Source organism: Ochrobactrum sp. CGA5 (assembly GCF_006345815.1).
Classification (GTDB): Bacteria; Pseudomonadota; Alphaproteobacteria; order Rhizobiales; family Rhizobiaceae; genus Brucella.
The window spans coordinates 169,131-226,801 of sequence record NZ_VCIG01000043.1 but is presented as its reverse complement, the minus strand read 5'-3'; the positions used below and the strand labels follow the sequence as shown (position 1 = coordinate 226,801).

Here is a 57,671-nt window from a genome sequence, read left to right as displayed (position 1 = left end):
GTTCCTCCGCCCGGGCATTGATCTCTTGTCGCAACACTCGACGCAAATCCGTTTGGATATTTGTCTGAGTTGCTTTTTTGAACGGTAGCATTGACAAATGCGTACACGAACAACAATTTTTGAACACCGTCTGTTCAAAAATGTACAGGCGGGGCGGCGGAAGTTACTTCAGTTGTGTGAGAGGGGCGCATGCGGCAGTTTACATGGGACGATCTGCAATATTTTCTGGCGGTCGCGCGCACGGGTCAGCTCTCCACGGCTGCACGGCAATTGCGCACCAGCCATGTCACAGTTCTGCGTCGGATCGACCGGTTGGAGCAGGCGCTTGCAACCAAGCTTTTCGAGCGCAATCCGCGGGGCTATCTGCTCACGCCTATCGGTGAGAGGTTGGTGGCGTCTGCCGAAGTCATGGAACGTGAGGCGATGAAATTCCAGACCGAAGCTACGGGCAATCTGGCGGCGCTATCGGGTGTCGTGCGCCTTTCGACGCTGGAAGGTTTCGGCAATTTCTTTCTCGCCGACCGCCTGCCGGTATTGGCGCAATCCTATCCGAGCCTGTTCGTGGAAGTGGTGACGATCCAGCAGATCATGTCGTTGTCACGCCGCGAGGCCGAACTGTCGATCACGCTGCATATGCCGCGCGCTGGCCCATATCACAGTGAGAAGCTGACGTCTTATCGTCTTTTTATCTATGGGCATCGGGATTATCTGGAGCGCCATCCGCCGATCACGAAGCGCGAGGAATTGGCCCGGCATCCGTTTATCGGTTACATCGACGACATGGTTTTCACGCCCGGCCTTGATTACATGCGTGAAATCCTACCAGGGCAGCGCTGCACCTATCAAAGTTCCAGTATTCATGCGCAGCTTATCGCCACGCAGATCGGCTATGGTCTGTGCGTGCTGCCTTACTTCATCGCCAGTCGGCATCCAGAACTTGTTCCGGTTCTGCCGCGCGAAATGCATCTGGTGCGTGAATATTGGATGAGCTGTCACATTGATGTGGTGGCCGCACCACGAATCCGGGTGCTGAGCGAATTCATGATCCGCGCTGTACGCGAATCTTCAGCATTCTTCCTCGGGGCATCCCTGCTGCAGGCATGATATAGTGGGGGATTGCCGTCAGGCCAATCAGATCGTACCGCCGCCGATGGCGAAAATGCACGTGATAACGAGCGCGGTAAAGCCGAACCCGATAATGAATAGATTAAGCGTCCTCATGCCTCCTCCTTTTCAACCCAGGGCGGTTATCCTTGACTTGCGGTAGAATGTCTACCTTAAATTGTATCTACTTCTACTAAAGTTGTGGAGCTTGCTTTCAAACGGTTTCACGCTCGATATCGCGGCGAAGCACAATTGCCGTAGTGAGATCCTCTACAGTTTCATGAGTGGCAATGAGATCGCGCAGGCTGTTGAGTCGGTCTATGGAAGGGACTTCAACCTCGACGATCAAATCGAGCTGGCCGCTCACCGACGAGACCCGGCGTACTTCGGCATGACGTGCAAGTTCATCGAGGAGACCGAGCGCCGGGGTGCGCTTGAGGCTGACCAGAATCATGGCGCGGATAACATTCTTGTCGATCTGACCGATATCCGCCCTGTAGCCGCGAATGATACCACTCTTCTCAAGATTGGCGACGCGCTCTCCGGTTGCACTGCGCGAAAGACCGATGCGCCCTGCCAGCGTTTTCAGCGGAATGCGCGCTTCCTTGGAGAGAATGGCTAGTATCTCACGATCCTTCGCATCCAGTTCCCGCATGGTCGGTTCTTTCGTTCTGCCGTTAATGTGCCGGTCCATTCCGGCAAAGTGCCGGTCTGACCGACGCCTTGTCTGATGCCTGAAATTAGCGGACGTGCCAAGCTCATCCTGTTACTTCCCAGTCAGATTCAACCCGTGAAGCGCTTCCCATGACCGACATTTCGCATCCCGCTCCCGATTTTTCTCCGCAAGAGGCTGAAGTTCTGGCCCAGCTTCACTTCGGCGTGACAGCGATTGCCTCGGCACTCGACAGCGAGCGTGATCGCAATTTCAGGCTGAAAACGGGCAATGGATCGGGAGATTGGATTCTGAAGGTCGTGAATGCCAGCGAACCGCGTGTTGAAAGCGAGTTCCAGACAGCGCTCTTGCAACATCTGGCCATGGCCGATCCGACGCTTGCCGTGCCACGCCTGAAGGCCAGTTTGTCAGGGGACGTGCTGGCCTCTGCCGAAAAGGGAGCGGGCCAACCTCATGCGCTGCGGGTGGCGAGCTGGCTTCCCGGCACACCACTGGCCGAGGTCAAGCGTACCAGCAGGCTGATGCACAATCTGGGCGGCACACTGGGACAACTGGACCGCGCCTTGCAGGGCTTCATTCATCCGGGCGCCTTGCGCGATTTCGACTGGGATCTGCGTCATGCAGGGCGCGCGCGCGACCGTTTGCATTTCATCGACGCCCCAGAGGACCGCGCTGTCGTCGAGCGCTTCCTTGTCCGTTTCGAGCGTGATGTCGCGCCGAAGCTGCCGCTCCAGCGCGCGCAGGTGATCCACAGTGACGCCAATGACTGGAATGTGCTGGTCGACCCACAGGACAACGAGCGTATCGCCGGGCTGATCGATTTCGGCGATGCGGTTCACACCGTTCTTGTCGCTGAAGTGGCGATTGCCGCTGCCTATTCCATCTTGGATATGGACGATCCAATTGGTGCTGCCGCAGCTCTTGCGGCCGGTTTCCACGAAGAATATCCGCTTCTGCCGCAGGAAGTCGATCTCATATTCGATCTGATCGCGATGCGTCTCGTCACAAGCGTCACGCTGTCGGCTTCGCGTCGCGAAAAGACCGGCGACAATCCTTATCTTGCGATTAGCGAAGCGCCTGCATGGCGGCTTCTGCATAAGCTTGATGCCATGAACCCGCGCTTTGCGACCGCCATCTTGCGTAAAGCGTGTGGCTTCGATGCTGTCGACGGTGCGGGTGCGGTGCGTGACTGGATCAGCGCCAACCGAAAGAACTTTGCCCCGATCGTTCACCCGCATCCGGCGACCATGACCAAGGCGCTGGTGCCTTATGGCGATCCGGTCCATGTGATGACGGTCGATTCCGCCGAACAGCGCCCGAAGGAAGCGACTGCGTGGTGGGACGACTTCTGCGCCCGCAATCATGTGCAACTCGGCATCGGCCCGTGGGGCGAAAAGCGTACGGTCTATACCGATGAGGCGTTCCGTTCCCGCTTTATCGAAGGCGAGCGGCGTGTTCACCATCTGGGGCTTGACCTGTTCATGCCCGCAGGCACGCCCGTCTACACGCCGCTTGCAGCAACTGTGAAGAGCGTCGAGATCGAGACGGCGCCGCTCGGCTATGGCGGGCTGATCGCGCTGGAACATCAGCCGGAAGGCTGCCCGCCTTTCATCACACTCTGGGGCCACATGGCGCATGAAGCTGTTGCCCGGCTGAGGCCGGGGCAAAAGCTTGCCGCCGGTGATCTCGTCGGCCCTATGGGCGACATACACGAGAATGGTGGCTGGACGCCGCATCTCCATTTCCAGATTTCGACCGACACTGGCCTCTCGGCAGCGGAAATTCTGGGCGTCGGCGAACATGCCTATCTCGATGTCTGGGCTGATATTTTCCCGGATGCCGCAGTCCTTGCCGATATTCCAGCAGAAGCCTTCCACCAGACCGGACGTACGCGCGCCGAAATCGTCAGCGCCCGCAAGGACATTCTGCTACCGAACCTCTCCATCTCCTATTCCGAGCCGATCAAGTTCGTGCGCGGCGAAGGGGCATGGCTGATCGATAATCGGGGCCGCGCCTATCTCGATTGTTTCAACAATGTCTGCCATCTCGGCCATGCTCATCCGCAAGTGGTAGAAGCGATTGCCAGGCAGGCTGCGATCCTCAACACCAATACGCGCTATCTGCACGACAACATCATTTCCTATGCCGAGCGTCTGACGGCAACCTTGCCGGAAGGTTTGACGGTGGCCTCTTTTGCCTGTTCGGGCAGCGAAGCGAACAGTCTGGCGCTGCGCATGGCGCGCGCGCATTCGGGCCAGCGCGACGCGCTGGTGCTCGATTGGGCTTATCATGGCACGACGCAGGAGCTGATCGATCTCAGCCCCTATAAATACAAGCGCAAGGGCGGTAAGGGACGTCCGGACCATGTGTTTGAGGCCACCATCCCCGACAGCTACCGCGCGCCGGAAACTTGGCCGCTGGCTGAACATGGCAAGCGCTTTGCCGAAAGCATTGCCGAGCAGATCGAAGCCATCAATAGCCTCGGGCGCGGTCCGGCTTATTTCATTGCCGAGTCGATCCCGAGCGTTGCCGGTCAGGTCTTCCTGCCAGAAGGCTATCTGCAGGAAGTCTACGCTATGGTGCGGGCGGCGGGTGGCGTCTGTATCGCGGATGAGGTGCAGGTTGGCTTCGGCCGTGTCGGCAGCCACTGGTGGGCGTTTGAAATGCAGGATGTAGTGCCGGATATCGTTACCATGGGCAAGCCCATCGGCAACGGCCATCCTATGTCGGCTGTGGTAACGACCCGCGAAATAGCCAACAGCTTCAACAATGGCATGGAATATTTCAATACATTCGGCGGCAATCCGGTTTCCTGCGCGGCAGGTCTGGCAGTACTGGATGTGATTGAACGTAACGATCTGCGGCGCAACGCGCTCAATATCGGCAACTATCTCATCGACGGGTTCCGTTCGATGCAGAAGCGTTTCGATATCATTGGTGATGTGCGCGGGCAGGGGCTGTTTCTCGGTATCGAACTGGTCACTGATCGGAAGACCAAGGAACCGGCAACAGCGCTGGCCAAAAAGATCAATGATGGCGCGCGCGAACGCGGCATCTTGATGGGGACCGAAGGCCCGTTTGACAATGTGCTGAAAATGCGTCCCCCAATGATCTTTACACGCGCCAATGCCGATCATCTTTTGAGCGTTCTGGAGGATAGCTTCGCGGCTGCGCTGAAGTAGTTGTAGAGCGGTTCCGATGGAAACGGAGTCGTGGGAACCGCTCTATAGGTTTGTTTTTCCGCATTGTCCCACGCAAAACCGCTTCGCACTTTTGCTGGAAATGCTCTGAGTGAGTGGGAATTACAACAAGCCCGGCGGCATGCCGCCGGGCAACGGATTGGCTTTTTCAAAATTCTAAGCTGAAATTCTGGGAGGAGAGAAAATGAAAAATATTCTTTTGGGTTCGTTGGTGGCGGCGGGCTTTGCCATGTCGGCTCAAGGTGGGGCGCAGGCGGATACGCTTTCGACCGTGAAGGAACGTGGCAAGATCAATTGCGGCGTCAGTCAGGGTGTTGCAGGCTTTTCGTCGCCAGACGATCAGGGCAAATGGACCGGCTTCGATATTGAGTTTTGCCGCGCGGTATCAGCGGCGGTCTTCGGCGATCCGGACAAGGTGAGTTTCATTCCGCTTTCGACCAAGGAACGTTTTACCGCCTTGCAATCCGGCACTGTTGATGTGCTTTCGCGCCAGACAACCTGGACGCTTTCGCGTGATGCGGGCATGGGCATCCATTTCGTCGGTACGGCCTATTATGACGGTCAGGGCTTCATGATCCGCAAGGATCTGGGCATCGATAGCGCCCTGAAGCTCGATGGTGCGTCGGTCTGCACCGAACAAGGCACCACCACGGAACAGAACGCCGCCGATTATTTTAGCGCCAACACAATCAAGTATGAGCCGGTCGTCATTGATTCCGCCGATGGTATTCTGAAAGCGTTTGAGACGGGGCGCTGCGATGTTTATACGACCGATGCGTCCGCACTTTATGCGCAACGTCTCAAGCTGGCCGAACCCGACGCTTATACCGTTCTGCCGGAGGTAATTTCCAAGGAACCGCTTGGTCCCGCTGTCCGTCAGGGCGATGACAGATGGTTCAACATCGTTCGCTGGACCTTGTTTGCATTGGTTGAGGCAGAAGAGCTCGGGGTGACGCAAGCCTCGGCAGAAGCCGATCTCAACTCCAACAAGCCAGATGTACGCCGTTTCCTCGGGTCGGAAGGCGATAGCGGCCAGCAGCTCGGCCTGGAGCCGAAATGGGCCTACAATGTTGTCTCCAAGATTGGCAACTATGGCGAAATGTTTGAACGCACCATCGGTAAGGGCAGCCTGCTCAAAATCGACCGTGGCATCAATGCATTGTGGAACAAGGGCGGACTGATGTACGCTCCGCCGGTAAAGTAAATACGAACAGATCGTGGATGGAAAAGCCCCGGGAAACCGGGGCTTTTTTGCATTTACTTCTGTTTGGCCAGGCCCTGCTCGCGCATCTGGCTGAGGCTCATCTTTGGTGAAAGGGCTTCTGGATCGATGCGGATTTCGATGAGGCTCGGCTTGCCGGATTTTTCGCAAGCCTCGAAGGCAGGCGCGAAATCAGAGGTCTTCTCCACCACTTCGCCATGCAGGCCATAGGCGCGAGCAAGTGCTGCAAAGTCAGGATTGGCAAGGCCGGTGCCCGAAACGCGACCCGGATAAGTGCGCTCCTGATGCATGCGGATCGTGCCATACATGCCATTGTTCACGACGATGAAGATGGCATTGGCCCCGTATTGCGCGGCTGTCGCCAGTTCCTGCCCGTTCATGAGAAAACAGCCGTCGCCCGCAAAGGCGACGACCGTGCGTTCTGGCGCGGTCAGCTTGGCTGCAACCGCAGCCGGTACGCCATAGCCCATGGAACCATTGGTTGGCGCAAGCTGGCTGCGATAGGTACGGTACTGATAGAAGCGATGCGGCCAGGCGGAATAATTGCCCGCGCCATTGGTGATGATGGCATCGGCTGGCAGATGAGCGCGCAGCCATTCCATCACTTCGCCCATCTGCACATCGCCGGGGATGGCCGGCGACTTGATGTTGTCGCGGTAATCGGCATTGGCGCTGTCGGTCCATGCCTTCCAGCGTGGATCGGCAACCGGTGCAAGCTTTGCCGCCGCCGCACAGAAGGCAGGCATGGAAGCATTGACCGGAACGTCAGCATGATAGACGCGGCCCAGTTCTTCTGCGCCCGGATGGATATGGACGAGCTTTTGCTGCGGCACCGGAATGGAGACGAGTTCGTAGCCCTGCGTCGTCATTTCACCGAGGCGCGCGCCAACCACGATCAGTAGGTCGGCATCGCGCACGCGCTGCGCCAGTTTGGGGCTGATCGAGGTTCCCATTTCGCCCGCATAAAGCGGGTGGGCGTTGTCGAACATATCCTGGCAGCGGAAGGATGCCGCAACCGGCAGATGCATGTTTTCGGCGAATTTCTGCAAGTCGCGCACGGCGTTGGTATCCCAGCCGCCGCCGCCGACAATCACCAAAGGCCGCTCGGCTTTAGCAAGCTGCGCCTGCATGTCCTGCAACTGGTCGGCGCCTGGATGCATCTGGACCCGCTTATAGGCCGGCGCATCGCTGACGGCGGCATAGGATGTCAGCATGTCTTCCGGCAGGGCGATCACGACCGGGCCGGGACGTCCGTTTACGGCGCGGTGAAAGGCCTGGCTGACGAGTTCGGGAATGCGGGCGGCGTCGTCGATCTGAACGACCCATTTTGCCATCTGGCCGAACATGCGGCGATAATCGATTTCCTGAAATGCCTCACGCTCGACCTGATCACTGGCGACCTGGCCAATGAAGAGCAACATCGGGGTTGAATCCTGGAAGGCCGTGTGCACGCCGACCGAGGCGTTGGTCGCACCCGGGCCGCGCGTGACGAAGCAGATGCCGGGCTTGCCGGTCAGCTTGCCATAGGCTTCCGCCATATAGGCCGCGCCGCCTTCCTGCCGGCAGACGATCAGGTCAATCGCGTCGCTGGCATCATGAAAGGCGTCAAGCGCGGCGAGATAGCTCTCGCCGGGTACACAGAAGACGCGGTCGGCCCCATGGATGCGCAGCGCATCCACCAAAATCTGGCCTCCGGTACGGGCATTGGGTTTGCTCGTCATTGTATGCATTTCCTCAATCTCACCATGTCTGGCTTGCCTTTGGGCTCACCTTGCAAGGACGGTTTATCCGCCTCTTCTCAAAAAGATCGTCCCGAAAATCCGGGCAATCCATGTGTTGGGGGAACGGGAACTTATGGTCAGACGCACCCAATTGGCCGACAGGTGCACCGGGCCTGTTTAGTTTCGCGACAAAGCTTTGGTTTCTGCCGCTTGCTTCTCCTCCCAGTCAAGCAAGCTGATATGAACATAGCCAGCGGCGCGAATACAGATTAAACATCATGACCAAACTGTATGAACTCATGATGCACCGGTATGGAGGAATGGCGATGACCAGGGAAAACACGGGCAAAATCCTCGTCGGTATCGGCGGGTGGGCCTATGAACCGTGGGACAAGAGCTTTTACCCGGAAAAACTGCCGAAGAAGCGTCAGCTGGAATATGCCTCCAACAAGCTGACCTCCATCGAAATCAACAGCACCTACTATGGCCCACAGAAGCCTGCGACTTTCGCGAAGTGGCATGATGAGACACCTGACGATTTCGTGTTTTCACTTAAAGCGCCACGCTTTTCAACCAATCGCCGCGTGCTGGCAGATGCAGGCGAGAGCATTGAGAAATTCATGACCGGCGGCATGATGGAGCTGAAGGAGAAGCTCGGTGTGGTCAACTGGCAATTCATGGGAACGAAGAAGTTCGATCCGGTAGATTTTGAAGCCTTTTTGAAGCTTTTGCCAAAGCGTGTCGATGGGCGAGACCTTCGTCATGCCGTTGAAGTGCGCCATGACAGTTTCAATACACCGGACTTCATTGCGCTGCTGCGTGAATATGGGGTGGCAGTGGTGATTGCGGGCGACAGTGACTTTCCGCAATTTGCCGATATGACCGCATCTTTCGCTTATTTCCGCATCATGGGAACCAAGGAGGGTGAACCGCTCGGCTACAGCGAGGACCTGCTGGACCAGTGGGCAGCGCGCGCTGAGGCCGTTGCTGTTGGAGAGCTTGCAGAAGGATTGAAAACCGTCACTCCGCCCATTGCTGATCATATCGCCCGCGATGTCTATCTCTATGTCATCAGCGGCTATAAGGCGCATAATCCGCATGCGGCCATGGCCTTGATCGAACGGACAAAATGATGCCTCGTGGCGGCTCCTGATTTCATCTGAGTCGCCTGAGCCATCATGTCAAAATTCGATCTTTCCGCGCTTGAAGCCTTCGTTCGCACCATTCCGCAGCATTATAAGGGACCGGGCGGTGCGGTCGCGGTGGTGAAGGATGGCAAGGTCCTGCTGCGCCACGCTTGGGGCTTTGCCGATCTCTCCGCGCGCAAGGTGATGACGCCAGAGACGCGCATGCCGATCTGTTCGGTTAGCAAGCAGTTTACCTGCGCCGTTCTGCTCAACAGCGTTGGCGAGCCGGAACTTCTGGACGATGCGCTGGCCGCCTATCTCGACAAGTTTGTGGAAGAGCGGCCCAGTGTGCGCGATCTGTGCAACAACCAGTCGGGCTTGCGCGATTACTGGGCGCTGACGGTTCTGTGCGGGGCGGATCCGGAAGGCGTCTTTCTGCCCGAACAGGCACAAAGTTTGCTGCGCCGCCTGAGCACCACGCATTTTGCACCCGGCACGCATTATTCCTATTGCAACGGCAATTTCCGCATTCTGGCTGATTTGATCGAGCAGCATACAGGCCGAACGTTGATCGAACTTCTGTCGGAGCGCATTTTCACACCAGCGGGCATGAAAACGGCGGAGCTTATCCCCGATACCGCGCTGTTTAGCGAATGCACCGGCTATGAAGGCGACACAGTGCGCGGCTTTCTGCCTGCTGTTAATCGCATTCACTGGATGGGTGATGCCGGCATCTGCGCGTCGCTGGACGATATGATTGCCTGGGAACAGTTCATTGATGCGACCCGCGACGACGAAAATGGACTCTATCGTCGCCTGAGCGGCCCACAGACTTTCAGCAATGGTAACACGGCTCCCTACGGCCTTGGCCTCAAGTTCGAGGAAGCGGGTGGCAAAAGGCTGACCGGTCATGGCGGTGCTTTGCGCGGCTGGCGTTGTCAGCGTTGGCATTGCGCCGATGAACGGATTTCGACAATCGTTATGTTCAATTTTGAAGGCGGGGCGTCCGACGCCGCCTTAAAACTGATGAATATTGCGCTGGGTGCTCCAACATCGGAACCAGTTCGGGTGGAATCGGATGCCGCATGGTTTGGTTCATGGCTGGACTGTGAAACCGGTCTGGTGCTGAGTCTCGAAGATGCAGGCCGGGGACGCATCAAAGCGCGCTTCGGCACAGGCCCGGAAATCATGGACTTAGTGGGTGAGAACGAGGCGTGTTCCTCGATGACTACGATCCACCGCGATGGCGATACGATCCATTTGGTGCGTGAGGATGAAAATCTTAGCCTGACGATGCAGCGTCTGAGAGGTGCGGCACAACAGGATATTGCGGGGCTTTACCGCTGCGAGGAACTCGATGCCGATCTTCTGATCGTCAATGAGGGCGGTTCTTTTTACGGAGCCTTTGAAGGATTTCTCGGCAAGAGCGATATGTATTCGCTCTATGCGGCAGGACCGGATGTCTGGCTGCTGCCGGTGCAGCGCTCAATGGATGCGCCGTCGCCGGGCGAATGGAAACTTGTCTTCCGGCGTGACGCCAAAGGCGGGATAACAGGCATGACCGTCGGCTGCTGGCTGGCACGGCATGTGGACTACAGGAGAATTCAGGAATGAGTGAACTGAAAGTAAGAACCCGCGAAACAGGTGCGGTCGCCGAAATGCCGCAAGGCAAGTTGCCGACGATTACAACGCCGACAGGCGGTTCGGTGGAAATTGTCACCAGCGTTAGTCAGCCGGGTTTTAACCCGCTCGATCTGATCTATGCATCGGTTGCCGCCTGCATGGCGCTTAGCGTGCGTGCCGCTGCGATCAAACTCGCACTGCGCGACAAGCTGACCGATGTAAGGGTGGAGGTAAAAGGGGAAAAGGCGCATGAAGGTCCATCGCGTATCGAACGGTTCGACATAGGCTTCCATTTCGAGGGTGATCTGAGCGACGATGAAAAGCAACGCCTCGCCGAAATGGCGAAAGAAATCTGCACAGTCAGCAATACGCTGCAAGGTGATCCGCAGTTTGATCTCAAGATTTCTTAGGCCGTGTCGCGCTTAATCCTACCCATAGCGCTCGCTCGAGATTCTTTTCATTGTCGCATGTTCGCGAGCGCTAAATTAACCCATTTAGCTGCGACATGCTTTAGGGTCTGTTGAGATTTATACCAAGACTCTATGAGCCATGCTCACGATCCTTGGTGTTAAATCTCTTCGCGAATGCGTTCGACACCAACTGTGATGACGCTTTCCATCGCGGCGCGTGCTTTCTGTGGATCGCGCGACGCAATGGCGTGGGCAATGCGCAGGTGATTGGCCGCGCATTCCGCGATGCCTTCGGGTGAACTTGCGGGGGATGAGAGCTGAAACGAGATGGCAAGGGCTGCTTCGATCAATCCGCTCACCGAGCGCATGAACGGATTGCCGGACATGCGCGCAATTGCCAGATGAAACTCCAGATCCACTTTGGCAATGGATTCTGGCGTATGTTTTGGATCGTCGAATTTTGCAGCCAAAGCGTAAAGTTCAACGAGCTCTTCGCTGGTCGCATTTTTTGCCGCAGCTGCAGCCGCAGCGGGTTCAAGCGCCATGCGCATTTCAGCCAGATGATCGACAAAGACTTCATCAAAGCCTGCCTCAAAACGCCATGTCAGAACATCAGGATCGAAGAAGTTCCATGAACTCGCGCCCAAAACGCGGGTGCCGACCTTTGCTTTGGGTTCAATGAGACGCTTTGCGGCAAGGGTTTTCATTGCCTCGCGCAGAACAGTACGAGAAACGCCAAAACGAAGTGACAATTCATTGTCTCCCGGAAGGATCGAACCCTCGGGAATGGTGCCTGCGACAATGCCGCGGCCCAGCTCACCCACGACAACGGCGTGACTGTTATGCCGCTTGCGTCCGGTTATGGCCGTTTCCAGTAATCCCAATTCAGGCCTCCTTCATGCGTTGGCGCGCGAGTCTTATATCGGAAAACCATACGAGTCCTCGCTGTAGCGCAATGAACAGGAACAGCAAGATACCGATTGCGATTTTTGTCCACCACGAAGAGAGGGTGCCATCGAAAACGATATAGGTCTGTATCAGGCCCTGTATCAGAATCCCGACGAATGTGCCTGCAACCAGACCCGCGCCGCCTGTCAGCAATGTGCCGCCGATTACCACCGACGCAATGGCATCAAGTTCGACACCAACAGTTGCCAGCGAATAGCCCGACGATGTGTAGAGCGTGTAGACGATCCCTGCCAGTCCAGAAAGCACGCCGGACATTGTATAGATGCCGATTGTGGTTCTGCCAATCGGAACGCCCATCAGTTCTGCCGACTGTGCATTGCCGCCAAGTGCATAGATATTGGCACCAAAGCGGGTGCGGTGTGCAATGATACCGCCGATGATGAAGACCGCCAGCATCAGCATGGCAACAAAGGTCAGCCTGCCGCCACCTGGAAGCCGGAAGTAAAAGCCTTGCAATGTATCGATGAACGGATGCGAAATCGGTACGGATTGCGTCGAGATCAGAAAAGCTGCACCGCGCGCCAGAAACATCCCCGCCAGTGTTGCCACAAAGGGCGGAATGCTCAGGAAATGGATCATCATTCCCATCCAAGCGCCAAACAGGGCGGCGATGATCAGAACGAGGCTAAAAGCCATCAGCGGATGCACGCCCAATTGTCCGACAAGCACTGCCACAAAGACACTGGTAAAGGCAATGACCGACCCGACCGAAAGGTCGATGCCGCCTGAAATGATCACGAAGGTCATGCCAACGGCTGCGATGCCAAGAAAGGCATTGTCTGTCAAAAGATTACCAATCACCCGCGTAGAAAGCATACTGGGAAACTGGACGACACAGATTGCATAAGCGAGTAGGAAAATCGCGACGGTTGTGACGAAAGGCAGATTGCGAAGCACTCTCATTGCCGTGCCCCCTGTTGGCTTTTCTGGGGGGTGTTCGTGCTGCCAGTTTTGCGTTCAGCGCGCAGGAAGGTGAGGAAACTGACGATTGCTGGCGATTGGAACGTCAAAACAATCACGATAATGCCTGCCTTGATAATGAGGTTGAACTCCGGCGGAAAGCCAGCCATGAGAATGCCGGTATTGATCGACTGGATGATCAGCGCGCCAAGCAACGAGGCCATGATCGAGAAGCGTCCGCCATTCAGCGAGGTGCCGCCGATGACGACGGCCAGAATGGCATCAAGCTCAAGCCATAGACCGGCATTGTTGGCATCTGCCCCGCGAATATCTGCCGTGGCAATCAGCCCGGCAAGCGCTGCGCAAACGCCTGAAACCGCATAGACGCTGAACAGGAGAAAGCGGGCTTTAACGCCTGCCAGCATGGCAGCGCGGCGGTTGATGCCGGTTGCTTCAATCAGAAAGCCAAGCGCTGTCGAGCGCACGGCAATCCCGACAACAAGGCCCGCAAATATCCAGATCAGTACTGGGACCGGTATGCCAAGAAACGAACCGGAGCCAAGAGTTGCAAAGGAATCATTGTTGAAGGTGAGGATTGCGCCTTCGGTGACAAGCTGTGCGATCCCGCGTCCCGCGACCATCAATATCAGCGTGGCGATGATGGGTTGGATATCGAAAGCGGCCACAAGAAAGCCGTTCCACAATCCGCAGACCAGACCGGTGCCGAGTGCTACGGGTATGACGATGGCCAGTGGATAGCCAGCAACGATGAGCGAGGCAGCAGTTGCGCCGCTGATTGCCATAACCGCGCCGACCGACAGATCGATACCGCGTGTGGCGATCACCAGTGTCATGCCAATCGCGAGAATGGCGACAGGGGCCGCGCGCACCAGAATATCGATCAGACTTCCGTAAAGCCGTCCGTTCTGAAATGAAATGTCCAGAAAACCCGGTGCGATGATGGTGTTTGTGGCCAGAATCAACGCAAGGGCTGCCAATTGGGGGCTCAGTCTTTTAAGTTTCTTGGCCATGCGGGCGATCATGCGACAGCTTCCTTTTCGCTTCCGGTCTCGGCGATGGCTCGCACGATATTGTCGGCAGTGATTTCTTCGCCTTTGAGTTCAGCTACATGGCGGCGGTCTGAAAGCACGACAACGCGGTTGGCAACGGCGGCAAGCTCTTCAAACTCTGAGGAAATAATTACCAAGGACATGCCTTCGGTGCAGAGTTCGCCGATGAGTTTGAGAATTTCCGCATGGGCACCGATGTCGATACCGCGTGTCGGTTCGTCAAGGATCAGCAGGCGTGGATCGGTTGCCAGCCAGCGCGCCAGAATGGCCTTCTGCTGGTTGCCGCCCGACAGGAATTTGATCGGTTTGTCGGGATCAGGCGGACGAATATCGAGCGCTTTGATATAGCGCTGGGCAAGCGCCGTCTTTTCGCGCGCAGTAATCGGTTTCGACCAGCCGCGTTTTGCCTGTATGGCGAGTGCAATGTTCTCCGCTACGGAAAAATCACCGATGATACCGTCGGTCTTGCGTTCCTCCGGGCAGAAGGCGAACCGTTCGGAAATGGCTGCAACGGGCGAGGGCAGCTTTGTTTCCTTGTTGTCTACCATAAGTGTGCCGCTGTCTGCCTGATCGACGCCGAACATAAGGAGCGCAGTTTCCGTACGACCAGAGCCGAGCAGTCCGGCAATGCCAACCGCCTCGCCCGGTTTGATGGTGAGATCAAAAGGCGCAACGCTGCCTTTTTTCCCAAAGCCCGAAAAACGGATGGGCGCTGTTGCGTGATCGTTGACTTCCTCGGTTCGACTACGGCGCGCCGTTTCCTGCAACTGATGCCCGAGCATCATTGAAATAAGATCGGTTCGTGGCAATTCTGCGAGGTCACGACTGCCAACCAGACGACCATTGCGTAACACAGTGGCGCAATCGGCAATGGCATAGACCTGATCCAGAAAATGCGTGATGATGATGATTCCCAGGCCTTCTGCTTTAAGCTGACGCAGCACGCCAAACAGCATTTCAACTTCGCGGGCATCAAGACTGGCGGTCGGCTCATCCAGCACCAGCACCTTGCCGGAAACATCGACGGCGCGTGCGATCGCAATAATCTGCCGGATCGCGACCGAATAGGCTGACAAAGGCGCGCCAACATCGATTCTGAGCCCGTATCGGGCTAGCAGGGTGCTTGCATCTTTCTCCATGCGGCGACGGTCGATGAAACCGAGACGTTGAGGCTGACGACCGAGGAACAGATTTTCGGCGACTGTCAGATTCTCCAGAAGATTGACTTCCTGATAGACCGTGCCGATACCAAGTGTCTGCGCTTCTGAAACGGAAGCCGGAGCTATTGCTTGCCCATCAAGCAAAACCGAACCGTCAAAGCCATGATAGGCGCCGGTCAATATCTTGATGAGTGTTGATTTTCCCGCGCCGTTTTCGCCCAGAAGGGCATGAATCTCGCCGTCATTGAGAACGAAATCGACATCGTCGAGAGCGGTTACGCCGAGAAAGGATTTGGTTATTGAACGCGCTTCAAGCAGCGGTGTTGCTGGCGTCTCGCGCGCAGCGATGTCAGGGCGAGCCATAGCAGTCTTCCGTTAGCGGATTTCAAAACCAGAGCGTGTTGCATGTAATCTTACCCACAGCGCTCGCTCTATTTTTGTTTTGCCGCATGTCGTTATCGGATCGAAGCGGGATCAGAAATCAGTCCGGTGGACTGACTGCTCCGTAAAGGCGCCACCACTTTCCCGCGACATGCTTGGTTCCGGGCCGCGATGAGACGCGACCCGAAGGCATGATCCGAGGCTTAGTAGCCGAGGCCCTTTTTGGCTTCATAAACGGCCTTTGGATCATCAGCCTGTGTGTAAAGCTTGGATTCAGTCTGGATCCACTTTGGCGGAACGGTGCCATTGGCCTTAAGAGCCTCAATCACATCGAAAGCCGGGCCAGCCATGTTTGGTGTCAGCTCAACAGTTGCGTTGGCTTCGCCATTTGCCATGGCCTGGAAAATATCCGGAACGGCGTCAATGGAGACAACCTTAATGTCGGTGCCCGGCTTGAGGCCAGCTTCCTTAATCGCCTGAATGGCGCCGACCGCCATATCGTCATTGTGTGCGTAAACCGCGCAAATGTCCTTGCCGCCATTTTCCGCCTTGATGAAGCTTTCCATGACTTCCTTGCCCTTGGTCCGGGTGAAATCACCGGTCTGCGAGCGGGAAATCTTGATGTTGTCGTGGCCTGCAAGCGCTTCTTCAAAGCCCTTCTTGCGGTTGATCGCCGGCGAAGAGCCTGTGGTGCCCTGAAGCTCGACGACGGAGCACGGCTTGTCGCCCACTTCCTTGACCAGCCAGTCGCCAGCGACCTTGCCTTCATGCACCTGATCGGAGGTAACAGCTGTGAGATAGAGATCTTCGGGTGCATCGATCTGGCGGTCAAGAAGTACAACAGGAATTTCTGCTTCCTTGGCTTCCTTCAGAACTGCGTCCCAGCCGGTTGCCACAACCGGCGCAATCAGGATGGCGTCAACGCCCTGTGCAATGAAGCCGCGAACGGCTTTGATCTGGTTTTCCTGCTTTTGCTGTGCGTCGGCAAATTTGAGGGTGTGACCGCGCTTCTCAGCTTCCTGCTTTGTTACACTTGTTTCGGCGGCGCGCCAGCCCGATTCCGAACCGATCTGCGAAAAGCCGACTGTTAGTGAAGCGGCGGATGCGCTTGAAATCAGAGCGAATGAAAATGCGGCTGTCAGAGCCGTCAGACTGCGTTTCATATTAATTCCTCCCATTAAAAAGGCTCTCCCAGCCTTCGCTTTCATCAAGCATATAATATTACTTTATGGCAAGCATATTTCTTCCGTTCGCGTGAAATTGGGGGTGCGACAAACGTGCATTTCGTCTAATTATATAATTAAAACACTATGTTAATAATCATTCACTGTTGGTAGTCCCCGGAGGGTGGTCGTTGCCGAGTTTCGGTTGCTTGACAAAACAGCGATTGACGAAATAGTCATATTAATAAGAAGGAGCCGTTAGTTCGCGCATCTGTGTTTTTGAACGGTCGAGAAGAATGTTCCGCAAGCATTTTGCGGAAAATGGGAGGTTTAATGTTACGTCTGGTACAGATCCGCAATGCTGGCGGAGAAACGCATGTGGCCGCTTGCGATGATGAAGGCGCGGCCCATATCGTCAATGGCGTGACAACGACATACGAACTGGCATGGGCAGCGATTTTAGCAGGCATTAGCCTTGCTGAGCAAGTTGAGCGTAATGGCAAGGGTGAGGCTGTTGATCTTGATGCCGCAATCGCAAGTGGGCGTGTCGGCCTGCCGATTACGCATTCCGATCCGGCGCATCTGATTGTTGCCGGTACAGGATTGACGCATCTGGGTTCCGCTGACGGTCGCGACAAGATGCACAAGGCGGCGCAGGCTGCTGAAAAACCAACCGATTCCATGCGGATGTTCTTGATGGGCGTTGAAGGTGGCAAGCCTAAGCCCGGTGAAACCGGTGTGCAGCCGGAATGGTTTTATAAGGGTGACGGTTCGGCATTGGTGGCAACTGGTGGTGCGCTTGTTTCGCCTTCCTTCGCCGAAGATGGCGGCGAGGAGCCGGAGCTGGCCGGTATTTATCTGATTGGACCAGATGGTACGCCATTCCGCCTTGGTTTTTGCCTTGCCAATGAGTTTTCCGACCATGTGACCGAAAAGCAGAATTATCTCTGGCTGGCGCATTCCAAGCTGCGTCAGGCGTCGCTGGGGGCGGAGCTTTATGTGGGTGCTCTGCCGGATCATGTCGAAGGTGTCTCGCGTATCCGTCGCGGCGATCAGGTGATCTTTGAAAAGCCGTTCCTTTCAGGCGAAGCGAACATGTCGCACACAATTGCCAATCTGGAGCACCACCATTTCAAATATGCGCTGTTCCGCCGTCCGGGTGATATCCACGTGCATTTCTTCGGCACGGCCACGCTGTCCTTTTCGGAAGGCGTGAAGACGGAAAACGGCGACCGGTTTGAAATTTCAGCAAAGCCTTTCCGCTATCCGCTGGTCAACAGACTGGCGCAGGCGGCAGCCGAAGATATTGCCGTGAAGGCGCTCTGAAATGGCGGCGGCATCCAACATCACTTTGGCAATTGTCGGTCTGGGTAAGATTGCACGTGACCAGCATCTGCCATCGATTGAAGCCACGGATGGTATTGCGCTCAAAGCAATTGCCAGCCGCAATGCCGGGCTGGACGGCCTGCCGTCTTTCCACGATATAGATCAATTGCTTGGCAGTGATGTTGCCGTTGATGCGGTTTCGCTTTGCACGCCGCCGCAAGGGCGCTTTAGCCAAGCCTACGCCGCCTTAAAGGCGCGTAAGCATGTGATGCTGGAAAAGCCTCCGGGGGCAACGATTTCGGAAGTGCAGGCGCTGGTACGCTTTGCTGAAAAACAGGGTGTCACGCTTTATGCAACGTGGCATTCACGCGAAGCTGCGGCCGTTGAGCCTGCGCGTGAATTTCTCAAAGGTGCTGCAATCAAATCCGTTGCAGTGTCGTGGAAAGAAGACGTGCGCCATTGGCATCCGGGCCAGCAGTGGATTTGGGAGCCGGGTGGTCTTGGTGTGTTTGATCCGGGCATCAATGCGCTGTCCATTGTTACACATATCATGCCGGAACAGTTTTTCCTGACGAAGTCCGATCTCTATTTCCCTGAAAACCGGGCGGCACCGATTGCTGCTGATCTGGCTTTCGAGACGGAAAACGGCGTTCCGGTGTCGTTTGAGCTGGACTGGCGTCAGACCGGCCCACAGACATGGGATATTCGCGTCGAGACTGACAAGGGGACGCTGCTTCTCAGCCATGGTGGCAGTCGATTGACCATTGCAGGTACTGAAAAAATGGCCGAACCAGACCGCGAATATCAGCGCCTTTACCAGAATTTTGTGCAATTGATCGGTGAGAGACGCAGCGATGTGGACCTCGCGCCACTCACTCATGTGGCTGATGCTTTCCTTCTGGGACAACGCCACATCGTTGAAGCTTTTGAAGACTAGGAATTGGGACCGCAGGGCGGTCTCTTACCCATGCAGGACAGTGAAATGAATAAGCCCGTTACGCCGAAAGCTCCGAGATTCCGCTCACGCGCATGGTTCGATAATCCGGACAATGTGGACATGACCGCGCTCTATCTTGAGCGCTATATGAATTATGGCCTCAGTCAGGAAGAGCTGCAATCCGGTCGTCCGATCATCGGTATTGCGCAGACGGGTTCCGATCTTTCGCCATGCAACCGTCATCATCTGGAACTGGCCAAGCGCGTGCGTGAAGGCGTGCGCGAGGCAGGCGGCATCGTCATCGAATTTCCGGTCCATCCTATTCAGGAAACCGGCAAGCGGCCAACGGCTGGTCTCGACCGCAACCTTGCTTATCTCGGCCTCGTTGAAGTGCTTTATGGCTATCCGCTCGATGGCGTCGTGCTGACCATTGGTTGCGACAAGACCACGCCTGCCTGTCTGATGGCAGCCGCGACCGTTAACATTCCAGCGATCGCCCTGTCGGTTGGCCCGATGCTCAATGGCTGGTTCCGTGGCGAACGTACGGGTTCCGGCACAATCGTCTGGAAGGCGCGCGAGCTGCTTGCCAAGGGCGAAATCGACTATCAGGGCTTCGTCAAGCTCGTAGCCTCCTCGGCTCCATCAACCGGCTATTGCAACACGATGGGCACGGCCACGACGATGAATTCGCTCGCCGAAGCGCTCGGCATGCAGCTTCCGGGCTCTGCCGCTATTCCGGCGCCTTATCGTGACCGTCAGGAAGTTGCTTATCTTACAGGTCGTCGCATTGTTGAGATGGTCTATGAAGACCTCAAGCCTTCCGATGTCATGACCAAGGAAGCATTCATCAACGCAATTCGCGTGAATTCCGCCATTGGCGGATCGACCAATGCGCCGATCCATCTCAATGCGTTGGCACGTCATGTCGGCGTGGACCTGACGATTGACGATTGGCAGAAATATGGCGAGGAAATTCCGCTTCTGGTTAATCTCCAGCCAGCGGGTGAATATCTCGGTGAGGACTATTATCATGCAGGCGGTGTGCCAGCGGTCGTCAATCAGCTGATGGGGCAGGGCCTCATCAACGAGGATGCACTGACCGTCAACGGCAAGACCATCGGCGAGAACTGCAAGAATGCGACGATTGAAGACAGCAATGTCATCAAAACTTATGACCAGCCAATGAAGAGCCATGCCGGTTTCCGCGTGCTGCGCGGCAATCTCTTCTCCTCGGCGATCATGAAGCTGAGTGTTATTTCGGAAGAATTCCGCAACCGCTATCTTTCGGACGACAAGGACCCGAATGCCTTTGAAGGCAAGGCGGTCGTGTTCGACGGACCGGAAGATTACCATCATCGCATTGACGATCCGTCGCTGGAAATCGACGAACATACCGTTCTGTTCATGCGCGGTGCTGGCCCCATCGGCTATCCGGGTGCGGCGGAAGTGGTCAATATGCGTGCGCCGGACTACCTTCTGAAGAAGGGTATCAGCTCCTTGCCTTGTATTGGTGATGGTCGTCAGTCGGGTACGTCGGGTTCGCCTTCGATCCTCAATGCTTCACCTGAAGCGGCGGCTGGCGGTGGTTTGGCGATCCTGAGGACGGGTGATCGCGTGCGAATCGATATTGGTCGCGGCACGGCGGATATTCTGATTTCGGACGAGGAACTGGCAGAACGCCGCAAGGCTTTGGAAGCTGCTGGCGGCTATAAATATCCGGAAAGCCAGACGCCGTGGCAGGAAATCCAGCGCGCCGTTGTCGGCCAGATGGAAACGGGTGCGGTTCTCGAGAACGCGGTCAAATATCAGGATATTGCGCATACGCGTGGCCTGCCGCGAGACAATCATTGATGTCTGCGGCATTCATGGCCGGCGTTCAAAAGCCATTTGCGGCGGTCGCGGACTGGGGAACAACCCGGTTCCGTCTCTGGACGTTGGATGTCGATGGCAATGTTATCAATGAAAGCCGTGGCGATGACGGTCTGCTGCAGGCAAAGGAAGCCGGTTTTGAGCCAACGCTCGAACGGCACCTTGCTTCAGTTGGCGCGCCGGACGATCTGCCGGTTGTGATCTGTGGCATGGCCGGGTCGCGGACCGGCTGGATCGAAGCCCCCTATATGGGCCTGCCAGCCGGGCTGGATGGTATTGTAAAGGCGGCAGTGCGCATACCTGCGCGCCGTCACGTCATCATGCTGCCGGGCGTCGCGCGCCGGGATGAAGCGGCTCCGGACGTGATGCGCGGTGAAGAGACAAAACTGCTTGGTCTCGTGCATCGCGGAACACGGGATGCCGTAGTGGTAATGCCCGGAACCCATGCCAAATGGGTGCGAATTGTCGATGGTGGTCTGGCCGATTATCGAACCTTCATGACAGGCGAAATGTTCGCTCTTGTGAAGGACAAGTCTGTACTGGCCGGTGCGCTGGAAGGGGCGAGTGCTGTTGATGCGAACAGTGCGGCTTTCGTTGCGGGTGTCGGGGCATCGCTCGAAAACCCGGCATTGATTTCCAACGCGCTGTTTTCCATTCGCGCAGGATGGCTCGTTCATGATCGTAGGCCTTCTGATCAGCTTGCCCGCCTGTCGGGTCTGTTGATCGGACTGGAAGTCGCAGGTGCAAGCACGCTTTACGGCAAACCGCAAGAAGTGCTGCTCCTTTCGGACGCGACGATGGGAGCGCTCTATGCCAGCGCGCTTGAAATCGCAGGGCTGAAGGTCATGCGTGTTGCAGCCGACGAACTGGTGCGTGACGGCCTTTTCATGGCTGCAAAACACGCCTTCGGAGGAACCGCATAATGAGCGACCACATCACATGGCCCAAGCTGCGTTATCCGCTGGTGGCAATCCTGCGTGGGATTAGGCCGGATGAAACCGAAGCGATTGTCTCTGCCTTGATCGAGACGGGCTTTGAGGCGATTGAAATTCCGCTCAATTCACCAGAGCCGTTCGTGTCGATTGAGAAAGCTGCGAAGCTTGCGCCGGACAATGTACTGATCGGCGCGGGAACAGTCCTGTCCGTCGAGAATGTGGATCGTCTTAATGATGTTGGCGGCAGGCTTCTGGTCAGCCCCAATGTCGAGCCTGACGTTATTCGCCGGGCCAGTCAGTATGGCATGGTGACGATGCCCGGTGTTTTCACGCCGACGGAAGCGTTCTCAGCGATCCGGGCAGGTGCATCGGCGTTGAAGTTCTTTCCGGCGAGCGTGCTGGGCGCAGATGGCATCAAGGCGATATGCGCCGTCTTGCCGAAGGATATTCCGGTCGGCGCCGTGGGCGGTGTTTCCGAGGCTGATTTTGCGGCCTATCGGGCTGCGGGAGTGAGCTGTTTCGGTCTTGGTTCCAGTCTTTACAAGGCTGGACTGACGGTCGCTGAGGTTCGCGAACGTGCTGAACGCACGGTTGCTGCATGGGACAAGATCGCGGGCTGAGGAGGCTTGCGATATGAGGAATTCCGCATGGCCGGAAGGCGGGGGCGGAAACTTGGGAGAATGGCAGGCCTTAAAGGCCTGCTCCACTATGGGAGTGAGATAATGGCAGGCATAAAATCATTAACACTGGCAGCGGCATTTGCCGCCTTTGCCTTTACCGGCTTTGCACAGGCTGAGGATAAGGGCCTCGTCGGAGTGGCGATGCCAACAAAGTCATCAGCGCGCTGGATTGCCGATGGTGACAACATGGTGAAGGTGCTTCAGGAGCGGGGGTACCAGACCGATCTGCAATATGCAGAAGACGATGTGCCAAACCAGCTGGCACAGATCGAAAATATGGTCACTAAGGGTGCCAAGGTTCTGGTCATCGCATCCATCGACGGAACCACGCTTTCGGACGTTCTGGCCAAGGCCAATGATGCCGGCATCAAGGTTATTGCCTATGACCGCCTGATCCGCGATACGCCGAATGTGTCCTATTATGCGACATTCGACAATTTCCAGGTTGGCGTTTTGCAGGCGCAGTCGATCGAAAAGGCACTTGATCTCAAGAACAAGGAAGGCCCGTTCAATATCGAGCTGTTTGGCGGTTCGCCGGACGATAACAACGCCTACTTCTTTTACAATGGCGCAATGTCGGTTCTGCAGCCTTACATTGATAGCGGCAAGCTTGTCGTGGGCAGCGGTCAGACCGGTATGGACAAGGTAGCAACACTGCGCTGGGATGGTGCGACTGCTCAGGCACGTATGGATTCGATCCTGTCAGCTTTCTATTCCGACAAGAAGCTTGATGCTGTGCTTTCGCCTTATGATGGCATTTCCATTGGTATTCTGTCTTCGCTCAAGGGTGTAGGCTATGGCAGCGGCGATATGCCAATGCCTGTGGTTTCCGGTCAGGATGCCGAAGTGCCGTCGGTCAAATCGATCCTCGCTGGCGAACAGAACTCGACCATCTTCAAGGACACCCGCGAACTTGCCAAGGTGACGGTTGATATGGTTGACGCTGCGATGAGCGGCAAGGAGCCGGAAGTAAACGACACAAAGACCTATGACAATGGCGTCAAGGTTGTGCCGTCTTACCTGCTCAAGCCAGTTATTGTCGACAAGTCGAACTGGAAAGAAGTTCTGGTCGATAGCGGTTACTATAAAGAAGACCAGATCCAGTAATTCGGTTTCGGGCCTATCGAAGGATATGCCCGTGGCCCTTCTGCAAGCCATTGTCTCCAAATCCCCAGCCTTTTGGCTGGGGTAGGCATGGCAATTGACAGCGCTGTCTTTTGGAGCGGCGATGGCTTGCAGGAATTGTAATGGGAGCGAGCGATGAATGTAGCCAATCCTGTCCTGCGCGAGCAGCCTGACGGCAAGCCGGAAACCTCTGGAAAGCCGCTTCTGGAAATGCGCGGCATCAGCAAGTCTTTCGGTGTCGTTAAAGCGTTGAGCGACGTCAATTTCACGGTCATGCCGGGTGAAATCCATGCTTTTGTTGGTGAAAATGGTGCTGGAAAATCTACACTGATGAAAGTGCTTTCGGGGGTGTATCCCTCGGGCAGTTATGACGGTTCAATTGTCTTTGATGGAGAAGAGCGGCACTTCCGCGACATCAACGATTCTGAAGCACTGGGCATCGTTATTATCCATCAAGAACTGGCGCTTGTGCCGCTGATGTCGATTGCCGAAAATATTTTTCTCGTCAATCCACCCGGCGCTTATGGCGTGATTGATCGCGGTGAAGTCTATCAGCGCACAAAAGCGCTTTTGAAGAAAGTCGGCCTCACGGAATCACCCGACACCCTGGTGACGGATATTGGCGTTGGCAAACAACAGCTTGTCGAAATTGCCAAGGCGCTTTCCAAGCGTGTGCGGCTTCTTATTCTTGATGAACCGACAGCAAGTCTGAACGAAACCGACAGTGCGGCTTTGCTGGCATTGCTCAAGGAGTTTCGTGCGCAGGGCATCACTTCGATTCTGATTTCACACAAGCTCAATGAAATTCGTGAAGTGGCTGACAAGATCACCGTGCTGCGTGATGGTCGTGCGGTCGCAACGCTTGATTGCCATGAAGGTGAAGTCGAAGAAGACGAGATCATCCGCAAGATGGTCGATCGCGATCTGGAAAGCCGCTATCCCAAGCGTGAGCCGAAGATTGGTGACGTGATCTTTGAAGCTGAGAACTGGTCGGTTTATCACCCGCTTCACCCGGAGCGGCACGCGGTCAAGAGTGTTTCGTTTAACGTGCGCGCCGGTGAAATCGTCGGCATTGCAGGTCTGATGGGCGCTGGTCGCACTGAGTTCGCCATGAGCCTGTTCGGGCGTTCGTGGGGCACGAATATTACCGGTGAAGCCCGTATGAATGGCAAGCCGGTCGATATTTCAACAGTTGCCCGTGCTATCAAATCAGGGCTTGCTTATGTTACCGAGGACCGCAAGAAACTTGGCCTCGTTCTTGGCGAGAATATATCGCGCAACATTTCACTTGCGCATTTGCGCGGCGTGAGCCCCAAGGGTGTGATCGACAGTATTCGTGAAATGAAGGTCGCGAACAACTATCGCGATCAGATGAGTATTCGCTGCCATAATGTCTATCAGGAAACAGGCACGCTTTCAGGTGGCAATCAGCAAAAGGTAGTGCTTTCGAAATGGCTGTTTACAGGGCCTGACGTGCTGATCCTCGATGAACCGACGCGGGGCATCGATGTGGGCGCGAAATATGACATTTACACAATTATCAATTCACTGGCTGACAGCGGCAAGGGCGTGGTCGTCATTTCATCCGAAATGCCGGAGCTGATCGGGATCTGCGATCGCATTGTCGTCATGCACGAGGGCGCTTTCGTCGGCGAAGTGGCGGGCGAGGGAGCAACGCAGGAAAACATCATGCGCGCCATCATGCAGAACAAAGGAAAACAACAATGAGCGAGAACGTCATCCAGGGCGGTCAGAAGGCGCCAAGCAGCGTGGGGCGCTATATAAAGAACAACCTGCGCGAATCCGGAATGCTGCTCTCACTGATTGCGATCATGATCTTCTTCCAGATTGTCACCGGCGGCGTGCTGATGAAGCCGTTGAACCTGACCAATCTCGTGTTGCAGAACAGCTATATCGTCATCATGGCGCTTGGAATGCTGTTGATTATTGTGACCGGGCATATTGATTTGTCGGTCGGTTCGGTGTGCGGTTTCATCGGCGCACTGGCTGCTGTTATGATGGTTCGATGGGGAATTCCGTTCCCGATTGCTGCCATTCTGTGCCTCATTGCCGGTGGTATTATCGGTGCAATGCAGGGGTTCTGGGTCGCTTATTTCAATATCCCGTCCTTCATCGTGACACTCGCGGGCATGTTGGTTTTCAAGGGGCTGATGCTGGCAGTTCTCGGTGGACAGTCGGTCGGTCCATTCCCGCCTATGTTTCAGAAACTGTCATCGGGCTTTATCCCTGAGTTTATTGGGGCGACGGGCGGCATCTATCTCACATCGCTGATCCTTGGCCTGGTGATTGCTGGTTTCATTGTCTGGCAGAATACACGCTCGCGTGCGCGCCACATTGCGCATGAGGTGGAAACAGAACCTTTCGGCCTGTTCGTCATCAAGAATATCCTGTTCTTTGCAGGTATTGCCTATCTTGCGCTGCTGATTTCATCGTATCGCGGTATGCCTAACGTGCTGATTATTATGGCTGTTCTGATTGCAGCCTATGCGTTTCTCACCAATCGTACGGTTATAGGTCGCCAGATTTACGCCGTCGGCGGCAATCGCCACGCGGCGAAGCTGTCGGGCGTCAAGACCGAGCGCCTGACCTTCCTCGCATTCGTCAATATGGGGGTGCTGGCAGCGCTCGCCGGTCTGGTTTTCGCGGCTCGTCTGAACACCGCAACACCGAAGGCGGGTCTTGGTTTTGAGCTTGATGTGATTGCCGCCTGCTTTATCGGTGGCGCATCGGCTTATGGTGGCGTCGGGCGTGTGACTGGCGCTGTTATTGGCGCGCTTATCATGGGCGTGATGAACAATGGTATGTCGATTCTTGGCATTGGCATCGACTATCAGCAGGTCATCAAGGGGATAGTTTTGCTGGGGGCAGTGTGTATCGACGTCTATAACCAACGCCGCTGAGCCTAGGCACACCATACCCAATCTCATTCGCTTCAGATGCCCACGTGGTAAGACATATGTTCAAAATCGGCGCGTTATCGCGCTGGTGCTCCGCCTTTTCGGGGGCGAAGGCGAGAGCAAGTCGGGCCGGAACACTGTTCCGGCCCGATTTGCTTTTGTCAGATTGCAGTGCGCCTTGCGTGATCCAGATAAATTTCGCGCAGCTTTAGCGCTACCGGACCCGGCTTGCCACCGCCGATAGGTTTGTCGTCGATAAACGAAATCGGTGTTACAAAGGTGCCTGCGCTGGTCATGAATGCTTCTTTCGCAGCATAGGCCTCTTCGATTGTGAAAGGCCGTTCTTCGAGCTTCATACCTGTTTCAGCGATGAGCTGTAGCAGCGACAGACGTGTGCAGCCCGGCAGGACTGCATTGCTGTTGGGACGGGTGACGATGACATCATCCTGTGTGACGATATAGCCGGTGGACGACGCGCCTTCGGTGACAAATCCGTCTTCGATCATCCAGGCTTCATCGCAACCTGCATTCTTGGCTATTTCTTTGGCGAGAGCCTGCGGCAGAAGGCAAACGGTCTTGATGTCACGGCGCTTCCAGCGCAGATCATCAAGTGAAAGCACACGGGCACCGGTTTTCAGTGCTGGCTTGTCGAGCAGACTGGCTTCCTGTGTGAACAGGACGATTGAAGGCTTCATGCCCTTTGCGGGTACGAAATCGCGGTCGCGCCCGTCGCCGCGTGTCACTTGCAGATAGACGAGACCTTCGGTCAGATTGTTGCGGCGGATCAGTTCACGCTCAATGGTGATAATCTCGTCTTCGCTCATCGGCATCGGAATGCCGATCTCGCCAGTCGAGCGGCGCAGGCGTCGCATATGCGGTTCGCTGTCGATAAGCTTGCCTTCCAGCACGGCGGTTACCTCATAGATGCCGTCACCGAACAGAAAGCCACGGTCAAAGATGGAAATGCGCGCATCGCGGGCGGTGATATACTCGCCGTTGACATAGACGATGCGGTTTTCAAGTTCTTCTGCTGAAACGGCCATGATGGGTGTGTCCTGAAATGAAAGAGCCGCGATAGAGATCGCAGCTCTTTCATAGTTCACTCGATATTATCAAGGAACAACTATTTTCAGGCAGCCTGCTTTGCAGCCGCAATGGCTTCGCTGCGAATTTCTTCAGTCAGCTTGAGACGCAGTTCGGAGAATTCCGGGCTCGCCTTGACGTGGTAGGTGCGCGGATGCGCGATATCGACTGGCGTGATCGATTTGATCTTGCCCGGACGAGCGGTCATCGTAACCACGCGAGTCGCCATGAAGATGGCTTCCTCGATGTCGTGGGTGACGAAGATCACCGTCTTGTGCTCTCGCTCCCATATGCCGAGCAGAAGTTCCTGCATCAATCCTCGGGTCTGGTTGTCGAGTGCTCCGAACGGTTCGTCGAGAAGCAGGATCTTTGGATCGTTGGCGAGTGCGCGGGCAATCGCCGTGCGTTGTTGCATGCCGCCTGAAAGCTGCTTCGGCCAGTGATCTTCAAAGCCACGCAGCCCGACCTTGTCGATATAGCTGTCTACAATTTCACGTGCTTGCTTTTCTGGCACCCTTTTTTCGCGAAGTCCGAAACCGACATTCTGCCGGATGGTGAGCCATGGAAACAGTGTGTAGGACTGGAAGACCATACCGCGATCCGCACCCGGACCTGTCACGGGTTTTCCCTCCAACGTCACTGTGCCGGTGGTTGGCTTGTCGAGACCTGCTATGATACGAAGAAGCGTTGACTTACCGCAGCCCGAGGGACCGAGGACGGTTACGAAATCGTTTTTCGGGATGAGGAGGTCGGTCGGCTGCAATGCCAGTGTTGGCTTGCCGCCATGTACACCCGGAAAGGTGCGGCTGACGCTCTTGATGACAAGTTCCTGGTCGCTTTTCGTAACCATTATGCGAACCTCCAAGCAAAGAGCCAACGGTTGAAATATTTGAAGGCGAGGTCGGAGATCAGGCCGATAACACCGATGACGATGATGCCGAAAATGATCTGGCCGGTGGCCATGAGCGCCTGGCTGTTGATGATCATATAGCCGATACCGGACGATGCGCCGATGAGCTCGGCCACGATAACATAGGTCCAGGCCCAGCCAAGCACGAGGCGCAGCGTTTCGGCAATATCTGGCGCGCTGGCAGGCATGAGTACACGGCGGATGATGCCGCCGTCCGATGCGCCAAGCGTATAGGCGGCTTCGACAAGATCGCGCCGTGTGTTGGAAACGGTCACGGCGATCATGAGAATGATCTGGAATACTGCACCAATGAAGATGACGAGCAGCTTCTGCGTTTCGCCAATGCCTGCCCAGAGGATCAGCAGTGGCACGAAAGCCGATGCGGGGAGATAGCGCGCGAAAGAGACGAATGGCTCCAACAGTGCTTCGATGGGCTTATAAGCACCCATGGCGATCCCGAGCGGGATCGCGACAAGACTTGCCAGCACGAAGCCTCCCAGCACGCGCCAGACCGTCATGCCGATGTCGTAGAGGAAACCTTGATTGGCAAGGAGATCCCAGCCGTCTTTCAGCATAGTGATGGGATCGGCAAGAAAAGTCGGGGAAACGAAGCCACCCAGCGTGGCGATGCCCCAGAACAAAAAGAAGAGAATGAAAAACAGAACACCCAGCAATATCCGGGTCTGACTGCCTATCGGCTGTAAGGGTTGCATGACTTTATCCGTTTAGAGCGCGTCTCGAAACCGTGATAGGGTTTTGGGGGAAGACGCGCATTCAAAGCTTGGAATTCGCTTTTCTCTTATCCGGGAGGATGGAAAGAGCGGGGAAGATATCCGGGCGTTGTCGCCCGGATTTCCTTCTGTGGCAATTACTTGATGAAGCTTGTGTCCACAATGTCGTCGAGATTGGGTTTTGACTTGATTACACCAGCTTGCAAAAGCAGGTCGGCGGCTTCGGTCGAAAACTCCTTGAATTCCTTCTCGAAGAATTTCTGGTTTGCTGCCTTGTCCTGCCAGCGCAGATAATCGGCTGATTTGCCGAAAGCCTCGCCCGATTGCTTCACGTCCTTGCCCATGATCTCATAAGCTTTGGCTTTGTCGGCGGCGATCATCTCCAATGCTTCAAAATAGCTGTTGGCAAGCGCTTTGGCCGCATCGGGGTTCTTCTCAAGGAAATCGGGGGTGCAGCCGACCGTGTCCATGACTGCCGGATAATCGAGCGTGGTGGCAAGGATCTTGCCTTTGTCGGGTGCTGCGCGCACGGTGGACAGATAAGGCTCGTAAGTCATAGCGGCGTCGTTCTGACCAGCGACGAAAGCTTGTGCGGCCGGTCCAGGTTCCATATTCACGACTTTTACGTCCTTGGTTGTCATGCCGTTCTTGGCGAGCATGAAGGCAAGGAAGAAATAAGGCGAAGTTCCCGGAGCAGAGGCAGCAACCGTCTTGCCTTTCAGATCGGCGAAGGACTTCACATCGGCACGCACAGCGATGCCGTCGGCGCCGTAGGATTTGTCCATCTGGAAAATCTGCTTGGATTTAACACCTGCTGCGTTCCAGACAATCCACGTTTCAACAGTGGTAGCGGCGCATTGGATGTCACCGGAGGCCAACGCCAGATGGCGACTTGCCTGTGGAATCTTGTTCAGTGTGACGTCGAGGCCGTTTTTCTTGAAAATTCCGGCTTCCTTGGCAAGCGTCAGCGGACCGAACCCGGTCCAGCCTGAGAAGCCGATTGAAACTGCTGTTTCTGCATGCGCAGCAGACACAAAAGTGAAAGCCGCCATAGCTGCCCCGGCGAGCAATGATTTCTTCATGCGTAGTACCCCTTTTATACTGAGACTTGTTGTCTCTTCATTTCTGCCAAATTAACAGGACCTTGTCGTCTGTCTAGACAGTTCAGCACGTATAATAAATCCTCCCGCTATTTCAGACGCCTATAAATGACTGATCACGCTGAATTAATCGCGATCAGGTAACACGTTCCGTGCCCCGTGAGTTCAAGAACCGCGCCGTCGCAGTTTGTGAAGACCGCGCAATCATATTGCTCAAGTTTTCGGGTTTCACTTGCCAATGTCAGACCGAACTGACCTTCGGCACAGAAAAGAAGCGCCGGATTGCCGTTGGCCTGAGTGAGCGGGGCGCCCTCAACCGGCAAACGACGGACCATATGGGTAAAACGCCCGCGTCGAGTCATGACATTGAGATCGATAATGGTCGAACCGATCAGTCGTGCACTGGAGTTTGCATCCGCAGCAAAGGACAATGGCGCGCTGTGCCGGGTGAGGGGATTCGTCTGCCCCTCAATGTCGAGCACGATGCCGTCGCCCTCCAATACCGACAAGGTCCGATCAATACCGGGAAAGATGGAGAACGCTCCGTCGCTGGCCACCGTCGCCATGGAAATGCGCCAGTCGAAATTATCGACTGACGCACCCTCCGGATAGACTGCAATTTCAACCGTCACGCCGCCGCCGTTCTTCCACGGCATGCGGCGATGTCTTTCGGCCTTGAGGACAGTGATTGCCATTCGCCCTCAATTTCCAAGGATGGCTGGAAGGCGCAGGCCCTGCTGCTTTGCCCAGTCGAGCGCGATGTCGTAGCCTGCATCGGCATGGCGCATAACACCGGTAGCCGGATCGTTCCACAGAACGCGCTCCAAACGGCGATCAGCGTCTTCCGTACCGTCGCAGCAGATCACCATGCCGGAATGCTGGCTGAAGCCCATGCCGACGCCACCGCCATGATGGAGTGATACCCATGTTGCGCCCGATGCCGTGTTGAGCAGCGCATTGAGCAATGGCCAGTCAGAAACAGCATCAGAGCCATCCTTCATGGCTTCGGTTTCGCGGTTCGGCGAAGCCACCGAGCCGCTATCGAGGTGGTCGCGACCGATAACGATCGGTGCCTTCAACTCGCCATTGCGGACCATTTCGTTGAAGGCAAGGCCAAGACGGTGACGATCACCAAGACCGACCCAGCAAATACGGGCTGGCAGGCCTTGGAACTCAATGCGCTCCTTTGCCATGTCGAGCCAGTTGTGCAGATGCTTGTTGTCGGGCAGCAGTTCCTTCACCTTGGCGTCAGTCTTTGCAATATCTTCCGGATCACCGGAGAGCGCAGCCCAGCGGAAAGGACCGACGCCACGGCAGAACAACGGGCGGATATAGGCAGGCACAAAACCCGGGAAATCGAAGGCGTTTTCCAAGCCTTCCTCGAGCGCCATCTGACGAATGTTGTTGCCGTAATCGACGGTTGGAATGCCGGCATTCCAGAAGTCGAGCATGGCCTGAACCTGCACTTTCATTGAAGCGCGAGCGGCTTTCGCAACGCCCTTCGGATCGCTCTCCTGTTTGGCGCGCCATTCGGCAACGCTCCAGCCGATTGGCAGATAGCCATGCACCGGGTCATGCGCAGAGGTCTGGTCAGTAACAATATCTGGACGCACGCCGCGCTTGACGAGTTCCGGGAAGATTTCAGCCGCATTTCCGATGAGCGCAATGGACTTGGCTTCGCCTGCTTTGGTCCATTCGTCGATTTTGGCCAGCGCCTCATCAATGCTATGGGTCTTTTCATCGACATAACGGGTGCGCAGGCGGAAATCGGCGCGGGTTTCGTCACATTCAACCGCAAGGCAGCAGGCACCAGCCATAACCGCCGCCAGAGGCTGTGCACCGCCCATGCCGCCCAAGCCGCCGGTCAGAATCCATTTGCCCTTGAGATTGCCTTCATAATGCTGGCGGCCGGCTTCCACGAAGGTTTCGTAAGTGCCCTGCACAATGCCCTGTGCGCCGATATAGATCCACGAACCGGCGGTCATCTGGCCATACATGGCAAGACCCTTCTTATCCAGTTCATTGAAGTGATCCCACGTCGCCCAATGCGGCACCAGATTGGAATTGGCGATCAGAACACGTGGCGCATCCTTGTGGGTGCGGAAAACGCCAACCGGCTTACCCGATTGCACCAACAAGGTTTCATCATCGTTGAGCGTCTTCAGCGTTGCTACGATACGGTCAAAATCGTCCCATGTGCGGGCGGCACGGCCAATGCCGCCATAGACGACCAGCTCGTGTGGGCGCTCGGCAACATCGGGATCAAGATTGTTCATGAGCATGCGCAGCGGCGCTTCGGTGAGCCAGCTCTTGGCGTTGAGTTCGTCTCCGCGGGGACTACGCACTTCGCGCTCGTTATGGCGTGGATTGGACATGATGTTCTCCTCAGGATTTCAGTTCTGCGGCAATTGTTTCCAGCCGCTGCAAAAGGATTTTGAGATGCACGCGAAGCTTGTCCGCCTTGGTGTCGTCATAGGCGAATGGCACGGCCTCGGTCGCAAGATGGGTCGATTGGGCAAGCTCCATCTGGATGGCGTGGACGCCTGCTTTCGGCTTGCCGTAATGGCGCGTCGTCCAGCCGCCCTTGAAACGGCCATTGAGGACCGAAGTGTAACCTTCGGCCTGTTTCGCGGTCTCAACAGCTGCAGCCTCGATTTTCGGGTGGCAGGTTTTGCCCATATCCGTGCCGATGTTGAAATCCGGCAGTCTTCCCTCGAAGAGAAAGGGAATATGCGAGCGGATTGAGTGACAATCATAGAGGATGGCGACACCATGAATTGTCTTCACCCGCTCGATCTCGGCGGCAAGCGCCTCGTGATAGGGCTTGTGGAAGCGCGCAATACGGTCGACGATATCGGCCTGTGTCGGTGCTTCACCGTCCTTCCAGATGGCAATGCCGTCAAAGTCGGTTTCCGGGATCAGTGAAGTGGTGTTCTGACCGGGATAGAGGCTGACGCCAGCCGGATCACGATTGGCATCAATACAATAGCGGTGGAAGGTCGCCCGAACCGTGGTCGCGCCCTCGATGAGGCCGTCATAAAGCGTGTGAATGTGCCAGTCGGTATCGGCCAGTATCTTCCCATTGTCGTTGAGACGCACCCGGATGTCCTGCGGCACATCAGTCCCCGTATGCGGAAGACCAAGAATGACAGGCGAAGTACCCTGACTAACTTCGAATGGAGCCATGATCATGCCTCCAGAGACGGCAGGACGCCGCTCGAAACCGCCCCTACAAGCGCACCGTCAGCGACCAGATTGGCAGCATTCTTGAGGTCGTCGGCCATGTAGCGATCATCCTCCAGCGTAGGCACTTTTGCGCGCAGCACGCCGATGACCCTGTTAAGTTCCGGGCTGGTGGTTAGCGGCTCGCGCAACTCGACACCCAATGCACCTGTCAGCGCCTCGATACCGATAATGGCGTTGAGATTGGCGGTCATCTGCAACAGGCGGCGCGCACCGTGACAGGCCATGGACACATGGTCTTCCTGATTGGCGGATGTTGGGGTCGAGTCAACCGAGGCCGGATGCGCCATCTGCTTGTTTTCACTCATCAAAGCTGCGGATGTAACTTCAGCGATCATGAGACCGGAATTTAATCCCGGCTTACGGGCGAGGAAGGCCGGAAGGCCAAATGACAAGGCGGGATCAACAAGAAGCGCAATGCGCCGTTGTGAAATTGCCCCGATTTCGCAGATGGCCAGCGCGATCTGGTCGGCGGCGAAGGCAACCGGCTCGGCGTGGAAATTGCCACCGGAAACAGCGCGCCCGTCAGAGAGAACCAGCGGATTATCGGTAACCGCATTGGCTTCGATTTCCAGTGTGCGTGCGGCCTGTCGCAGAATGTCGAGGCAAGCACCATCAACCTGCGGCTGGCAGCGGATGCAATAAGGGTCCTGCACGCGCTGGTCACCTTCAAGATGGCTCTGGCGAATGACGGACCCTTCGAGCAGGGCGCGCAATGCCCGGCCAGCGTCGATCTGTCCTTTATGACCACGCAGGGTGTGGATTTCCTCGTGGAACGGTGCGTCCGACCCCATCGCGGCATCGGTGGACAACGCACCAGTAATCAATGCGGTCTGTGCAGCACGATGCGCACGGAAAAGCCCGGCCAGTGCAAGGGCAGTTGAGGTTTGCGTGCCGTTGATCAGCGCCAGCCCTTCCTTGGCGGCAAGCACGACCGGCTTCAGCCCCGCCTTTTCCAATGCCTTCGCGCCTGGCAGACGCTCGCCCTGATAGAAGGCTTCGCCTTCGCCGATCATGGCGGCAGTCATGTGGGCCAGCGGCGCAAGATCGCCCGAGGCGCCGACAGAACCCTTTTCCGGGATCATCGGGATCACGCCTTTTGCCAGCATGTTTTCGAGAAGCGTGATGACTTCGAGCCGCACGCCGGACGCACCGCGACCGAGCGAGATCAGCTTCAGCACCATAATAAGGCGCACGATGTTTTCCGGGAGAGCTTCGCCGACGCCGCAGCAATGCGACAGGATCAGGTTACGCTGGAGCGTGGTGACATCGCCTGCCGCAATGCGGATCGAGGCGAGTTTTCCGAAGCCGGTATTGATGCCGTAAACGGGCTCATCCCCTGCTGCGATTTCGGCAATGCGCGCTGCCGCTTTTTCAACGCCTGCATAGAAAGCGGGATCGATGCTGACGGGGAGACCATCGCGATAGATTTTTTCAAGCGTTTCCAGCGGGACAGAACCAGGCTTGAGGATAACGGTCATAAAAGGCTCCATTGCAAATGAATTAAAGCTGGCCTTTGAACACCCGCTTCCACAGCGGGTTGAAGCCGATGCGGTAAACGAGTTCGGCAGGACGCTCGACGTTCCAAATGGCGAGATCTGCATCCTTGCCGACTTCCAGCGTTCCGGCCCGATCGAGAACGCCAAGCGCACGCGCTGCTTCGCGTGTGACGCCCGCAATGCACTCATCGACCGTCATGCGGAAGAGAGTGGCGCCCATGTTCATGGTGAGCAGAAGCGAGGTCAGTGGTGATGTGCCCGGATTGTTGTCGGTGGCGAGCGCCATCTTTGTGCCTGCGGCACGGAAAGCATCAATCGGTGGTTTCTGTGTTTCTCGAATGAAGTAATAAGCGCCGGGAAGCAGCACAGCCACCGTTCCGGCCTTGGCCATGGCGGCAGCACCATCCGCGTCGGTATATTCCAGATGGTCGGCAGAAAGCGCGCCATAGGAAGCGGCAAGTGCCGCTCCATGCAGGTTGGACAACTGGTCGGCATGAAGCTTCACTGGAAGACCGTTCGCCTTGGCGGCATCGAAAACCCGGGCGATTTCGTCGGGCAGAAATGCGATGCCTTCGCAGAAACCATCCACAGCATCAGCCAGATTTTCAGCCGCAATGGCGGGCAGCATGTCGTTGATGACGCGGTCGATATAAGCGGTCTTGTCGCCGTTCATTTCCGGAGGCAAGGCGTGTGCGCCGAGGAACGTTGTGCGGATCGCCACGTCGCGCTCTTCACCGAGACGGCGGGCCACCTTCAGCGACTTGATTTCGCTGTCGCGGTCGAGACCATAGCCGGATTTGACTTCGACAGTGGTGACGCCTTCTGCAATCAGCGCATCGAGACGAGGCAGAGTTTCGCGCACAAGATCGTCTTCGCTTGCAGCGCGCAGATTTCTGACCGAGGAAACGATCCCACCGCCAGCGCGTGCGACTTCTTCGTATGTGGCGCCATTCAGCCGCAGTTCAAACTCATGGGCGCGGTTGCCTGCATGAACGAGATGCGTGTGGCAGTCGATCAATCCAGGCGTAATGAGCCGGTTGCCGCAATCTATTTTCTCAAAGGATGCATAATCGGCAGGCAGTGCATCTTCCGCTCCGACATACGCGATCTTGCCGTCTTTAACGGCAAGCGCTGCCTTGTCGATGAGGCCCAGACCATCGGCGTTTTCGCCCAGCGTGACGATACGGGCGTTTCTTAAAATATAGCCTGTTTTATCTGACATGAGCGTTTTCTCGCTTCCCCTGTTTTTCAATAATGTATATACATATTAACGGAGCCGCCAAGAGAAAAAATGCATCCACTTGCGATCTGTTGAAAGATCAGCGCGTAAATCTGGCGAAATGAGGAGCCTGTTCAAATGTCTGCTGCTGCCACAAAAACGCAATTTATCCATGTCGGACAGGCGCTTTTGCAAACAGGCTGGGCGAATGATGTGCGGCTTGGCATTGCTGATGGAAAAATCGCATCCGTTGAAACCGGCGTCAGTGTGCAGTCAGGAGATGAACACCATAAGGTGATTGTTTCCGGCATGCCAAATCTGCACAGTCATGCGTTCCAATACGGCATGGCTGGATTGGCTGAACGACGCGGTCCGTCTGCAGATTCCTTCTGGAGCTGGCGCGAGATCATGTACAAGTTCGCGCTCACCATGTCGCCGGAGCAGGCTGAAGCTGTGGCGTTGCGGCTGTACGTTGACATGCTGGAAGCCGGCTTTACGCGCGTTGGCGAGTTTCACTACCTGCATCATGATCGCGATGGTACGCCTTATAGCAATATCGCGGAAATGGCGGATCGCATTGTAGCTGCGGCCAAGACGGCAGGTATTGGTCTAACATTATTGCCGGTCTTTTATGTGCATTCGGGTTTTGGCGGTGCGGCTCCAAACGAAGGACAGCGACGGTTCATCAATGATGACGCAAGCTTCGCCCGCCTGATTGAAGCTTGCCAAAAGGCTCTGTCCGGCTTTGATGGCGCTGTGCTTGGTGTAGCGCCACACAGCCTGCGTGCTGTGACGCCAGACGAGCTGGCTTTTGCGGCAAAGCTTATACCCGATGCGCCGGTGCATATGCACATCGCTGAACAGCTCAAGGAAGTGGAGGACTGCATTGCCTGGTCTGGCCAACGACCGGTCGAATGGCTTCTTGATCATCAGGATTTGTCGTCGCGGTGGTGCCTCATTCACGCAACCCATATGACCGACGACGAAACACAACGCATGGCCAAGGCCGGTGCAATTGCCGGTCTTTGTCCTGTGACAGAGGCCAATCTGGGGGATGGAACGTTCAACGCCACTGCCTTCCACGCGGCAGGCGGAAAATTTGGCGTGGGATCGGATTCCAATGTACTGATTGGTATTGCTGATGAGTTGCGCCAGTATGAATATTCGCAGCGTCTCAAGCATCGCGCTCGCAATGTGCTGGCTGAGAACGAAGGGTCTACGGGCCGGGCCCTGTTCGATGGCGCAGTGACAGGCGGTAACATAGCCATGGGTCGCGCAGGCGATCGATTGAAAATGGGAGCTTCTGCCGATTTCGTTGCGCTCGATACAGCACGTCTGCCTCACGCGAAAGGCGATGGTGTGCTGGATGGCTGGATTTTCGGCGGTCGCGCTTCTGTTAAAGATGTATGGGTACGCGGTGTTAAACAGGTGGAAGGCGGACAACACCGCTTGCGTGATGAAGCCGAGCGTGCTTTCCAGAAGGCGATTGGTGAATTACTGGATTAAAAGGGACGAACGTGCAGGACAATTTATCCAGAAATGACGGACCTACGCTGTCGCTGCACCAGCGTATTCTGGATGATATTGAAACACGTATCATATCTGGCGAATGGCAACCCGGTCATCGCATTCCGTTCGAACACGAACTGACGGAGCAATATGGCTGTTCGCGCATGACCGTAAACAAGGCGCTGACGCAGCTTGCCAAAGCTGGCTTGATTGAACGCAAGCGGCGGTCCGGCAGCTTTGTTTCCTTTCCGCAATCGCAAGCCGCCATTCTGGAAATCCACGATATTCGCGATGAGGTGGCAGCACTTGGCATGCCTTATCGTTTTGAGCTGCTGAAACGGCGTGAGCGACTGAGCGGGCCTGCCGACGCCAAGCATATTGATATGCCACGTCACACGCCGCTGATCGAACTCGTCTGTCGACACTATGCCGGAAAGCGTGTGTTTGCACTTGAAGAACGCTTGATTAGTCTCGATGCTGTGCCGAGTGCAATCGATACCAATTTTGCAGAGCAGCCCCCCGGTCCGTGGTTGGTTGCCTGCGTACCGTGGAGCAGCGCGCAACATTCCATCCGCGCTGTCGCTGCAATTGAGGAGAATGCTGCGATGCTTGGCGTTGCTGCCGGTTCGCCCTGTCTGGTTGTTGAACGCCAGACATGGAATGCCGACCAACCAGTGACGCATGTGCGCTTCACCTATCCCGGCGACAGTCATGCGCTGGTGGCAAAATTCACACCATCGCAGGGGTAAGCCGGATCGGAAAGAAAAAAGCCGCCGCAGGGGAACAGCGGCGGCTAAAGGCAGCGTGACCGGGGTGGAGGTCAGGCTGCGCGTTTGATAGCGTCGCCGAGGACGGATACGATCGTATCGATCTGTTCCTTCTCCACGATCAATGGCGGCGAAAGTGCGATCACATCGCCGGTTACGCGAATGAGCAGACCCTTCTTGAAGCAATCCACGAAAACATCATAGGCGCGGGCGCCTGGTGCATCCTTGCGCGATGAGAGTTCGATAGCGCCAACCAGGCCAAGGTTGCGAATGTCGATGACGTTTGAAACGCCCTTGAGCGAATGGAGCGCTTCCTGCCAGTGATTGGCAAGCTCCGCACCGCGTGTCAGCAAGCCTTCTTCGGCATAGACTTCCAGTGTTGCAAGACCGGCAGCAGCAGCAACGGGATGACCGGAATAGGTGTAACCATGGAACAGCTCAATCGCATTTTCCGGGCCAGTCATCAGACCATCATAGACCTTGCGGGCGGCGAACACCGCGCCCATCGGGATGGCACCGTTGGTCAGTCCCTTGGCGGTTGTCACGAGATCAGGCACGACGCCGAAATGATCAACGGCAAATGGCGTGCCGAGGCGTCCAAAGCCGGTGATGACTTCGTCGAAGATCAGGAGAATGCCATGCTTGTCCGCTGTGGCGCGGAGGCGTTCCAGATAGCCTTTCGGCGGCAAGATAACGCCAGCCGAACCCGACATGGGTTCAACGATGACGGCAGCAATCTTTTCGGCGCCATGCAACTGGACGAGGCGTTCCAGATCGTCGGCAAGCTCGATGCCGTTTGCGGGCAGGCCCTTGGAGAAGGCGTTCTTTTCGATATCAAGCGTATGGCGCAGATGGTCGGCAGGAATCTGCGGGAAAACGCGACGATTATTGACGAGGCCGCCGACGGAAATGCCCCCGAAACCAACGCCGTGATAGCCCTTTTCGCGACCCAGAACCATGGTGCGGGTGCCTTGACCGATGGCACGCTGATAGGCGATGGCGATCTTCAGTGCGGTATCGACCGATTCCGAACCGGAATTTGTGAAGAACACCCGGTCCAGTTTTGCATCCGGTCCACCCGGTGCAATGGCTGCGAGCTTTTCCGCAAAGTCGAAAGCCACATTATGGCCCATCTGGAAGGTGGGTGCGAAATCCATGGTCGAGATTTGGCGCTCGACAGCTTCGGTAATGCGCTTGCGGCCATGACCTGCATTGCAGCACCAAAGACCGGCCGTGCCGTCCAGAACCTGATTGCCATCTGTGTCGGTGTAATACATGCCCGAAGCACTTGCGAGCAGGCGAGGCGCTGCCTTGAACTGCCGGTTCGCAGTGAACGGCATCCAGAAGTTCTCAAGGCTTGGCGTGTTGGTTTTGGTGAGCATCGTTACCTCCTATTTGAAGCCAGCAGGCCATGCTTTGCGAAAAGCAACAAGTCCTTTTCTTCAGAACATTAAGCCATTGTTTTTATGTGTGATAATTATCAAGTTTGTGCTATACTGAACATCATAAACATGGAGAGGATGTTTCGATGAGCATCGACATTGGCGGGAGGCTTCGTTATGTGCGCATGCGGCAGAATCTGTCGCAACGCGAGCTTGCCAAAAGGGCAGGTGTAACCAACTCCACCATCTCCCTCATCGAGGCCAATCAGTCCAATCCGTCCGTCGGCGCATTAAAGCGTATTCTCGACGGTATTCCCATCGGCATGGCCGATTTTTTCGCGCTCGAACCTGATGCGCCACACAAAGTATTCTATCAGGCCGAGGAGCTGGTGGAAATCGGCAAGGGGCCGATTTCCTATCGTCAGGTGGGTGACCATCTGTTTTCACGTTCGTTACAGATGCTGAAGGAGCGTTATGAACCCGGGTCTGACACGGGAAAAGTGCTTTTGATGCATGAGGGGGAGGAGGGCGGCATCGTCATTTCGGGTCGCATCGAAGTGACGGTGGGCAGTGAGCGCCGCATATTGGGGCCGGGCGACGCCTATTACTTTTCCAGCAAGCTGCCACACCGGTTCCGCTGCGTCGGACCGGCGCCGTGCGAAATCGTCAGCGCTTGCACGCCACCAAGTTTTTGAATCGCCTTGGGAAGGCGATTCAATCTTGTTCAAATATACTTACTCGTATCGGGAGATGCCGAGGTCGTCGGCTCGGATATCCGGCTTGTTGCCGGAAATAAGGTCGGCCAGCAATTTGCCGGAACCGCATGACATGGTCCAGCCGAGTGTTCCATGCCCGGCATTGATGAACACGTTGTCGTAGCGTGTTGCACCAATGATCGGCGTGGAATCCGGCGTCATCGGGCGCAGACCGGACCAGAAGGTTGCCGCTTTCAGATCACCGCCGGGGAACAGGTCGGTCACTGACAAATCGAGTGTTGCGCGCCGTGCGGCAGGGAGGTCCTTGGTGAAGCCCGAGACTTCCGCCATGCCGCCGACGCGGATGCGGTCGCCAAGACGGGTGATTGCGATCTTGTAGCTTTCATCGAGAACGGTTGAGACGGGAGCGCGATCCTCGTCGACGATCGGCGCTGTGATGGAATAGCCCTTCACCGGATAGATCGGGGCGTTGAGGCCAAGCGATTTGACGAGTGCGGGCGTATAGCTGCCAAGGGCGACGACATAGCGGTCGGCGGTCAGAACGCCTTCGGAGGTCTCGACGCCGGAAACCTTGCCGCCGGACATCAGCAACGATTTGATGTTGACGCCGAAGCGGAATTTCACACCCAGCCCTTCGGCAATTTTCGCCAGTGCATTGGTGAATTTGAAGCAGTCGCCGGTTTCGTCATGCGGCAGACGCAGGCCGCCGACGAATTTGTCCTTCACGCGGGCAAGAGCCGGTTCCACCTTGGCGCAGCCTTCGCGGTCGAGGACTTCAAATGGCACGCCGTCCTGACGCAATACTTCAATGTCCTTGCCGATACCGTCGAGCTGGTACTGTTCCCGGAAAAGCTGGAGCGTACCCTGCATACGCTGATCGTATTCGATGCCGGTTTCCTTGCGGAGATCGACAAGGCAATCGCGCGCATATTCGGCAACGCGCACCATACGGGTTTTGTTGACCTTGTAGCGGCTATCGGTGCAGTTCGCGAGCATCTGCATGAGCCAGCTATATTGTGCTGGGTCGCAGGTAGGGCGCAGGACGAGCGGCGCGTGCTTCTGGAATAGCCATTTCGCGGCCTTGAACGGAATGCCGGGAGCAGCCCATGGTGACGCATAGCCCGGCGAAACCTGACCTGCGTTGGCAAAGCTCGTTTCCAGCGCCGGGCCTTCTTCGCGGTCGACAACGGTTACCTCGTGACCGAGCTTGGCGAGGTAATAAGCGGTCGTAACGCCGATGACGCCGCTGCCGAGGATGGTGATCTGCATGTTCGCCTCTTGTCTTATGCTTTTATGTCGCTCACGCCGCTCTCCACGTAGACACGTGCATAACGGTTGCCGAGCGCAGTCAGAATTTCATAGGGAATGGTGTCGCAGTCGCGTGCCACATCTTCGAGACGTTGATGGGGACCGATCAGCTCCACAAGACTGCCAAGTTTCAGTATGCCTTCCGGCAGAGCGCTGACATCGAGCGTAATCGAGTCCATCGACACCCGACCGATGATCGGCAGACGCGTGTCGCCGAAGAACGCTGCGCCTTTATTGCTGAGGGAGCGGAACCAGCCATCGGCATAGCCGACGGCAATTGTTGCAACGCGCATGGGACCTTCGGCGATATAGGTGCCGCCATAGCCAACCGCTGCCCCCTTGTCGATCTCGCGCACCTGAATGACGCGCGCCGAAAGGGTGAGGACGGGAACGATCTCGCTTTTGGGTCCAACGCCATACAGCGCGACGCCGGGGCGAGCGAGGTCGAAATGATAGGTTTTGTCGAGGAAGCTGCCGCCCGAATTGGCGAAGGCAACCGGTAGTTTTGGCAGACGCGCGAGCAGCGCATTCATATTGGCGAGCTGACGGGCATTTGCTGCATTTTCCGGCTCGTCGCCGCTGGCCAGATGGCTGATGACAAACCTGATGTCGATATTGTCCAGAAGTGTGTTGCTTGCGAGAAGGCGCTCAAATTCCTTCGGTGACAGGCCAAGGCGCGACATGCCGGTATCGAGCTGGAGCAGGGCAGGCAGTTTCTTACCTTGTCTGGCGGCAAGTGCCGCCCAGTTTTCAACCTGTTCCAGCGAGTTGAGTACCGGCAGAATGCCTTCGCGGGCACAGGCTTCTTCCGTTCCCGGCTGAAGACCATTCAGGACGTAAAGCGTTGCATCGGGCTGGAGATACGGCTTCAGCGCAATGGCTTCGCCGAGATGAGCGACGAAGAAATCGCGGCAACCGGCATCGTAAAATGCAGGCGCAACACGGCTGGCCCCGAGCCCATAGGCATCTGCCTTGACGACGGCGGCGGCGCGGGTGGGGGCTATATGGCGGGCAATGGCCGAATAATTGTGACGCAGTGCCGAAAGGTCGATGGTCAATAGGCCACCGGCGGCAAGATCGCGCTCATCCTGTGAAAATTGCATCGACATATCAACCATTTACACTGTTCTTTCCAGACTGCTCGTCACTCTGCGAGAACGCTTGGAAGGTCGTTGTCGATATGGATCGTTTGCCTCCCGAAGCTTCTTGGCATATTAGTCGAAGACTATTCGAATGTTTTTGCTATTTATCGCATATTATGCGAATTACTGCATATCTTGCGCATATTTTAACTCTCAAGTTGAAGATTGTTCATGCCGACGCTCGACAGTATCGACCGCAATATCATCCGCTGCCTGCGCCGGGACGGGCGTATGACCAATAGCCATCTTGCCAGCGAAGTCGGTCTTTCCCAGTCCGCCTGTCTGCGAAGGGTGCAAATATTGGAAGAAAGCGGCGTTATTCGTGGCTACACGGCCATCGTAGGCTCTTCCGATGGTGACGAGCGGCTGGTTGCCATCGTGCGCATTACACTCGACCGGCAGACGGAGGAATTCCTGAACCGTTTTGAGGAGGCGGTCCGGCGGCACCCGGAAGTTCAGGAATGCTATCTCATGACGGGCGATGCGGATTATATCCTGCGCGTTGAAGCCGAAAATGCTGCGGCTTATGAGATCATTCACAAGGAAATCCTGTCGCGATTGCCCGGTGTCGCGCGCATTCATTCCAGTTTCGCTATCCGCACAGTGCTCTTGTCGAAAGCACCCACTTCACGTGGATAAATGCAAAAAGCCCGGCAAAAGCCGGGCTTTTCTATTCAGACGTGCGTTCTTTAACGGAATTCGTAGCGGAGACCGGCACGAATCGTATGCATATTGAAGCCATTGTCCTTGGCCTGCGTTCCGGTGGCCCCCGGTCCTTCGGCACTCCCGTAAGGATTGGTACTGCGGTCGGCAGCGTCGAAACCGTAGGCCTTGCCACCGTTGATGCGCATATAGCGATAGCCAACATCAAGCTTGAGCTGCTCGCTCAGATCGTAGCTGACACCGGCCATAAGAGCCATTGCGAAGCGCCAGCTATCCAGCCCATCCTTTTCACTGGAATAGGTGCAGCCTGCGCAGACCTCATGAGTTTTCCAGTCGTCATACTTGACATATGCAGCGCCGAGACCGGCACCGAGATAAGGCGTAACCGGTCCCATACGAGGCAGGTCAACATAGGCGTTGGCCATGGCCGTCCAGATATTGGCCGTAGATGAATCCTCATAATTGCAATTGTCTTCGACGGGGTTGAAACCCTTGCTGGATTTCACATAGCTCGGACAAGCAGTACGGCCGTTGATGCCCGCGCGGAAGAAATCCAGCGTTGCATCGGCACGGAACATATCGGTGAAGCGGTAACCGACGCCCACGCCATAAGTCGCGCCTGCCTTGAGGTTGAAGTCATCATAGCGCAGCGTGTCGTCGATGCCGCGATAGGGCGGATCGAACTGGTTCCAAAAACTCCAGTCTCCGTCTGTGCTGGATTTGAAATTGTAACCGAGGTCGCCACGAATATACCAGCCGGAGGAATTGACCGGTGCCGGCAATGGTTCAACAATAGCGTCTGGAATTATATCAGCGGCAAACGCCGCTCCTGATCCCGCCATCAGACTGACAGCTACAATGGTAATGGCGGCAGTGCACTTCATCGGTTCCCACTCCAAATCCGAACAGAAAAACGGTCCACAAACCGTATTGCCGGACATGGTAAAGAGATATGTTTAACACTTGGTTATTTTAGTAACCTTGCGATGCACCGTTCATCGCCACTCGCGTATAACGCGATAGTATTCCAGTTATTGCTAAGCTACAGGAGCCGACGCGGGGCCGGCTCCATTCAATCTTAAAAGTTTACGGAGTGGATGATCGATTTGTCGATATCGTTGATATTGCGCTTGCCGCACAGCGCCATCGTGACATCCAGTTCCTTACGGATGATCTCCAGCGCCAGCGTTACACCATCTTTGCCCATTGCGCCGAGGCCGTAGAGGAACGGACGACCGATGAAAACACCCTGTGCGCCGAGCGCGCGCGCTTTAAGTACGTCCTGACCGGAGCGGATGCCGCCGTCGACGTGCACTTCGATCTTGTCGCCGACGGCGTCAACGATCGGTTGCAGCATGGAGATCGAAGAAGGGGCACCGTCCAGCTGACGTCCACCATGATTGGACACGATGATTGCGTCTGCACCTGACTTTGCTGCCATCTTGGCGTCTTCGGCATCGAGAATGCCTTTGAGGATGAGTTTGCCACCCCATTGTTCCTTGATCCAGGCTACGTCGTTCCAGTTGAGCTGTGGATCGAACTGCTCTGCCGTCCAAGAGGAGAGGGAAGAAAGGTCGGTGACATTCTTGGCGTGACCAGCAATGTTGCGGAACGTGCGACGCTGTGTGCCCATCATGCCAAGGCACCAGGCGGGACGGGTCGCCATTTGCCAGATATGCTTCGGCGTGAATTTGGGTGGGGCGGAAAGGCCGTTACGAATATCCTTGTGGCGCTGGCCGAGAATCTGGAGATCGAGCGTCAGCACCAGTGCCGAGCAGCCGGCAGCCCTTGCGCGACTAATCAGGTTTTTCACAAAGTCGCGGTCCTTCATCACGTAGAGCTGGAACCAGAACGGCTTCTTTGTCACCGACGCCACATCTTCAATAGAGCAGATGCTCATGGTCGAAAGGGTGAAGGGAACACCGAAGGCTTCGGCTGCCTGTGCGGCAAGCATTTCGCCGTCAGCATGCTGCATACCTGTCAGGCCTGTCGGGGCGAGAGCGACCGGCATGGACACTCTTTCGCCGATCATCGTTGTTTCCAGCGAACGGTTTGTCATGTCGACTAGGACGCGCTGGCGCAATTTGATTTTCTTGAAGTCGTCTTCATTGGCGCGATAGGTCGACTCGGTCCAGGCGCCAGAATCCGCATAATCAAAGAACATCTTGGGGACGCGGCGCTGGGCAAGCCGTTTCAGATCGGCGATTTCAACGATGTTGGGCATCTATCCCACCCCTTGTGGTAATTTTTCTTGACCAATCGCATGACGGATCGTGCGACCGAAATCAAGTGGGAACAAGTATCGAATAACAATTGCCTCGCGGTTAATTGAAGGACCAGATAATTACTCTTATGATATTGGCACCCGCCCACGGCATCTCTTGTCAATCGAAGAAGGCGGTCCAGCAACTGGGTTAGAGGGTAACGGATGAGCAAGGCCACCAAAACCGGTTTTATCGGCAAGCGATCCGCTGCAGCGGGCGGCTGGGGCGCGTTGAAAAGCTGCGGCAAGCAACTGCTTGCAAGCGGCGCTCCGCTTTCCGGCGCGCGCACTCTTCTCAAGGCTAACCAGCCTGACGGGTTCGATTGTCCGGGTTGCGCCTGGGGTGATCCGGAACACGGCTCTTCCTTTGAATTTTGCGAAAACGGCGTGAAAGCGGTCGCCTGGGAAGCAACTGACCGGCGCACCACGCCTGCCTTCTTCCGCGAACATACGGTTTCGCAATTGCGTAGCTGGACGGATTACGATCTGGAAAATACCGGCCGCCTGACCCATCCGATGCGGTACAATGCTTCGACCGATCAGTATGAAGCCGTCGAATGGGATGAAGCGTTCAAGACCATCGGTGACATTCTCAAGAGTTTCGACAGTCCTGACCGGGTTGAGTTCTATACGTCGGGGCGCGCCTCGAACGAGGCCGCGTTTCTTTATCAGCTATTCGTGCGTGCCTACGGGACCAATAATTTCCCCGACTGCTCCAATATGTGTCACGAGGCAAGCGGCGTCGCATTGAAGCAGTCTGTGGGTGTCGGCAAGGGCACGGTGCTGCTGGAAGACTTCGAGAGGGCCGATGCGATTTTTGTCGTCGGCCAGAATCCGGGAACCAACCATCCACGCATGCTGGGCGATCTGCGTCGTGCCGCTGAACGTGGCGCGCGCATTGTCGTTTTCAATCCGATCCGTGAACGCGGGCTGGAGCGTTTCGCCGATCCGCAGAACAAGCTTGAAATGCTGCACGGTGGCAGCGAAGCCATAGCGAGCGACTATTTCCAGCCACGTCTCGGTGGTGATCTCGCCGCTTTTCGAGGCATGGCTAAAGCGGTTTTTGCAGCAGACGATGCGGCGCTCGCGGCAGGCAAGCCATCAATCCTTGACCGCGAATTTCTCAGTGCACATACGGCGGAACTAGAGGCCTATCGCGCGGCTGTTGATGCAACGCCATGGGACGCAATCGAGGACCAGTCGGGACTTCTCCGGCAGTCGCTGGAGCGTGCGGCAAAAATCTACATGGAATCGGACCGGGTCATTTGCACCTGGGCGATGGGGATCACCCAGCATCGCCATTCCGTTATCACGATCCGCGAAATCACGAATTTCATGCTGCTGCGCGGTAACATTGGCAAGCCGGGCGCAGGGCTGTGTCCGGTGCGTGGCCATTCCAACGTGCAGGGCGATCGTACCGTCGGCATCAATGAACGGCCTCCAGTCGCATTTCTTGATGCTTTGGAAAGGGAGTTTGGCTTTGAAGCTCCGCGCAAGCCGGGACACAATGTTCTGGGTGCCATTGGCGCCATGCTCGACGGGTCGGCGCAGGCTTTTATCGGCCTTGGCGGCAATTTTGCGCGGGCCACGCCGGATAGTCCGCTTATCTCGAAAGCGCTTTCCGGCCAGCGCCTGACGGTCCATGTCGCCACCAAGCTCAACCACTCGCATCTGGTGCCAGGACAAGATTCCTTTATCCTGCCTTGCCTTGGCCGCACCGAGATCGACCTCAACTCCAGAGGTGTGGCGCAGATTGTGACAGTGGAGGATTCCATGAGCATGGTGCACGGTTCAGGTGGCATCAACCCACCTGCATCTGCATACTTGCGTTCGGAAGTGGCGATAATTGCAGGCATGGCGCAGGCGACGCTTGGGCCGCAGCCGGTCGACTGGCTGGAGCTTGCCGATGACTATGATCTTATCCGCAACCACATTGCCCGTGTGCTACCGGATTTTTACGATTTCAATGAGCGTGTGCGGGTTCCCCGCGGTTTCCATTTGCGTAACTCCGCTCGCGAGCTGGAATGGAATACGGCAAATGGAAAAGCTACGTTCTGGACGGGTGCCCTGCCGGAAGCTGTCGAACATCAGCAGGCACGTGGTACGCCGGGGCGTTACGTGCTGCAGACATTTCGCAGTCACGATCAGTACAACACGACCATCTATGGCATGGATGATCGCTATCGCGGCGTTTATGGCGAACGACAGGTCGTCTTCATGAACGCAGCCGATATGGCGGATATCGGGGTAGAGGCGGGTGACCGGGCCGATATTGTTGGCGAGTTCGATGATGGCGTGGAGCGTATTGCCCGCGATTTCCGCTTTGTACCCTATGACATCCCCCGCGGTTGTATTGCAGGCTACTATCCTGAAATGAACGTTCTCGTGCCGCTCGCCAGTTCAGGTGACGAAAGCTACACGCCGACGTCGAAATCGGTGATCGTATCATTCCGCCCTCTTAAATCGGCTGTCGCGTGATGGATGAGGGCGAGGTGGAATATATGGCCTTCGTGGAAGCTCTCATGACAGCGTCCCGCGATCTTACAGGACTGGGAGCTGGCATTGTCGCCGCACTGGCGCTGGATATTGCGTCAGACAGTCGAAGCTTTGCGCGATTGTTTGGCGTCGCGCATGCGCTGGTACTGCGGGAAATTTCGGTGCTCGGGCAAGATCATGGTTACGTGCGGATCCGGCAACGCGACCCGCGCACTCAACGCACCCGCTATGAATTGAACGCCGCGGGACAGAGGCTCGTCGAGGAGGCAAAGATCTAGAAGGCTGTGCTCAACGGTCAATAGTCTTGAGAATTAACGTATTCTTGATTCCTAATTATAAATGCTCCGATAAGTAGCAAAGCCTTTCTATTATTTTGTGTAACCTTTTTCGAAAAGATTTTAACAGCGATAACTATGATGCCATATCTTTTACAATACCGCTTTTCTCTGCATGGCTTTAGCTGCATTCTCAGCGCAATCGAACCAGTGAGAATCGCGTAAATGGCAGTAAAATCATTTATTTACGGCTTCCAAAATGGGCGCAAGCGTGCTGCGAGGCAGCCCGTCGCTTTCCGTTTTGGAAATCCCGGTTTACTCCTTGTCTGTCTGGGGCTCCTTGTGCCAGGCCTTATTTCTCAGGTGCGGGCGGACCAGCTCAATGTCGTGCCGGTGGCAGTGATCAAAGCGGTTGCCAGCGATTATCAGCCAAAATTGACATTATCGGGTGCGATAGCGGCACGTTCGCTCGTCAATGTTTCGTTCCGTTTGAACGGTCAGGTTGTGCACCGCGTGGCTGAAATCGGCCAGCATGTGGAAAAGGGGCAGCTCCTCGCCAGTATCGACGACGTCGAACAGCAGGCCAATTTACGCGTAGCGCAAGCCACCAAGGATGCCGCACAGGCTCAACTCGTACAAACACAGGCCAATTTTGCACGGCAGAAGGCCTTGCTGGCACAAGGCTTCACGACGCGCAGTACCTACGATCAGGCAAACCAGAACTTGCAGACGGCGCAAAGTGCGCTTGCCAGTGCCGAAAGCCAGCTCAAAGATGCGCGCGACCAGTTGTCCTACACCGAATTACAGGCACCCGTTTCAGGCGTGATTACCGCGCGCAATGTCGAAGCCGGGCAGGTCGTACAGGCAGCGCAGACGGCGTTTTCGATTGCCGAGGATGGCCCGCGTGACGCGATCTTCGATGTGCAGGAAACGCTGGTCAATCATGCCAAGATCGGCATGGGCGTAACGATTGCGCTTCTGTCCGATCCTTCGATCAGCGCCGAAGGCAAAATCCGCGAAATTTCGCCGGTAGTGGATGCACAGACGGGCACCGTACGAGTGAAGGTGGGAATAGCGCAAACGCCACCCCAGATGGCCCTCGGAGCCACGGTGACGGGGACGGTTCATATGGACTCCGTGAAAGTCGTTGTACTGCCGTGGAGCGCAATGACTTCGGATTCAGGACGCACGGCTGTCTGGAGGCTCTCGAAGGATTCCAAGGTGGCAACGCTGGTTCCAATTAAGGTGCTTGCCTACGAAAAGGGGCGGTTGCTCGTTGAAGGCGGACTGCAGGAGGGCGAGCTGATCGTCACGAAAGGCGCACAGATGCTTCGCTCTGGTGAACCGGCTGATGTCGTGCAGGAACAGGAAGGACTGATTGCAAAATGAAAACGGCAATCCAGTTTCGTGCGATCCGGTCAATGGGCTGCGTCGCCGTACTTGGTGCGGCGGTTCTGTTGAGCGCTTGCGGCAAGGAAGAAGACAAACAAGCGGATACGGACGTTGTGCGCCCGGTTCTGTACATGGTGGTTGAGCCGAAGCCTGTAACGCAGACGGGCTTTGCAGGTACGATAGAGCCACGTTATTCCACCGATCTTGCGTTTCGTGTGCTTGGGCGGATCATCAATCGACCCGTCCAGGTAGGCGATCTCGTGAAGAAGGACGAGATGGTTGCAATGGTCGATCCATCCAATCTCGACCTTGCGGTTCAGTCGGCGCGGGCGGATCTGGCGAGCGCTGAAGCACAGTTTGCCAACGCGTCTGCCAGCGAGGAGCGCCAGCGAATCCTGCTGAAAGGCAACAATGTCTCGCAAGCTGATTATGATGCGGCAAAGCAGGCCCGCGACAGTGCCGAGGCGGGGCTTGAAAAGGCTAAGGCGGGGCTGAAAAAGGCGCAAGACCAACGCAGCTATGCTGTGTTGCGTCCAGATTATGATGGCGTCATTTCGGCAACGAATGCTGAAGTTGGACAGGTGGTTGCAGCCGGGCAAACCGTGATGACAGTCGCGCGTCCCGATATTCGCGAAGCAGTGCTCGATATTCCCGACAGCATGACGCAATATTTTGAGCAGGGCACGCGATTCAACGTACAGCTTCAGGCTGATCCCAAAGTCACGGGACAGGGGACTGTGCGTGAGGTTGCCCCCCAAGCAGATGCGCAGACGCGCACTCGGCGCGTCCGAATTGCTCTCGACAATCCGCCGGAAGGCTTTCGCCTCGGCGCTACGATCCGGGCGGCGGTGGCTGCACCCGAACAGAACCATGTGACGATGCCAATCCAGGCCCTGCGTGATGAAAACGGCAAGACTGGCATATGGGTCATCGACCCGCACAAGCAGACGGTTTCCCTTCACGATGTGCAGGTGATCGAACGACGCGGCGGCAGTTTTGTTGCCGGGGGTGTCGAAGTCGGCAGTTACGTTGCGATTGCCGGTGCGAATGAGTTGAAGGAAGGACAGAAAGTCCGCTTGGACGCGAAAGGAACGGGGCTGTGAAGAAGGGATTTAATCTGTCTGACTGGGCTCTGAACCATCGGTCCCTTGTCTGGTATTTCATGCTCGTCTTTCTGGTGGCGGGCCTGATTTCCTACATCGATCTCGGTCGCGAGGAAGACCCGGAGTTCACTGTCAAAACGATGGTCGTGCAGGCGAATTGGCCTGGTGCCTCCGTTGATGAAACGCTCAATCAGGTTACGGACCGGCTGGAAAAGAAGCTCGAAGAGCTGGATACGCTCGACTACACGCGCAGCATAACCACTGCGGGCAAGTCGGTTGTGTTTGTGTTCCTAAAAGACACGACACGGGCCGAACAGGTCAAAAAGTCTTGGACGGAAGTGCGACACTTTCTGAACGATATTCAGAATACGTTGCCGCAGGGCGTTCTCGGGCCGTACTTCAACGACCAGTTCGGTGACGTTTATGGCAACGTTTATGCCTTTACGTCCGATGGTCTTTCTATGCGGCAGTTGCGCGATTATGCTGAAAGCACACGGACGAAAATTCTGACGCTGCCCAATGCGGGCAAGGTCGAACTGATCGGTGCGCAGGACGAGGCGATTTATCTTGAGTTTTCGACGCGTCAGATTGCAGCGCTGGGATTGGATCAGCAGGCAATTCTGCAAGCTTTACAGGACCAGAACGCCATCACACCTTCCGGTGTCGTGGAGGCCGGACCGGAGCGCATCAGCGTGCGCGTCAGCGGGCAATTCAATTCGGAAGCTGATCTGCGCGCGGTGAACCTGCGTGTAAATAATCGCTTCTTCCGCCTTTCCGACGTCGCAACGATTACAAGGGGTTATGTTGACCCGCCGACATCCATATTCCGGGTGAACGGGCAGGATGCCATCGGCCTTGGCATCGGCATGAAGCCAAACGGCAATCTGCTTGAATTCGGTACGGCGCTCGACAAGATGATGAGCCAGGTGACGGCGGAACTTCCGGTCGGCGTCAAAGTGTTCAAAGTTGCGGATCAGCCCCAGGTTGTCACAGAAGCAGTTTCGGGCTTTACCGAAGCCCTGTTTGAAGCAGTTATTATCGTTCTGGCTGTGAGTTTCGTCAGCCTCGGGGTGCGTGCGGGCTTTGTTGTTTCGCTTTCGATCCCGCTGGTGTTGGCGATTACCTTCCTGGCGATGTCGCTGATGGATATTTCATTGCAGCGTGTGTCGCTCGGTGCGCTTATCATCGCGCTCGGTCTGCTGGTTGACGATGCAATGATCGCGGTTGAAATGATGGTGGCACGGCTTGAGCATGGTGATCCCATCAACAAAGCCGCGACCTATGTCTATTCGCATACGGCTTTCCCGATGCTGACGGGTACGCTTGTTACCATTGCGGGGTTTATACCAATAGGGCTGAATAATAGCCAAGCTGGTGAGTACACGTTCACCTTGTTCGTGGTGATTGCTGTTTCGCTGCTGGTTTCATGGATCGTGGCAGTTCTGTTTGCACCACTGCTGGGCGTCACCTTTCTGCCGAAGAAGATGAAGGCGCATGAGGAAAAGCATAGCCGTTTCTTCACAATCTTCTCACAGGTCCTGCTCGCGTCCATGCGACATAAATGGATCACGATAATTACGACCGTTGTGCTTTTCTTGGCTTCTGTTTTCGGCATGGGCTTCATCCAACGGCAGTTCTTCCCGGAATCTGACCGTCCAGAGCTGGTGCTCGACTGGACGCTGCCTCAGAACAGTTCCATCGGCGATACCAAGGCGCAGATGGAAAAATTCGAAGCGACTATGCTCAAGGATAACCCCGATATCGATCATTGGAGTACCTATATCGGGCAGGGTGCTATACGCTTCATTCTTTCCTTCGACGTTCAGCCCGCGAATCCATATTTTGGGCAGATGGTCGTCGTTGCGAAAGATCTTGAGGCGCGCGACAGGCTCAAGGAAAAATTCAACCAGGTTCTGCGCAAGGATTACGTCGGTACCGACGTCAATGTGAAATATCTTGAGCTTGGACCGCCGGTTGGCCGTCCGGTGCAGTATCGTATCTCAGGACCGGATATCCAGAAGCTGCGTGGTATCGCGCAGGATTTTGCCGGCATTCTGAGCGCCGACAAGCGGCTTGGAGTCGTCAACTACAACTGGAACGAGCCGGGTCGGGTCATTCGCGTCGACGTTATGCAGGACAAGGCGAGAAAACTCGGCATTTCATCAAAGGATATTGCGACGACACTCAACGGTATCGTTGGGGGGATCACAATCACACAGGTGCGGGATTCGATTTATCTGATCAATGTCATAGCTCGGGCCCAGAAGCAGGAACGTGACTCGATTGACACACTGCAAAGCCTTCAGATCGCAACCGGTAAAGGCACGTCGGTGCCATTGGCAGCGATTGCCAATTTCCGGTATGAGCTGGAACAACCGGTCATCTATCGTCGTTCGCGCATTCCGACGATTACTGTGGCTGCTGGGATCATCGACAAGACAATGCCGGACACGATCGTCAAGGATCTGTCGCCAGCCATCAAGACATTCGCCGACAAACTGCCGTCGGGATACTATATCCAGACGGCAGGCACGGTGGAGGAAAGCGGCAAGAGCCAAGGGCCGATCGCCGCGGTCGTTCCGCTGATGCTTTTCGTTATGGCGACGGTGCTGATGATCCAGCTTCAGAGCTTCCAGCGGCTGTTCCTTGTGGTGGCTGTGGCGCCGCTCGGTCTTATCGGCGTGGTGGCGGCCCTGCTGCCTAGCGGCAAGCCTCTCGGCTTCGTGGCTATCCTTGGCGTGCTGGCATTGGTCGGTATTCTCATCCGAAACTCGGTCATTCTGATCGTACAGATTGAGGAGGATATCCTTGAGGGTATGCATCCATGGGATGCGGTGATGAAGGCGAGCCAGCACCGAATGCGTCCCATCGCGTTGACGGCAGCGGCAGCAAGTCTAGCGCTGATACCAATTGCGCGTGAAGTGTTCTGGGGGCCGATGGCCTACGCCATGATGGGCGGTATCATAGCCGGCACGGCGATTACGCTACTCTTCCTGCCTGCCCTCTATGTCGCCTGGTTCCGCCTCAAGGAGCCGGAACGTAGCCCGGATGAGCCTCCAGCCGAGGTGCGTCCCGCTCCGCAGCCACATTAACAGAAAATTTCGCTTCCAGAGCGCCGATCAGTTTGAAACAGATCGGCGCTCTTTTCTTTGTATCAACGATCACCCGATCCGAATGCTGCTTCACACTTTTTCGGAATATGCGCGCAAGCGGACATTCTTCATGAGATTGTCACTTGCTATTGGTTCTATATAGGTTCTATCATGTAAGGCATGAATAGAACCACATTGATCGCTGCCATTGAAGGGCGCGGTTTGCATGATCCTCAGCTAACCGGGCCGCTTTACCGGAACCTTGCGCGCATTCTCGGTGAACTGATCGAGGAGGGGCAGCTTGCGCCCGCTGTAGGGCTGCCGCCGGAGCGTGATCTGGCGGAACAGCTTGGCGTCGGTCGGATTACTGTGCGCAATGCCTATAAGGAACTGCTGACGCAAGGCGTGGTAGAGGCACGACGCGGCAGTGGCACTTTCGTTGCTGAACGCCCGGCCCGCATCAGTCAGCATCTGTGGCGTTTGACATCGTTTTCCGAGGACATGCTGTCGCGCGGCAAGGAACCGGGCGCACGTGTTGTCACCAACAAGGTCGATAAGCCGTCCCCCGACGAGGCTTTCCGGTTGGGGATTGGCGTTGATACGACGGTGGTGCGGCTAGACCGTCTGCGTCTTGCCGACGGTGTGCCGATGGCTTTCGAACGCGCTGTGGTTCCACGCCATTATCTGGATAAGGATCGTGTCGAAGAAACCTCGCTTTATGACGCCTTGGCAAGGCGTGGCCACAAGCCGGTACGCGCTTTGCAGCGCCTGACAGCGGTTACGCTCGACCCTGGTACAGCACGCCTGCTCGGCGTTCACCGGGGTGCGCCCGCACTTCTTATCGAGCGTATCTCGCATCTCGAGGACGACAGGATCGTCGAATATACCCGTTCGCATTACCGCGCCGATGCCTATGATTTCGTCGCAGAACTGAAAATTGGAGAATGACTATGAACAGCCCTTCCTCCCTCATGCTGCAGGAAACAGAACAGTCACCTGCCGTTGTCGCCGGTCTGCTTGAGAAGGAGGCAGGTACGTTTTCGGAAATCGCACGTATTTTCCAGAAGAACGAACCCACCGTCATCACTACGGCTGCGCGCGGTTCGTCTGATCATGCGGCGACGTTCTTTAAGTATCTGATGGAAATCACAATGGGTATTCCGGTTGCATCCATCGGGCCATCGGTGGCATCGGTCTATGGTTCCAAGCTGAAGCTCCAGAACGGATTGCATTTTACCGTGTCGCAGTCCGGTGCCAGCCCTGACATTGTCGCGGCGCAAGACGCAGCAAAGAAAGGTGGTGCGACGACAATTGCAGTCGTGAACGTTGTCGATAGCCCACTCGGCAATGCCGCCGATGTCGTGCTCGCGCTGAATGCCGGTGAAGAAAAGAGTGTTGCCGCAACCAAGTCGTTCATTGCTGCCGTTGCAGCGCTGTCGGGCGTGGTCGCATCAGCCAGCGGTGATGCAAGCCTGCAGGCTGGGCTGCAACGCCTGCCGGAGGCGCTCGCCGCAACACGGCCGGATGGCCGCGAAGCCGTTGAGAATCTCCTCTTCAATGCTCGCTCACTTTATACCGGCGGACGTGGCACGGCCTTTGCAATCGCGCTCGAAGCCGCGCTGAAGGCAAAGGAAACAGCCAATATCCATGCGGAAGCTTTCTCTTTGGCGGAGCTCATGCACGGGCCGATGCGGCTTGTGGAAGAGGGTTTTCCGATCATTTCCTTCCTGCCGCGTGACGAGGCCTTCGACACCAACATGGAGGCTCTGAAGCGGCTGCATTCGTTCGGTGCGAGTATTGTGTCGTTGTCTGATGCGGAAACGCCGGGTTTCCGACTGTCATCGGCTAGCACCGGGAATGCACATCTCGACCCGCTGGTCTCCCTCATCAACTATTACCGCGTTATTGAAGCGGTTACGCGTCGTAAGGGCTTTGATCCAGACAAGCCGCGCAATCTCAACAAGGTGACGGTGACGGTATGACCAGGAAATCAGCAATAACAGGCGCACGCATTTTCGACGGTGAGCGCTTTCATGACCACAGCGCGCTGGTGTTCAGCGACGGCAAGGTCGAAGCAATTGTGCCGGAAGCCTCGCTCGGCGCGGCCCATGATATCGAGCGGCTGAACGGCGGCATTCTGGCTCCCGGCTTTATCGATGCGCAGGTGAATGGCGGTGGCGGGCGTATGCTCAACGATCAGCCGACGCCTGAGACCATGTTCACGATTGCCAAGGGGCATCGCAAATACGGAACGACGAGCCTTCTGCCGACGCTGATTACCGATACGACGCAGGTGCGTGACCACGCTATCGAAGCGGCAATTGAGGCGATCAAGGCCGACAAGGGCGTTGCCGGTCTCCATCTGGAGGGGCCGCATCTGGCTCCGGCAAGAAAGGGCGCCCATCTGGCTGAACTGATGCGGCCCCTCAATGACGCCGATATTGCGCTCTATATCCATACGGCTAAGCAGATCGGGACATTGCTCGTCACGCTTGCTGCGGAACAGGTCACGTCCGAGCAGGTGCGGCGCTTGAGCGATGGCGGTGTGATCGTCAGCATCGGCCACAGTGACACAACCGCCGAAGAAGCATTCAAGTGCTTCGATGCCGGTGCACGTAGCGTCACCCATCTTTTCAATGCCATGAGCCAGATCGGCCATCGTGCGCCGGGACTTGCGGGCGCGGCGCTTGATCACCCTGATATCTGGTGCGGTATCGTTGCCGATGGTCACCATGTCGACCCGATGGCGCTGCGGCTCGCTCTTCGAGCGAAACGCGGCGATGCTCATCTGTTCTTCGTGACAGACGCCATGGCTCTGGTCGGTTCAGACTCCGAAAGCTTCGAGATCAACGGGCGTGCCGTCCGTCGCGTGCCGGGCGGGATTTGCTCCAAACTTGTGTTGTCGGATGGCACCATTGCCGGATCAGATCTCGATATGGCGTCGGCGGTGCGTTTCGGCGTGGCCGAGCTGGAGCTGACGCTGGCCGAGGCACTTCGGATGGCGAGCCACTATCCTGCACGTTATCTGTGTCTCAATGATCGCGGTACGTTCCGTCCCGGCATGCGGATGGATGCAGTTCATCTTGATGAAGGGCTACTTGCGAAAGCCACTTGGCTTTCCGGTGAAAAGCAGATTGCGGGGAAGGGTTGATGACAGAAATCACCGATCGTTATTTCGATGACCTGATCGCCCGGCTCTCGGGTCTGCGTGATCGGCTTGCCGAGCCGATGACCAAAGCTGCCGAGCTCGTCGCCGCGGCTGCCA

48 protein-coding genes (1 of these 48 only partly in view) are annotated in these 57,671 nt (G+C 56.2%); 27 read left to right on the top strand and 21 right to left on the bottom strand.

All coding sequences use genetic code 11. From position 1 onward, the window contains the following. The first annotated feature begins 189 nt into the window (after positions 1 to 189). Positions 190 to 1,104, top strand: coding sequence for a LysR family transcriptional regulator (locus FJQ48_RS21605; protein WP_139976972.1), 915 nt, complete (start codon positions 190 to 192; stop codon positions 1,102 to 1,104). A gap of 214 nt (positions 1,105 to 1,318) precedes the next feature. On the opposite strand, the gene FJQ48_RS21600 is transcribed toward FJQ48_RS21605, so the two are convergent. Further along, complete coding sequence (locus FJQ48_RS21600) at positions 1,319 to 1,759, bottom strand: Lrp/AsnC family transcriptional regulator (protein WP_139976971.1); 441 nt, start codon at positions 1,757 to 1,759, stop codon at positions 1,319 to 1,321. 149 nt (positions 1,760 to 1,908) lie between these two features. On the opposite strand from FJQ48_RS21600, the gene FJQ48_RS21595 reads away from it, so the two are divergent. Then, positions 1,909 to 4,959 carry an aminotransferase class III-fold pyridoxal phosphate-dependent enzyme gene (locus tag FJQ48_RS21595; RefSeq protein WP_139976970.1) on the top strand — a complete coding sequence of 1,017 codons (3,051 nt, stop codon included), beginning with the start codon at positions 1,909 to 1,911 and terminating at the stop codon, positions 4,957 to 4,959. Positions 4,960 to 5,161: 202 nt separating this feature from the next. Continuing rightward, positions 5,162 to 6,181, top strand: coding sequence for an amino acid ABC transporter substrate-binding protein (locus FJQ48_RS21590; protein ID WP_139976969.1), 1,020 nt, complete (start codon positions 5,162 to 5,164; stop codon positions 6,179 to 6,181). Between the two features lie 53 nt (positions 6,182 to 6,234). Here FJQ48_RS21590 and FJQ48_RS21585 read toward each other — a convergent pair whose 3' ends face one another. Then, positions 6,235 to 7,920, bottom strand: coding sequence for a thiamine pyrophosphate-binding protein (locus tag FJQ48_RS21585; protein ID WP_139976968.1), 1,686 nt, complete (start codon positions 7,918 to 7,920; stop codon positions 6,235 to 6,237). Between the two features lie 326 nt (positions 7,921 to 8,246). On the opposite strand from FJQ48_RS21585, the gene FJQ48_RS21580 reads away from it, so the two are divergent. The 3 genes from FJQ48_RS21580 to FJQ48_RS21570 are packed head-to-tail and all read left to right on the top strand — an operon-like array spanning position 8,247 to position 11,080. Then, positions 8,247 to 9,053, top strand: coding sequence for a DUF72 domain-containing protein (locus FJQ48_RS21580; RefSeq protein ID WP_139976967.1), 807 nt, complete (start codon positions 8,247 to 8,249; stop codon positions 9,051 to 9,053). A gap of 45 nt (positions 9,054 to 9,098) precedes the next feature. Next, complete coding sequence (locus tag FJQ48_RS21575) at positions 9,099 to 10,661, top strand: D-aminopeptidase (protein WP_139976966.1); 1,563 nt, start codon at positions 9,099 to 9,101, stop codon at positions 10,659 to 10,661. Next, positions 10,658 to 11,080: an OsmC family protein gene (locus FJQ48_RS21570; protein WP_139976965.1), complete on the top strand. Its 423-nt coding sequence runs from the start codon at positions 10,658 to 10,660 to the stop codon at positions 11,078 to 11,080. Before FJQ48_RS21575 ends, FJQ48_RS21570 begins: the two co-directional genes overlap by 4 nt. Before the next feature lie 158 nt (positions 11,081 to 11,238). Here FJQ48_RS21570 and FJQ48_RS21565 read toward each other — a convergent pair whose 3' ends face one another. The 5 genes from FJQ48_RS21565 to ytfQ form a co-directional block, all read right to left on the bottom strand. Beyond that, a complete protein-coding gene (locus FJQ48_RS21565) occupies positions 11,239 to 11,964 on the bottom strand; it encodes a FadR/GntR family transcriptional regulator (RefSeq protein ID WP_139976964.1) in 726 nt (241 codons plus the stop codon). 1 nt (position 11,965) lies between these two features. Further along, positions 11,966 to 12,952, bottom strand: a complete 987-nt coding sequence (yjfF, locus tag FJQ48_RS21560; protein ID WP_139976963.1) for a galactofuranose ABC transporter, permease protein YjfF — start codon at positions 12,950 to 12,952, stop codon at positions 11,966 to 11,968. Continuing rightward, positions 12,949 to 13,992 carry an ABC transporter permease gene (locus FJQ48_RS21555; protein WP_139976962.1) on the bottom strand — a complete coding sequence of 348 codons (1,044 nt, stop codon included), beginning with the start codon at positions 13,990 to 13,992 and terminating at the stop codon, positions 12,949 to 12,951. Before FJQ48_RS21555 ends, yjfF begins: the two co-directional genes overlap by 4 nt. Further along, positions 13,989 to 15,542: a sugar ABC transporter ATP-binding protein gene (locus tag FJQ48_RS21550; protein WP_180350276.1), complete on the bottom strand. Its 1,554-nt coding sequence runs from the start codon at positions 15,540 to 15,542 to the stop codon at positions 13,989 to 13,991. The genes FJQ48_RS21555 and FJQ48_RS21550 overlap by 4 nt, the downstream gene beginning before the upstream one ends. A 221-nt stretch (positions 15,543 to 15,763) precedes the next feature. Then, positions 15,764 to 16,723 (bottom strand): galactofuranose ABC transporter, galactofuranose-binding protein YtfQ, encoded by a 960-nt coding sequence (ytfQ, locus tag FJQ48_RS21545; RefSeq protein ID WP_139976961.1) that lies wholly within the window; start codon positions 16,721 to 16,723, stop codon positions 15,764 to 15,766. Between the two features lie 333 nt (positions 16,724 to 17,056). Between ytfQ and araD1 the strand changes: the two genes are divergently transcribed. The 8 genes from araD1 to mmsB all read left to right on the top strand — a co-directional run bounded on the left by araD1 (position 17,057) and on the right by mmsB (position 26,516). Then, positions 17,057 to 18,049: an AraD1 family protein gene (gene araD1, locus FJQ48_RS21540; protein ID WP_139976960.1), complete on the top strand. Its 993-nt coding sequence runs from the start codon at positions 17,057 to 17,059 to the stop codon at positions 18,047 to 18,049. A gap of 1 nt (position 18,050) precedes the next feature. Beyond that, positions 18,051 to 18,986 (top strand): Gfo/Idh/MocA family oxidoreductase, encoded by a 936-nt coding sequence (locus tag FJQ48_RS21535; protein WP_139976959.1) that lies wholly within the window; start codon positions 18,051 to 18,053, stop codon positions 18,984 to 18,986. A gap of 45 nt (positions 18,987 to 19,031) precedes the next feature. Then, a complete protein-coding gene (locus tag FJQ48_RS21530; protein WP_139976958.1) occupies positions 19,032 to 20,837 on the top strand; it encodes an IlvD/Edd family dehydratase in 1,806 nt (601 codons plus the stop codon). A gap of 14 nt (positions 20,838 to 20,851) precedes the next feature. Further along, on the top strand, positions 20,852 to 21,778 hold the full coding sequence (locus tag FJQ48_RS21525; RefSeq protein WP_139977084.1) for a 2-dehydro-3-deoxygalactonokinase: 927 nt from the start codon (positions 20,852 to 20,854) through the stop codon (positions 21,776 to 21,778). Beyond that, a complete protein-coding gene (locus tag FJQ48_RS21520; RefSeq protein WP_139976957.1) occupies positions 21,778 to 22,410 on the top strand; it encodes a 2-dehydro-3-deoxy-6-phosphogalactonate aldolase in 633 nt (210 codons plus the stop codon). The genes FJQ48_RS21525 and FJQ48_RS21520 overlap by 1 nt, the downstream gene beginning before the upstream one ends. A 102-nt stretch (positions 22,411 to 22,512) precedes the next feature. Continuing rightward, positions 22,513 to 23,577, top strand: a complete 1,065-nt coding sequence (gene chvE, locus FJQ48_RS21515) for a multiple monosaccharide ABC transporter substrate-binding protein (protein ID WP_139976956.1) — start codon at positions 22,513 to 22,515, stop codon at positions 23,575 to 23,577. A 153-nt stretch (positions 23,578 to 23,730) separates the two neighbouring features. Beyond that, entirely contained in the window at positions 23,731 to 25,323 is a 1,593-nt protein-coding gene (gene mmsA, locus FJQ48_RS21510; protein WP_139976955.1) for a multiple monosaccharide ABC transporter ATP-binding protein, read from the top strand. Next, the gene (gene mmsB, locus FJQ48_RS21505; protein ID WP_139976954.1) at positions 25,320 to 26,516 is read left to right on the top strand and encodes a multiple monosaccharide ABC transporter permease; all 1,197 of its coding nucleotides are present in this window, start codon (positions 25,320 to 25,322) and stop codon (positions 26,514 to 26,516) included. The genes mmsA and mmsB overlap by 4 nt, the downstream gene beginning before the upstream one ends. Before the next feature lie 158 nt (positions 26,517 to 26,674). On the opposite strand, the gene FJQ48_RS21500 is transcribed toward mmsB, so the two are convergent. The 9 genes from FJQ48_RS21500 to hutI all read right to left on the bottom strand — a co-directional run bounded on the left by FJQ48_RS21500 (position 26,675) and on the right by hutI (position 36,301). After that, a complete protein-coding gene (locus FJQ48_RS21500; protein ID WP_139976953.1) occupies positions 26,675 to 27,556 on the bottom strand; it encodes a D-amino-acid transaminase in 882 nt (293 codons plus the stop codon). A gap of 86 nt (positions 27,557 to 27,642) precedes the next feature. Beyond that, positions 27,643 to 28,446 (bottom strand): ABC transporter ATP-binding protein, encoded by an 804-nt coding sequence (locus tag FJQ48_RS21495; protein ID WP_139976952.1) that lies wholly within the window; start codon positions 28,444 to 28,446, stop codon positions 27,643 to 27,645. Further along, positions 28,446 to 29,219 (bottom strand): ABC transporter permease, encoded by a 774-nt coding sequence (locus FJQ48_RS21490; RefSeq protein WP_139976951.1) that lies wholly within the window; start codon positions 29,217 to 29,219, stop codon positions 28,446 to 28,448. Before FJQ48_RS21490 ends, FJQ48_RS21495 begins: the two co-directional genes overlap by 1 nt. Before the next feature lie 155 nt (positions 29,220 to 29,374). Then, the gene (locus FJQ48_RS21485) at positions 29,375 to 30,319 is read right to left on the bottom strand and encodes an ABC transporter substrate-binding protein (protein ID WP_139976950.1); all 945 of its coding nucleotides are present in this window, start codon (positions 30,317 to 30,319) and stop codon (positions 29,375 to 29,377) included. A gap of 134 nt (positions 30,320 to 30,453) precedes the next feature. Next, a complete protein-coding gene (locus tag FJQ48_RS21480) occupies positions 30,454 to 31,032 on the bottom strand; it encodes a HutD family protein (RefSeq protein ID WP_139976949.1) in 579 nt (192 codons plus the stop codon). 6 nt (positions 31,033 to 31,038) lie between these two features. Beyond that, positions 31,039 to 32,712 (bottom strand): urocanate hydratase, encoded by a 1,674-nt coding sequence (gene hutU, locus FJQ48_RS21475; protein ID WP_139976948.1) that lies wholly within the window; start codon positions 32,710 to 32,712, stop codon positions 31,039 to 31,041. A 10-nt stretch (positions 32,713 to 32,722) separates the two neighbouring features. Then, positions 32,723 to 33,523, bottom strand: a complete 801-nt coding sequence (gene hutG, locus FJQ48_RS21470; RefSeq protein WP_139976947.1) for an N-formylglutamate deformylase — start codon at positions 33,521 to 33,523, stop codon at positions 32,723 to 32,725. A 2-nt stretch (positions 33,524 to 33,525) separates the two neighbouring features. Beyond that, positions 33,526 to 35,061 (bottom strand): histidine ammonia-lyase, encoded by a 1,536-nt coding sequence (gene hutH / locus FJQ48_RS21465; RefSeq protein WP_139976946.1) that lies wholly within the window; start codon positions 35,059 to 35,061, stop codon positions 33,526 to 33,528. 22 nt (positions 35,062 to 35,083) lie between these two features. After that, a complete protein-coding gene (hutI, locus tag FJQ48_RS21460; protein WP_139976945.1) occupies positions 35,084 to 36,301 on the bottom strand; it encodes an imidazolonepropionase in 1,218 nt (405 codons plus the stop codon). 135 nt (positions 36,302 to 36,436) lie between these two features. Between hutI and FJQ48_RS21455 the strand changes: the two genes are divergently transcribed. Further along, positions 36,437 to 37,804, top strand: a complete 1,368-nt coding sequence (locus FJQ48_RS21455) for a formimidoylglutamate deiminase (protein ID WP_139976944.1) — start codon at positions 36,437 to 36,439, stop codon at positions 37,802 to 37,804. Between the two features lie 11 nt (positions 37,805 to 37,815). Next, complete coding sequence (gene hutC / locus FJQ48_RS21450; protein WP_139976943.1) at positions 37,816 to 38,556, top strand: histidine utilization repressor; 741 nt, start codon at positions 37,816 to 37,818, stop codon at positions 38,554 to 38,556. Positions 38,557 to 38,627: 71 nt separating this feature from the next. On the opposite strand, the gene FJQ48_RS21445 is transcribed toward hutC, so the two are convergent. Beyond that, positions 38,628 to 39,956 carry an aspartate aminotransferase family protein gene (locus FJQ48_RS21445; RefSeq protein ID WP_139976942.1) on the bottom strand — a complete coding sequence of 443 codons (1,329 nt, stop codon included), beginning with the start codon at positions 39,954 to 39,956 and terminating at the stop codon, positions 38,628 to 38,630. A gap of 146 nt (positions 39,957 to 40,102) precedes the next feature. Between FJQ48_RS21445 and FJQ48_RS21440 the strand changes: the two genes are divergently transcribed. After that, positions 40,103 to 40,651: a cupin domain-containing protein gene (locus FJQ48_RS21440; protein WP_139976941.1), complete on the top strand. Its 549-nt coding sequence runs from the start codon at positions 40,103 to 40,105 to the stop codon at positions 40,649 to 40,651. A 39-nt stretch (positions 40,652 to 40,690) separates the two neighbouring features. Here the strand turns inward: FJQ48_RS21440 and FJQ48_RS21435 are convergent, their stop codons facing one another. Further along, positions 40,691 to 41,941: a D-amino acid dehydrogenase gene (locus FJQ48_RS21435; RefSeq protein ID WP_139976940.1), complete on the bottom strand. Its 1,251-nt coding sequence runs from the start codon at positions 41,939 to 41,941 to the stop codon at positions 40,691 to 40,693. A gap of 14 nt (positions 41,942 to 41,955) precedes the next feature. Beyond that, positions 41,956 to 43,098 carry an alanine racemase gene (alr, locus tag FJQ48_RS21430; RefSeq protein ID WP_139976939.1) on the bottom strand — a complete coding sequence of 381 codons (1,143 nt, stop codon included), beginning with the start codon at positions 43,096 to 43,098 and terminating at the stop codon, positions 41,956 to 41,958. A 195-nt stretch (positions 43,099 to 43,293) separates the two neighbouring features. Between alr and FJQ48_RS21425 the strand changes: the two genes are divergently transcribed. Continuing rightward, complete coding sequence (locus FJQ48_RS21425; RefSeq protein WP_010659515.1) at positions 43,294 to 43,761, top strand: Lrp/AsnC family transcriptional regulator; 468 nt, start codon at positions 43,294 to 43,296, stop codon at positions 43,759 to 43,761. Positions 43,762 to 43,811: 50 nt separating this feature from the next. On the opposite strand, the gene FJQ48_RS21420 is transcribed toward FJQ48_RS21425, so the two are convergent. Next, the gene (locus tag FJQ48_RS21420) at positions 43,812 to 44,669 is read right to left on the bottom strand and encodes an outer membrane protein (protein ID WP_139976938.1); all 858 of its coding nucleotides are present in this window, start codon (positions 44,667 to 44,669) and stop codon (positions 43,812 to 43,814) included. A gap of 194 nt (positions 44,670 to 44,863) precedes the next feature. Beyond that, positions 44,864 to 46,009 (bottom strand): alpha-hydroxy acid oxidase, encoded by a 1,146-nt coding sequence (locus FJQ48_RS21415; RefSeq protein ID WP_139976937.1) that lies wholly within the window; start codon positions 46,007 to 46,009, stop codon positions 44,864 to 44,866. 204 nt (positions 46,010 to 46,213) lie between these two features. On the opposite strand from FJQ48_RS21415, the gene FJQ48_RS21410 reads away from it, so the two are divergent. From FJQ48_RS21410 to FJQ48_RS21370, 9 genes are all read left to right on the top strand, one after another. Beyond that, the gene (locus FJQ48_RS21410; RefSeq protein ID WP_139976936.1) at positions 46,214 to 48,526 is read left to right on the top strand and encodes an FdhF/YdeP family oxidoreductase; all 2,313 of its coding nucleotides are present in this window, start codon (positions 46,214 to 46,216) and stop codon (positions 48,524 to 48,526) included. After that, positions 48,523 to 48,822, top strand: a complete 300-nt coding sequence (locus FJQ48_RS21405) for a hypothetical protein (protein ID WP_139976935.1) — start codon at positions 48,523 to 48,525, stop codon at positions 48,820 to 48,822. The genes FJQ48_RS21410 and FJQ48_RS21405 overlap by 4 nt, the downstream gene beginning before the upstream one ends. A gap of 222 nt (positions 48,823 to 49,044) precedes the next feature. Continuing rightward, a complete protein-coding gene (locus tag FJQ48_RS21400) occupies positions 49,045 to 50,208 on the top strand; it encodes an efflux RND transporter periplasmic adaptor subunit (protein ID WP_139976934.1) in 1,164 nt (387 codons plus the stop codon). After that, complete coding sequence (locus FJQ48_RS21395) at positions 50,205 to 51,314, top strand: efflux RND transporter periplasmic adaptor subunit (RefSeq protein ID WP_139976933.1); 1,110 nt, start codon at positions 50,205 to 50,207, stop codon at positions 51,312 to 51,314. Before FJQ48_RS21400 ends, FJQ48_RS21395 begins: the two co-directional genes overlap by 4 nt. Beyond that, complete coding sequence (locus tag FJQ48_RS21390) at positions 51,311 to 54,406, top strand: efflux RND transporter permease subunit (RefSeq protein WP_139976932.1); 3,096 nt, start codon at positions 51,311 to 51,313, stop codon at positions 54,404 to 54,406. The genes FJQ48_RS21395 and FJQ48_RS21390 overlap by 4 nt, the downstream gene beginning before the upstream one ends. A gap of 180 nt (positions 54,407 to 54,586) precedes the next feature. Continuing rightward, a complete protein-coding gene (locus FJQ48_RS21385; RefSeq protein ID WP_139976931.1) occupies positions 54,587 to 55,354 on the top strand; it encodes a GntR family transcriptional regulator in 768 nt (255 codons plus the stop codon). Positions 55,355 to 55,356: 2 nt separating this feature from the next. Continuing rightward, positions 55,357 to 56,388, top strand: a complete 1,032-nt coding sequence (locus tag FJQ48_RS21380) for an SIS domain-containing protein (RefSeq protein WP_139976930.1) — start codon at positions 55,357 to 55,359, stop codon at positions 56,386 to 56,388. Further along, entirely contained in the window at positions 56,385 to 57,557 is a 1,173-nt protein-coding gene (gene nagA / locus FJQ48_RS21375; RefSeq protein ID WP_139976929.1) for an N-acetylglucosamine-6-phosphate deacetylase, read from the top strand. Before FJQ48_RS21380 ends, nagA begins: the two co-directional genes overlap by 4 nt. Beyond that, a protein-coding gene (locus FJQ48_RS21370; protein ID WP_139976928.1) for a sugar isomerase domain-containing protein crosses the window boundary here: on the top strand, positions 57,557 to 57,671 show its 5' end (the start). It continues 614 nt past the right edge of the window; only the first 115 of its 729 coding nucleotides appear in the window; the start codon lies at positions 57,557 to 57,559; its stop codon lies off the right edge, out of view. The genes nagA and FJQ48_RS21370 overlap by 1 nt, the downstream gene beginning before the upstream one ends.

Excerpts from the sequence above, each read along its gene's own strand:
- FJQ48_RS21605 (WP_139976972.1), top strand. The coding sequence starts at position 190 with ATGCGGCAGTTTACATGGGACGATCTGCAATATTTTCTGGCGGTCGCG.
- FJQ48_RS21600 (WP_139976971.1), bottom strand. The coding sequence starts at position 1,759 with ATGCGGGAACTGGATGCGAAGGATCGTGAGATACTAGCCATTCTCTCC.
- FJQ48_RS21595 (WP_139976970.1), top strand. The coding sequence starts at position 1,909 with ATGACCGACATTTCGCATCCCGCTCCCGATTTTTCTCCGCAAGAGGCT.
- FJQ48_RS21590 (WP_139976969.1), top strand. The coding sequence starts at position 5,162 with ATGAAAAATATTCTTTTGGGTTCGTTGGTGGCGGCGGGCTTTGCCATG.
- FJQ48_RS21585 (WP_139976968.1), bottom strand. The coding sequence starts at position 7,920 with ATGACGAGCAAACCCAATGCCCGTACCGGAGGCCAGATTTTGGTGGAT.
- FJQ48_RS21580 (WP_139976967.1), top strand. The coding sequence starts at position 8,247 with ATGACCAGGGAAAACACGGGCAAAATCCTCGTCGGTATCGGCGGGTGG.
- FJQ48_RS21575 (WP_139976966.1), top strand. The coding sequence starts at position 9,099 with ATGTCAAAATTCGATCTTTCCGCGCTTGAAGCCTTCGTTCGCACCATT.
- FJQ48_RS21570 (WP_139976965.1), top strand. The coding sequence starts at position 10,658 with ATGAGTGAACTGAAAGTAAGAACCCGCGAAACAGGTGCGGTCGCCGAA.
- yjfF (WP_139976963.1), bottom strand. The coding sequence starts at position 12,952 with ATGAGAGTGCTTCGCAATCTGCCTTTCGTCACAACCGTCGCGATTTTC.
- FJQ48_RS21555 (WP_139976962.1), bottom strand. The coding sequence starts at position 13,992 with ATGATCGCCCGCATGGCCAAGAAACTTAAAAGACTGAGCCCCCAATTG.
- FJQ48_RS21550 (WP_180350276.1), bottom strand. The coding sequence starts at position 15,542 with ATGGCTCGCCCTGACATCGCTGCGCGCGAGACGCCAGCAACACCGCTG.
- ytfQ (WP_139976961.1), bottom strand. The coding sequence starts at position 16,723 with ATGAAACGCAGTCTGACGGCTCTGACAGCCGCATTTTCATTCGCTCTG.
- araD1 (WP_139976960.1), top strand. The coding sequence starts at position 17,057 with ATGTTACGTCTGGTACAGATCCGCAATGCTGGCGGAGAAACGCATGTG.
- FJQ48_RS21535 (WP_139976959.1), top strand. The coding sequence starts at position 18,051 with ATGGCGGCGGCATCCAACATCACTTTGGCAATTGTCGGTCTGGGTAAG.
- FJQ48_RS21530 (WP_139976958.1), top strand. The coding sequence starts at position 19,032 with ATGAATAAGCCCGTTACGCCGAAAGCTCCGAGATTCCGCTCACGCGCA.
- FJQ48_RS21525 (WP_139977084.1), top strand. The coding sequence starts at position 20,852 with ATGGCCGGCGTTCAAAAGCCATTTGCGGCGGTCGCGGACTGGGGAACA.
- FJQ48_RS21520 (WP_139976957.1), top strand. The coding sequence starts at position 21,778 with ATGAGCGACCACATCACATGGCCCAAGCTGCGTTATCCGCTGGTGGCA.
- chvE (WP_139976956.1), top strand. The coding sequence starts at position 22,513 with ATGGCAGGCATAAAATCATTAACACTGGCAGCGGCATTTGCCGCCTTT.
- mmsA (WP_139976955.1), top strand. The coding sequence starts at position 23,731 with ATGAATGTAGCCAATCCTGTCCTGCGCGAGCAGCCTGACGGCAAGCCG.
- mmsB (WP_139976954.1), top strand. The coding sequence starts at position 25,320 with ATGAGCGAGAACGTCATCCAGGGCGGTCAGAAGGCGCCAAGCAGCGTG.
- FJQ48_RS21500 (WP_139976953.1), bottom strand. The coding sequence starts at position 27,556 with ATGGCCGTTTCAGCAGAAGAACTTGAAAACCGCATCGTCTATGTCAAC.
- FJQ48_RS21495 (WP_139976952.1), bottom strand. The coding sequence starts at position 28,446 with ATGGTTACGAAAAGCGACCAGGAACTTGTCATCAAGAGCGTCAGCCGC.
- FJQ48_RS21490 (WP_139976951.1), bottom strand. The coding sequence starts at position 29,219 with ATGCAACCCTTACAGCCGATAGGCAGTCAGACCCGGATATTGCTGGGT.
- FJQ48_RS21485 (WP_139976950.1), bottom strand. The coding sequence starts at position 30,319 with ATGAAGAAATCATTGCTCGCCGGGGCAGCTATGGCGGCTTTCACTTTT.
- FJQ48_RS21480 (WP_139976949.1), bottom strand. The coding sequence starts at position 31,032 with ATGGCAATCACTGTCCTCAAGGCCGAAAGACATCGCCGCATGCCGTGG.
- hutU (WP_139976948.1), bottom strand. The coding sequence starts at position 32,712 with ATGTCCAATCCACGCCATAACGAGCGCGAAGTGCGTAGTCCCCGCGGA.
- hutG (WP_139976947.1), bottom strand. The coding sequence starts at position 33,523 with ATGGCTCCATTCGAAGTTAGTCAGGGTACTTCGCCTGTCATTCTTGGT.
- hutH (WP_139976946.1), bottom strand. The coding sequence starts at position 35,061 with ATGACCGTTATCCTCAAGCCTGGTTCTGTCCCGCTGGAAACGCTTGAA.
- hutI (WP_139976945.1), bottom strand. The coding sequence starts at position 36,301 with ATGTCAGATAAAACAGGCTATATTTTAAGAAACGCCCGTATCGTCACG.
- FJQ48_RS21455 (WP_139976944.1), top strand. The coding sequence starts at position 36,437 with ATGTCTGCTGCTGCCACAAAAACGCAATTTATCCATGTCGGACAGGCG.
- FJQ48_RS21445 (WP_139976942.1), bottom strand. The coding sequence starts at position 39,956 with ATGCTCACCAAAACCAACACGCCAAGCCTTGAGAACTTCTGGATGCCG.
- FJQ48_RS21440 (WP_139976941.1), top strand. The coding sequence starts at position 40,103 with ATGAGCATCGACATTGGCGGGAGGCTTCGTTATGTGCGCATGCGGCAG.
- FJQ48_RS21435 (WP_139976940.1), bottom strand. The coding sequence starts at position 41,941 with ATGCAGATCACCATCCTCGGCAGCGGCGTCATCGGCGTTACGACCGCT.
- alr (WP_139976939.1), bottom strand. The coding sequence starts at position 43,098 with ATGGTTGATATGTCGATGCAATTTTCACAGGATGAGCGCGATCTTGCC.
- FJQ48_RS21425 (WP_010659515.1), top strand. The coding sequence starts at position 43,294 with ATGCCGACGCTCGACAGTATCGACCGCAATATCATCCGCTGCCTGCGC.
- FJQ48_RS21420 (WP_139976938.1), bottom strand. The coding sequence starts at position 44,669 with ATGAAGTGCACTGCCGCCATTACCATTGTAGCTGTCAGTCTGATGGCG.
- FJQ48_RS21415 (WP_139976937.1), bottom strand. The coding sequence starts at position 46,009 with ATGCCCAACATCGTTGAAATCGCCGATCTGAAACGGCTTGCCCAGCGC.
- FJQ48_RS21410 (WP_139976936.1), top strand. The coding sequence starts at position 46,214 with ATGAGCAAGGCCACCAAAACCGGTTTTATCGGCAAGCGATCCGCTGCA.
- FJQ48_RS21400 (WP_139976934.1), top strand. The coding sequence starts at position 49,045 with ATGGCAGTAAAATCATTTATTTACGGCTTCCAAAATGGGCGCAAGCGT.
- FJQ48_RS21395 (WP_139976933.1), top strand. The coding sequence starts at position 50,205 with ATGAAAACGGCAATCCAGTTTCGTGCGATCCGGTCAATGGGCTGCGTC.
- FJQ48_RS21385 (WP_139976931.1), top strand. The coding sequence starts at position 54,587 with ATGAATAGAACCACATTGATCGCTGCCATTGAAGGGCGCGGTTTGCAT.
- FJQ48_RS21380 (WP_139976930.1), top strand. The coding sequence starts at position 55,357 with ATGAACAGCCCTTCCTCCCTCATGCTGCAGGAAACAGAACAGTCACCT.
- nagA (WP_139976929.1), top strand. The coding sequence starts at position 56,385 with ATGACCAGGAAATCAGCAATAACAGGCGCACGCATTTTCGACGGTGAG.